At 72.1% G+C, this 57,455-nt stretch carries 48 protein-coding genes, 1 tRNA gene and 1 pseudogene; 33 read left to right on the top strand and 17 right to left on the bottom strand.

The window, feature by feature from the left end:
- The first annotated feature begins 130 nt into the window (after positions 1–130).
- The 6 genes from AB0N76_RS17940 to AB0N76_RS17915 all read left to right on the top strand — a co-directional run bounded on the left by AB0N76_RS17940 (position 131) and on the right by AB0N76_RS17915 (position 5,601).
- Positions 131–955, top strand: coding sequence for a transglycosylase family protein (locus AB0N76_RS17940; protein ID WP_363558150.1), 825 nt, complete (start codon positions 131–133; stop codon positions 953–955).
- A 163-nt stretch (positions 956–1,118) separates the two neighbouring features.
- Positions 1,119–1,811 (top strand): alpha-ketoglutarate-dependent dioxygenase AlkB, encoded by a 693-nt coding sequence (locus AB0N76_RS17935; protein ID WP_363558178.1) that lies wholly within the window; start codon positions 1,119–1,121, stop codon positions 1,809–1,811.
- Positions 1,812–2,040: 229 nt separating this feature from the next.
- Entirely contained in the window at positions 2,041–2,901 is an 861-nt protein-coding gene (locus tag AB0N76_RS17930; protein WP_363558148.1) for an acyl-CoA thioesterase II, read from the top strand.
- A gap of 179 nt (positions 2,902–3,080) precedes the next feature.
- The gene (locus AB0N76_RS17925) at positions 3,081–3,872 is read left to right on the top strand and encodes a DUF1684 domain-containing protein (RefSeq protein WP_363558146.1); all 792 of its coding nucleotides are present in this window, start codon (positions 3,081–3,083) and stop codon (positions 3,870–3,872) included.
- A gap of 240 nt (positions 3,873–4,112) precedes the next feature.
- Complete coding sequence (locus AB0N76_RS17920; protein ID WP_363558144.1) at positions 4,113–5,372, top strand: MFS transporter; 1,260 nt, start codon at positions 4,113–4,115, stop codon at positions 5,370–5,372.
- A 155-nt stretch (positions 5,373–5,527) separates the two neighbouring features.
- Positions 5,528–5,601: transfer RNA gene (locus AB0N76_RS17915), tRNA-Pro, on the top strand.
- Positions 5,602–5,700: 99 nt separating this feature from the next.
- Here AB0N76_RS17915 and AB0N76_RS17910 read toward each other — a convergent pair.
- Complete coding sequence (locus AB0N76_RS17910; RefSeq protein ID WP_363558142.1) at positions 5,701–5,853, bottom strand: hypothetical protein; 153 nt, start codon at positions 5,851–5,853, stop codon at positions 5,701–5,703.
- 197 nt (positions 5,854–6,050) lie between these two features.
- Positions 6,051–6,203, bottom strand: a complete 153-nt coding sequence (locus AB0N76_RS17905; RefSeq protein ID WP_363558140.1) for a hypothetical protein — start codon at positions 6,201–6,203, stop codon at positions 6,051–6,053.
- Between the two features lie 1,026 nt (positions 6,204–7,229).
- Between AB0N76_RS17905 and AB0N76_RS17900 the strand changes: the two genes are divergently transcribed.
- The 6 genes from AB0N76_RS17900 (at position 7,230) to AB0N76_RS17875 (ending at position 19,271) form a co-directional block, all read left to right on the top strand.
- Positions 7,230–7,841: a hypothetical protein gene (locus AB0N76_RS17900; protein WP_363558138.1), complete on the top strand. Its 612-nt coding sequence runs from the start codon at positions 7,230–7,232 to the stop codon at positions 7,839–7,841.
- Entirely contained in the window at positions 7,838–9,403 is a 1,566-nt protein-coding gene (locus AB0N76_RS17895; protein WP_363558136.1) for a hypothetical protein, read from the top strand. The genes AB0N76_RS17900 and AB0N76_RS17895 overlap by 4 nt, the downstream gene beginning before the upstream one ends.
- A complete protein-coding gene (locus AB0N76_RS17890; RefSeq protein ID WP_363558134.1) occupies positions 9,403–11,133 on the top strand; it encodes an NERD domain-containing protein in 1,731 nt (576 codons plus the stop codon). Before AB0N76_RS17895 ends, AB0N76_RS17890 begins: the two co-directional genes overlap by 1 nt.
- Complete coding sequence (locus AB0N76_RS17885) at positions 11,130–14,630, top strand: helicase-related protein (RefSeq protein ID WP_363558132.1); 3,501 nt, start codon at positions 11,130–11,132, stop codon at positions 14,628–14,630. The genes AB0N76_RS17890 and AB0N76_RS17885 overlap by 4 nt, the downstream gene beginning before the upstream one ends.
- Positions 14,627–16,528 carry a DUF1998 domain-containing protein gene (locus AB0N76_RS17880; protein WP_363558130.1) on the top strand — a complete coding sequence of 634 codons (1,902 nt, stop codon included), beginning with the start codon at positions 14,627–14,629 and terminating at the stop codon, positions 16,526–16,528. Before AB0N76_RS17885 ends, AB0N76_RS17880 begins: the two co-directional genes overlap by 4 nt.
- 1,618 nt (positions 16,529–18,146) lie before the next feature.
- The gene (locus AB0N76_RS17875) at positions 18,147–19,271 is read left to right on the top strand and encodes a hypothetical protein (protein ID WP_363558128.1); all 1,125 of its coding nucleotides are present in this window, start codon (positions 18,147–18,149) and stop codon (positions 19,269–19,271) included.
- Positions 19,272–19,323: 52 nt separating this feature from the next.
- Here the strand turns inward: AB0N76_RS17875 and AB0N76_RS17870 are convergent, their stop codons facing one another.
- The 6 genes and pseudogenes from AB0N76_RS17870 to AB0N76_RS17845 all read right to left on the bottom strand — a co-directional run bounded on the left by AB0N76_RS17870 (position 19,324) and on the right by AB0N76_RS17845 (position 23,087).
- Positions 19,324–19,758, bottom strand: a complete 435-nt coding sequence (locus AB0N76_RS17870; protein WP_363558126.1) for a YdeI/OmpD-associated family protein — start codon at positions 19,756–19,758, stop codon at positions 19,324–19,326.
- Between the two features lie 62 nt (positions 19,759–19,820).
- Positions 19,821–20,234: a VOC family protein gene (locus tag AB0N76_RS17865; RefSeq protein WP_363558124.1), complete on the bottom strand. Its 414-nt coding sequence runs from the start codon at positions 20,232–20,234 to the stop codon at positions 19,821–19,823.
- Positions 20,235–20,271: 37 nt separating this feature from the next.
- Complete coding sequence (locus AB0N76_RS17860; protein WP_363558176.1) at positions 20,272–20,766, bottom strand: AraC family transcriptional regulator; 495 nt, start codon at positions 20,764–20,766, stop codon at positions 20,272–20,274.
- A gap of 118 nt (positions 20,767–20,884) precedes the next feature.
- A complete protein-coding gene (locus AB0N76_RS17855; RefSeq protein WP_363558122.1) occupies positions 20,885–21,295 on the bottom strand; it encodes a VOC family protein in 411 nt (136 codons plus the stop codon).
- Between the two features lie 82 nt (positions 21,296–21,377).
- A pseudogene (locus AB0N76_RS17850) lies at positions 21,378–22,318 on the bottom strand (alpha/beta hydrolase).
- Between the two features lie 148 nt (positions 22,319–22,466).
- Positions 22,467–23,087 (bottom strand): TetR/AcrR family transcriptional regulator, encoded by a 621-nt coding sequence (locus AB0N76_RS17845; protein ID WP_363558120.1) that lies wholly within the window; start codon positions 23,085–23,087, stop codon positions 22,467–22,469.
- Between the two features lie 90 nt (positions 23,088–23,177).
- On the opposite strand from AB0N76_RS17845, the gene AB0N76_RS17840 reads away from it, so the two are divergent.
- Complete coding sequence (locus tag AB0N76_RS17840; RefSeq protein ID WP_363558118.1) at positions 23,178–24,524, top strand: NADH:flavin oxidoreductase/NADH oxidase family protein; 1,347 nt, start codon at positions 23,178–23,180, stop codon at positions 24,522–24,524.
- A gap of 301 nt (positions 24,525–24,825) precedes the next feature.
- Here the strand turns inward: AB0N76_RS17840 and AB0N76_RS17835 are convergent, their stop codons facing one another.
- The 4 genes from AB0N76_RS17835 to AB0N76_RS17820 form a co-directional block, all read right to left on the bottom strand.
- Entirely contained in the window at positions 24,826–26,106 is a 1,281-nt protein-coding gene (locus tag AB0N76_RS17835; RefSeq protein WP_363558116.1) for a restriction endonuclease, read from the bottom strand.
- On the bottom strand, positions 26,103–27,857 hold the full coding sequence (locus tag AB0N76_RS17830; RefSeq protein WP_363558114.1) for a DUF4357 domain-containing protein: 1,755 nt from the start codon (positions 27,855–27,857) through the stop codon (positions 26,103–26,105). The genes AB0N76_RS17835 and AB0N76_RS17830 overlap by 4 nt, the downstream gene beginning before the upstream one ends.
- A 100-nt stretch (positions 27,858–27,957) precedes the next feature.
- Positions 27,958–28,161, bottom strand: coding sequence for a DUF397 domain-containing protein (locus tag AB0N76_RS17825; protein WP_363558112.1), 204 nt, complete (start codon positions 28,159–28,161; stop codon positions 27,958–27,960).
- The gene (locus AB0N76_RS17820) at positions 28,154–28,984 is read right to left on the bottom strand and encodes a helix-turn-helix transcriptional regulator (protein WP_363558110.1); all 831 of its coding nucleotides are present in this window, start codon (positions 28,982–28,984) and stop codon (positions 28,154–28,156) included. The genes AB0N76_RS17825 and AB0N76_RS17820 overlap by 8 nt, the downstream gene beginning before the upstream one ends.
- A 109-nt stretch (positions 28,985–29,093) precedes the next feature.
- On the opposite strand from AB0N76_RS17820, the gene AB0N76_RS17815 reads away from it, so the two are divergent.
- The 8 genes from AB0N76_RS17815 to AB0N76_RS17780 all read left to right on the top strand — a co-directional run bounded on the left by AB0N76_RS17815 (position 29,094) and on the right by AB0N76_RS17780 (position 35,781).
- Positions 29,094–29,360, top strand: a complete 267-nt coding sequence (locus AB0N76_RS17815) for a hypothetical protein (RefSeq protein ID WP_363558108.1) — start codon at positions 29,094–29,096, stop codon at positions 29,358–29,360.
- 17 nt (positions 29,361–29,377) lie between these two features.
- Positions 29,378–29,578, top strand: a complete 201-nt coding sequence (locus AB0N76_RS17810) for a hypothetical protein (protein ID WP_363558106.1) — start codon at positions 29,378–29,380, stop codon at positions 29,576–29,578.
- A 58-nt stretch (positions 29,579–29,636) separates the two neighbouring features.
- Positions 29,637–30,125 (top strand): NUDIX hydrolase, encoded by a 489-nt coding sequence (locus tag AB0N76_RS17805; protein WP_363558104.1) that lies wholly within the window; start codon positions 29,637–29,639, stop codon positions 30,123–30,125.
- A 327-nt stretch (positions 30,126–30,452) separates the two neighbouring features.
- A complete protein-coding gene (locus AB0N76_RS17800) occupies positions 30,453–31,295 on the top strand; it encodes a DUF4097 family beta strand repeat-containing protein (protein ID WP_363558102.1) in 843 nt (280 codons plus the stop codon).
- Positions 31,296–31,375: 80 nt separating this feature from the next.
- Entirely contained in the window at positions 31,376–32,368 is a 993-nt protein-coding gene (locus AB0N76_RS17795; protein ID WP_363558100.1) for an ATP-binding cassette domain-containing protein, read from the top strand.
- Positions 32,365–33,156, top strand: coding sequence for an ABC transporter permease (locus AB0N76_RS17790; RefSeq protein ID WP_363558098.1), 792 nt, complete (start codon positions 32,365–32,367; stop codon positions 33,154–33,156). Before AB0N76_RS17795 ends, AB0N76_RS17790 begins: the two co-directional genes overlap by 4 nt.
- A gap of 267 nt (positions 33,157–33,423) precedes the next feature.
- Positions 33,424–35,121 carry a lysine--tRNA ligase gene (gene lysS / locus AB0N76_RS17785; RefSeq protein ID WP_363558096.1) on the top strand — a complete coding sequence of 566 codons (1,698 nt, stop codon included), beginning with the start codon at positions 33,424–33,426 and terminating at the stop codon, positions 35,119–35,121.
- Positions 35,122–35,181: 60 nt separating this feature from the next.
- A complete protein-coding gene (locus AB0N76_RS17780; RefSeq protein WP_363558094.1) occupies positions 35,182–35,781 on the top strand; it encodes a TetR family transcriptional regulator in 600 nt (199 codons plus the stop codon).
- On the opposite strand, the gene AB0N76_RS17775 is transcribed toward AB0N76_RS17780, so the two are convergent.
- Positions 35,778–36,575 (bottom strand): alpha/beta hydrolase, encoded by a 798-nt coding sequence (locus tag AB0N76_RS17775; protein WP_363558092.1) that lies wholly within the window; start codon positions 36,573–36,575, stop codon positions 35,778–35,780. The two genes, AB0N76_RS17780 and AB0N76_RS17775, sit on opposite strands and share 4 nt — an antisense overlap.
- A 144-nt stretch (positions 36,576–36,719) precedes the next feature.
- Here AB0N76_RS17775 and AB0N76_RS17770 point away from each other — a divergent pair, with 144 nt between their 5' ends.
- Entirely contained in the window at positions 36,720–37,484 is a 765-nt protein-coding gene (locus AB0N76_RS17770; RefSeq protein WP_363558090.1) for an SDR family NAD(P)-dependent oxidoreductase, read from the top strand.
- Positions 37,485–37,585: 101 nt separating this feature from the next.
- Here the strand turns inward: AB0N76_RS17770 and AB0N76_RS17765 are convergent, their stop codons facing one another.
- From AB0N76_RS17765 to AB0N76_RS17755, 3 genes are all read right to left on the bottom strand, one after another.
- Complete coding sequence (locus AB0N76_RS17765; protein ID WP_363558088.1) at positions 37,586–38,587, bottom strand: zinc-binding dehydrogenase; 1,002 nt, start codon at positions 38,585–38,587, stop codon at positions 37,586–37,588.
- 2 nt (positions 38,588–38,589) lie between these two features.
- Positions 38,590–39,633, bottom strand: a complete 1,044-nt coding sequence (locus tag AB0N76_RS17760) for a ketoacyl-ACP synthase III (protein ID WP_363558086.1) — start codon at positions 39,631–39,633, stop codon at positions 38,590–38,592.
- Between the two features lie 430 nt (positions 39,634–40,063).
- On the bottom strand, positions 40,064–41,188 hold the full coding sequence (locus tag AB0N76_RS17755) for a ParB N-terminal domain-containing protein (RefSeq protein WP_363558084.1): 1,125 nt from the start codon (positions 41,186–41,188) through the stop codon (positions 40,064–40,066).
- 533 nt (positions 41,189–41,721) lie between these two features.
- On the opposite strand from AB0N76_RS17755, the gene AB0N76_RS17750 reads away from it, so the two are divergent.
- The 3 genes from AB0N76_RS17750 (at position 41,722) to AB0N76_RS17740 (ending at position 48,466) form a co-directional block, all read left to right on the top strand.
- Positions 41,722–44,835 (top strand): amino acid adenylation domain-containing protein, encoded by a 3,114-nt coding sequence (locus AB0N76_RS17750; RefSeq protein WP_363558082.1) that lies wholly within the window; start codon positions 41,722–41,724, stop codon positions 44,833–44,835.
- Positions 44,832–47,666 (top strand): beta-ketoacyl synthase N-terminal-like domain-containing protein, encoded by a 2,835-nt coding sequence (locus AB0N76_RS17745; RefSeq protein WP_363558080.1) that lies wholly within the window; start codon positions 44,832–44,834, stop codon positions 47,664–47,666. Before AB0N76_RS17750 ends, AB0N76_RS17745 begins: the two co-directional genes overlap by 4 nt.
- 182 nt (positions 47,667–47,848) lie before the next feature.
- Entirely contained in the window at positions 47,849–48,466 is a 618-nt protein-coding gene (locus AB0N76_RS17740) for a TetR/AcrR family transcriptional regulator (protein ID WP_363558079.1), read from the top strand.
- A 59-nt stretch (positions 48,467–48,525) separates the two neighbouring features.
- Here the strand turns inward: AB0N76_RS17740 and AB0N76_RS17735 are convergent, their stop codons facing one another.
- Positions 48,526–49,011 carry an SRPBCC family protein gene (locus AB0N76_RS17735; protein ID WP_363558077.1) on the bottom strand — a complete coding sequence of 162 codons (486 nt, stop codon included), beginning with the start codon at positions 49,009–49,011 and terminating at the stop codon, positions 48,526–48,528.
- Positions 49,012–49,308: 297 nt separating this feature from the next.
- Between AB0N76_RS17735 and AB0N76_RS17730 the strand changes: the two genes are divergently transcribed.
- The 8 genes from AB0N76_RS17730 (at position 49,309) to AB0N76_RS17695 (ending at position 57,384) form a co-directional block, all read left to right on the top strand.
- A complete protein-coding gene (locus AB0N76_RS17730) occupies positions 49,309–50,946 on the top strand; it encodes an aldehyde dehydrogenase family protein (protein ID WP_363558075.1) in 1,638 nt (545 codons plus the stop codon).
- Positions 50,943–52,082, top strand: a complete 1,140-nt coding sequence (locus AB0N76_RS17725) for an acyl-CoA dehydrogenase family protein (protein WP_363558073.1) — start codon at positions 50,943–50,945, stop codon at positions 52,080–52,082. The genes AB0N76_RS17730 and AB0N76_RS17725 overlap by 4 nt, the downstream gene beginning before the upstream one ends.
- A 253-nt stretch (positions 52,083–52,335) precedes the next feature.
- Entirely contained in the window at positions 52,336–53,514 is a 1,179-nt protein-coding gene (locus AB0N76_RS17720; RefSeq protein ID WP_363558174.1) for an aminotransferase class III-fold pyridoxal phosphate-dependent enzyme, read from the top strand.
- A gap of 89 nt (positions 53,515–53,603) precedes the next feature.
- Complete coding sequence (locus AB0N76_RS17715) at positions 53,604–54,062, top strand: SRPBCC family protein (RefSeq protein ID WP_363558071.1); 459 nt, start codon at positions 53,604–53,606, stop codon at positions 54,060–54,062.
- Positions 54,062–54,511, top strand: a complete 450-nt coding sequence (locus AB0N76_RS17710; RefSeq protein WP_363558069.1) for a hypothetical protein — start codon at positions 54,062–54,064, stop codon at positions 54,509–54,511. The genes AB0N76_RS17715 and AB0N76_RS17710 overlap by 1 nt, the downstream gene beginning before the upstream one ends.
- On the top strand, positions 54,508–55,509 hold the full coding sequence (locus tag AB0N76_RS17705; protein WP_363558067.1) for a DUF2156 domain-containing protein: 1,002 nt from the start codon (positions 54,508–54,510) through the stop codon (positions 55,507–55,509). The genes AB0N76_RS17710 and AB0N76_RS17705 overlap by 4 nt, the downstream gene beginning before the upstream one ends.
- A 28-nt stretch (positions 55,510–55,537) precedes the next feature.
- On the top strand, positions 55,538–56,509 hold the full coding sequence (locus AB0N76_RS17700; protein WP_363558065.1) for a VlmB-like protein: 972 nt from the start codon (positions 55,538–55,540) through the stop codon (positions 56,507–56,509).
- A complete protein-coding gene (locus AB0N76_RS17695; protein WP_363558063.1) occupies positions 56,506–57,384 on the top strand; it encodes an alpha/beta fold hydrolase in 879 nt (292 codons plus the stop codon). Before AB0N76_RS17700 ends, AB0N76_RS17695 begins: the two co-directional genes overlap by 4 nt.
- Positions 57,385–57,455 lie beyond the last annotated feature (71 nt).

Raw genomic sequence — 57,455 nt, 5'->3', positions numbered from 1 at the left:
GTGGCGGGTGGCCGGGGCGGCACGGGACGTCCGACGCGTCTCCGGCCGCCCGACGGACGCGGCGCGCGCTTTCCGGACCCTCCCAGGGCTTGGTTCCGCATGCCCGCCCGGGGCTGTCGAGAGGAACCCCATGACCTTCCGTAACGAGACCGCCGCTGCCACCTCCTCCACCGTCACCAAGCGCAACCGCGTTCGGATGGCTGTCGTGGCCGGTGCCGCTGTCGCGGCCCTGCCGGTGGCCGGCCTCGTCACGGCCACTTCGGCCTCTGCCGCCTCCGTCTCCACCTGGGACGCTGTCGCCCAGTGCGAGAGCGGTGGCAACTGGGCCATCAACACCGGCAACGGTTTCTATGGCGGTCTGCAGTTCACCTCCAGCACCTGGGCCGCCTTCGGTGGCACCGCCTACGCCTCGCAGGCCAACCTGGCCACCAAGGCGCAGCAGATCGCCGTCGCCGAGAAGGTCCTCGCCTCGCAGGGCCCGGGCGCCTGGCCCGTCTGCTCCGTCAAGGCCGGTCTGACCAAGGGCGGCACCCCGGCCGCGGTCGACACCGCCGCCCCGGCGACCACCGCCCCCGCCGCGAAGCCGGCCGCCCCGGCCGCCACCGCGACCCCGAAGGCCGCCGCGCCGAAGGCCACCGAGGCCCCGAAGCCGGCCGCCCCGAAGGCCACCGAGGCGCCCAAGGCCGCCGCCAAGGCTGCCGAGGCCCCGAAGGCCGCCGCCGTCGCGCCGAAGGCCGACGCCGCGAAGGCCGACGCCGCCGCGAAGTCCGGCAAGTCCTGGACCTCGAACGACGCCAAGCAGGTCGACGGCACCTACACCGTCAAGACCGGCGACACCCTGAGCAAGATCGCCGCCGGGCTGGGCGTCGACTGGCACGACCTGTACAACAAGAACGTCAAGGTCATCGGTGCCAACCCGGACCTCATCCTCCCGGGCCAGGCCCTGACCGTCTGATCGGTCTGATCCGGCTGGTCGGTCTGATCGTCTGATCCGATGTCCTGATGGCCGCCTCCCCGCACGACGGGGAGGCGGCCGTCGGCGTGTCACGGGCCCGTTGCGCCGCGGGCGGCCCGTTGTCGGACGGGTGAGCGAGGATGGGGGAGTGACCCAGGGAGAGTTGTTCGGTTCCCCCGGTTCCGTCCCCTCCGACGCTCCGGGGCCCGAGCGGGAACGGTCCGAGCCGGCGCCGGGCGCGGTGCTGCTCCCCGGCTGGCTCGACGCGTCCGAGCAGCTCCGGCTGGTCGCCGCCTGCCGCGCGTGGGCCCGGCCGCCGGCGGGCCTGCACGCCGTCCGGATGCCCACCGGCGGGATGATGTCCGTCCGGATGGTCAGCCTGGGCTGGCACTGGTACCCGTACGGCTACTCGCGGACCGCCGCCGACGGCACCCCGGTCAAGCCGTTCCCGTCCGAGCTCGGCGCACTCGCCCGGCGTGCGGTCGCCGACGCGTACGGCCCGGACGGCGGCGGGATCGCGGGCGCGGCCGGGTACGAGCCGGACATCGCGATCGTCAACCACTACCCGCACGGCGCGAAGATGGGCCTGCACCAGGACCGCGACGAGCGGACGGACGCGCCGGTCGTCTCGCTGTCGCTCGGCGACACGTGCGTCTTCCGGCTCGGCAACACCGAGACCCGGACCAGGCCGTGGACCGATCTGGAACTGCGCAGCGGGGACCTGCTGGTCTTCGGCGGTCCGGCCCGGTTCGCCTACCACGGGGTGGTGCGGACGCTGCCGGGGACGGCGGACCCGGCGCTGGGACTGGCGCTGACCGGGCGGCTCAACATCACCGTGCGGCAGTCCGGGCTGTGAGCGGGCCGTTCGTGGTGGGGTACCGGCGCCGGTCCCGGGGGAAGCCGGGCGTCAGCCGACCGATACTGTTCGACTTCGTTCGAGTGAATCGGCGGACGAAGGCCTGGCGTGGGGGAATGCCCCGGCTCGCTGAAGAATTCGATTGAGCTGGAGAATTCGAGAGAACGGGTTGCCGGCAGCCGGGCGGAAGACCTCCGGTCCGGGCGGCGGCCCGGAGAGGACGTGTCCCATGGGTACCCCCGTCGACGATCTCGTCGCACTGCTGGACCTCGAGCAGATCGAGCTGAACATCTTCCGCGGCCGCAGCCCCGAGGAGGCGCTCCAGCGCACGTTCGGCGGGCAGGTCGCCGGGCAGGCGCTGGTCGCGGCGGGCCGCACCGTGGACGGCGACCGGCCGGTCCACTCGCTGCACGCGTACTTCCTGCGCCCCGGGGTGCCGGGCCTGCCGATCGTCTACCAGGTGGACCGGCTCCGGGACGGCCGCTCGTTCACCACCCGCCGGGTGCTGGCGATCCAGGGCGGTCGGTCGATCTTCGCGCTGACCGCGGACTTCCACACCCCCGAGCCGGACAGCATCGAGCACCAGTACCCGATGCCCGCCGTCCCGGCCCCCGAGGAGCTGCCGAGCGCGCTGGAGGAGGTCGGTTCGCGGCTCGGCGAGCTGCCGCCGTTCATCAGCCGGCGCCAGCCCTTCGACATCCGCTACGTCGACCGGCTGCGCTGGCGCACCGAGGACCTGGCCGGCGTCGAGGCACGCAGCGGCGTCTGGCTGCGGACCAACGGCGAGCTGCCGGACGACCCGCTGATCCACGTCTGTGCCCTCACCTACGCGAGCGACATGACCCTGCTGGACGCGGTCCGCGCCCCCGTCGAGCCGCTCTGGGGCACCCGGCATTTCGACATGGCCTCGCTCGACCACGCGATGTGGTTCCACCGGCCGTTCCGCACCGACGACTGGCTGCTCTACCAGCAGGAGTCGCCGATCGCGCACGGCGCCCGGGGCCTCGCCCGCGGCCAGATCTACGACCGCAGCGGCCAGCTGGTGGTGTCGGTGGTGCAGGAGGGCCTGTTCCGCCGCATCAAGGACTGAACGTCGCCGCCGGCCTGGTGGCGGCGGCGTCGATATGACGGACACATTGATTGATGTGACGACTGTGCGACGGGATCCGGCGAAGGGAATGCCCCACCCGGGTGTCCGATGTTCGATGGGGTGACGGAGAGACGGACGGCCCGCCCGGCGGGCCCTGGACCGAGCGGGAGGGCGTGCCGATGACGGCGACGGCCGCGGAGGAATGGAAGCACTGGAGCGACGGGCGGGCCGCGTCCGTCAGCGCACAGCACGGGCAGCTGGCGCTCACCGGCACGTACTGGCTGGCGCCCGAGCCCACGGAGATCCCCGGCCTGCCCGGCCAGTGGTGGACGGACCCGGAGGGCATCCGGGTCCGGGCGGCCGCGGCCGACGGCCTCACCGTCGCCGGCGCGGCGGCCCCCGTCGACGGTGAGGTGCTGCTCCGTCCGGACACCGACCCGGCGGGGGACACCGCCGCGCTGGGCGACCTGCTGCTCGTCCCGATCGAGCGCGAGGGCGAGCTGGCCCTGCGGGTCTTCGACCCGGCGGCGCCCCGGCGGGTGTCCTTCGCCGGCATCTCCGCGTACCCCTACGCGCCGGAGTGGGCCGTCCCGGCGGTCTTCACCCCGTTCGAGGGCGAGGAGGAGCAGGCGGTGGTCGTCCCGAACGCCGACGGCCGGGAGCGCCCGCTGGCCGTCAGCGGCCGGATCACGTTCACCGTCGCCGGCGAGCACCACTCGCTGACGGTCGGCCGCTCGGGCAGCGGTCTGAGCGGCGTGATCGCCGACGCCACCAGCGGCCGGGACACCTACCGGTTCCGCTTCATCAGCCTGCCGGAGCCGGACGCGGACGGTCGCACGGTGCTCGACCTCAACCGCGCCTACCTGCCGCCGTGCGCCTTCGCGGACCACTTCATCTGCCCGTTCCCGCCACCCGGCAACCGGCTGGAGCTCGCGGTCGAGGCGGGCGAGAAGCAGGTCCTCACCCGGTAGCGCCACCCGCCGCTGTCGCCGGGGCGGCTTGCCCGCCCGTCCCGGCGCCGTGGTGGACCTCACCTCACCGCCCATCCAGGTCAACGCAGGTGGCGGGCGACTGCCCTGACCCCGGTCGGTGGTGCCGGCGGGAGGAAGCGGACGATGGAACCCGTGTCAACCAATCATCCTGCCAATCAGCTCCCCACCGACGAGGCCCCGTCACCGACCTCCCCTTCCCCCACCTCCTCCCCCTCCCCCTTGCCCTCCCCCTCGCCCTGGTACCGGCGTGCCGCCCGCGGCGCCTTCGCCGACCTGACCCCGCTGCGCGACCACGCCGACTACCGGCGGGTCTGGTTCGGGCAGTCCGTCTCCTCGGTCGGCCAGCAGATGACGGCCGTCGCCGTCTCCGTCCAGGTCTACGACCTGACCGGCTCCGCCTTCGCGACCGGCCTGGTCGGCCTCTTCTCCCTCTTCCCCCTGGTGGCCTTCGGCCTCTACGGCGGCGCGATCGCCGACACCGTCGACCGCCGCCGACTCGGCCTGATAGGCGCGGCGGGCCTCGCCGCCGTCTCCGCCGTCCTGGCCGCCCAGGCGCTCGCCGGCCTCGGCCTGGTCGCGGTCCTCTACGCCGCCGTCGCCGCCCAGGCCGCCTTCTTCGCACTCGCCTCGCCCGCCCGGTCGGCGATGATCCCGCGCCTCGTCCCGGAGCACCAACTCCCCGCCGCCAACGCCCTGAACACCGTCAGCATGAACCTCGGCCTCACCGTCGGGCCCATGATCGGCGGCGTCCTCATCGGCGCCTACGGCGTCCAGGCCGCCTACCTCGTCGACACCGCCGCCTTCGGCGCCACCATCTACGCGATGTGGCGCCTGCCCGCGATGCTTCCGCAGGGCGAGCGCAAGGGCCGCGCCTCCGTCCTCGACGGCCTCCGCTTCCTGCGCGAGCAGCCCAACCTGCGCACCAGCTTCCTCGCCGACCTGGCCGCGATGATCTTCGGCATGCCGCGCGCCCTGTTCCCGGCCATCGCGGTCACCTTCTACGGCGGCGACGCCCGCACCGTCGGCCTGCTGGTCGCCGCCCCCGCCGTCGGCGCCCTGGCCGGCGCCCTCTTCTCCGGCTGGGTCGGCCGCGTCCGCCGCCAAGGCGTCGCCGTGCTGGCCTCCGTCATCGCCTGGGGCCTCGCCATCGCCGCCTTCGGCCTGGTCCGCAACCTCTGGCTCGGCCTCTTCCTCCTCGCCGTCGCCGGCTGCGCCGACACCGTCAGCATGATCTTCCGCAACACGATGATGCAGGTCGCCGCCCCCGACGAGATGCGCGGCCGCCTCCAGGGCGTCTTCATCGTGGTCGTCGCCGGCGGCCCCCGCCTCGGCGACTTCGAATCCGGCGCCGTCGCCTCCCTCACCAGCCCCGCCGTCTCCGTCGTCAGCGGCGGCCTCGCCTGCGTCGCCGCCATCCTCCTCCTCGCCGCCCGCCGCCCCGCCTTCCTCCGCTACGACGCCCACCACCCCACCCCCTGACCCCCACCCCGCGCCCCCACCCCTGCACCCCCGAACCTGGCAGCGAGCACCCCCCGACGTGCTGTATTGTTTTCCTCGTCGCCGGGAAAACCGGCCGACAAGGTCGAGAAACCCAAGGCCGAGCCCCCCAGGCTCAGCCCAGGGCCACGAGACCACGGGACGTGGCGCAGCTTGGTAGCGCACTTGACTGGGGGTCAAGGGGTCGCAGGTTCAAATCCTGTCGTCCCGACGTATGTGACCAGCGGGTCTGTCAGAAATGACGGGCCCGCTGTTCTCGTTCGGGCGGACGGTGGTGGCGGATGCCGTGGATCCGGTGATGGTCAGCCAGCTATGTGACGTTCGCGAGGGCTGACGGCGGCGAGGCGTCGTCCAGCGCCTGGCAGAGCGCGGTGACCGCGTCGCGGGTGACGTGCGGGAGTAAGTGGCCGCAGATGTTGACGGTGGTCGACAGTGTCGAGTGCCGCAGCGTCTTCGATGCCACGGCCAGTGGAACATCTGAGCTGATCATGCTGCTGGCGGCCCGTGTGCCGCAGATCGTGCACACCAATTCTGGGGAGAGCGATCTCTGCGGACCTGCGGCGCAGCGTGACCAAGAGCCGTTGCGGGCGTAGCGGCGTGCCGTCCGGCTGGCAGAGCATGAACCATTCGAGCGGGGCGCACCCGCGCGGCCTCACTGATTCAGTTGCGGCTCGCCTTGGTCTTCGGATGTCCGAGGTGGAGGTTGTTGTCGACGGCGGTGAGGTTCCACCGCACCAGCGGCACCCGCTCGGCCAGGTGTACATCGGGCCAGTGCAGCCCCAGGAGCTCCCAGCGGCGCATTCCCGTTCCCATCTGAAGCTAGCAGTGCAGGACCGGTGTTGAAGTGGTGCCCGAGGACGGCCTGTGAGCTCTCCGGGTTCTCGATGAGGGTGAGCACGCTGCCGTCGCCGACAACAGCATTGCTGAACCTGGCAGGTCGGCTTTTGGAGGGAGCCGCTGGCATTTGCGGCGGCGCGCAGGAGGGTGGCGCCGTTGAGCCGGTCCCGCCCGCTGAGGGGGGACCGGTGCAACGAGTCTGCGACCGGGTTGCAATGGTGGGTCGACGAACTGGTGCTGCACCTTGACCGTGGCCGGTACGAGCTTTCATCGGCACGCTGGACTATGCCGGCGACGAGGCGCCCGCTGGAGTCTGCTCTCCTGCGGTAGCTCTGTGGGCGACCCGACCCGTTTCGTCCTCGACGTGATGGGCCACCTGATGGACGTCGGCGGCCACGCGGATACCCGGGAGCTGATCGGCTGCAGCGCGCAGGCAGCATGCCTCGCAGCAGTAAGTCCGTTTTGAGACAATGAAGTTGATGTGACGAATTGTGGCAATGTTGTACGATCGCGAGCGCTGCCAGTACTAGAGGTCGCGTGGCGGCACAAGTGAACTCTCGGGCGGGCTTGGGGGCTGGGTCGGTGGCGGATAGCGGGTCTGCGCTCCGCGGCGCCTACTTGAGCACGGAAGGGGGCTGGCGGAAGCTGCCCGAGTGGGCCGTATGGTTCACCCGGGCCGGCCGATGGGCCGCCGAGCTGAGTGAGGCCGGTGACAGCGCCGTCGTGGCGTTGTCCGTCCCAGCCCGTGAGTACGCCGCCGTGCTTCTCGCGCTGGGTTCGGTGGACCGGACGTCATGGACAGCGCGATCGCGTGCCGAGCGGGAGCTCGGATTCGAGCAGGCATGGGACCTCCCGGCAGGGACCTGCGTTCGGATCGTGCCTGCGGACTTACCAGGTGCGGGGAAACGCGCATATTCGGGCCTTTTCCTGAGGGCCGTCGAGAACCATCACGGGAAGGTCTACGAGCTGTCGGGCCGCCCGGGCCCCGGCGGGCGACCAGGCATGGTGTCGTGGTTCCCGGCTGATCAGTACCGGATTCAGACGCTGCCCTGGCCCGATCAGCCCGGGGACTACACCGACCGCAACCGTTTCAGCGAGGAAACCGGGGCACCGGGCGGCGCCAGCGGGCTGCTGACGGGCCCCCTGGACGAGTACTACCGGCACTGCTCGCTCGACTGCGTACTGGTGGGGGTCGTGAGCACGGTTCTGGCGGAGGCGCAGGAGGTTGCCGCGGCTCCGGGCCGTCCCGGTCTGTCCCTTCAAGAGCTGATGCGTTTGCGCGACGTGCACTCGCCGGGCACCCACTACCGCAGCGTCGTTCTGTCGAGCAGGAGCGATCCGGAGGAGATCCGTGGTCCAGTGCGGTCCCGCAAACCGGCCGTGGCGGTGCTGGACGGTGCCGCGACGGTACGGCGGTGGATGGCGGCGAGCCTGGCGGAGGTGACGATGGCCGTGGTTGAGCGGACGAGCCCCTCGGCCGTGGCCGCAGCGGACGCGCTCTACGCGAACCGGGCGCGCCGCCAGGCCGATCTGCCCATGCCCGACGGGCTTGTACGGGCCCTCCCTGCTGGTGTCGAGGCGCTGGCCTGGCGGACCAGGCGGAGGCAGCGGTGAGCATGCTGGATGCGGACGGTGTGTACCAGAGGGCCGACGCCGAGATAGTGGAGCAGCCGGTACGGCACTCGGGTGTCAGCGCGTTCATGTATGCGGCATCACAATTCCTGCGCGCGGTGGGAGAGTCGGAGGGCTCCGACCTGTGGCGGCAGTCATGTGCGGAGATCCGCCGCGCACGGTGGCTCATCGGGACAGTACCCCTGCCGCTCAAATCCGGCGCATTGGGACTGCGGGAGAGCGCGGAAGCCCTGGCCGGCCGAGCGAGGGTGATCGAGCGGGTCGCTGACCGCGGCTTGCTGAGGCAGTTCGACGCGGTCGCAGACGCGTTGCGGAACCTGGGTCGGGAGCGCGAGAACCCGCTGGCCCGCGGCGTGCTGAAGTACCTGGAATCGCCCGGTGCGGGCAGTGTCCTGGTGGTGGTCACCAGCCGCGCCCACCAGGACGACGCGGTGGCCGCGTTCACCGCGTTGAGGTGCCCGGTAGACGTGGGTACCGCCCGGGACCTCGCCGGGACCCGCGTGTACGGCGCCGCAGTCGTTATCGGGCCCGTGGGCTGGCTTCCGCCCGGGGTGCTGAACGCTCCGCGCGCCTCCCGGATCGGGCTGGTGCACTATGACTTCTACCGCGAGCCGCAGGACGTCTGGCCGCTGTTCGGGGAAGGACCGGTCCGGCGTGGCCGGATGCCGTCGCGGATCATCCGGCGCCCGTCCCTCCTCCTCGGGGGAGCGGAGGTTCTCCGGGCAGGCGTTCCCGAGGTCAGTGAGCCGCCGGGGCTGACCGGCTTCGATGTGCTCTCCCTGGCTGGCGAAGCGGTCGCGGGGCTGCCCGCCGACGTGCTGGAGCAGCCTGCCCCGGGCGCGCATGAGCGTGTGGCCGCTCAGGCGGCGCAGCTGGCCGACGGTTCCTTCGTACTGTTGCCCCGGGACGGGGGCGTTCAGAAGGTGCTGCTCGTCGAGGCGGACGACGAGGGCAGGCCAGCCGTCGAGGCGGTGGACGCGGCCACGGTGACGATCGGCGACGCCGTCGTACTGCGCGGCGGGTCCTATTACCAGAGCCTGGTCGAGCGCGCCGACGCCGCACTCGGCGAGGACGCCCTGATGCTGCGCGAGATCCAGCGGGTGTGGAAGGCACAACTGCGTCACCGTGTCGCCCGTCATCGGGACGGGGTCGACGGCGTCGCCACCGACCTGAAGGCCCGGGGCGCGACGACCGCCAACCTGGGCTACTGGACAGGGCCGTGGTGCATCCGGACGCGCCTCAAAGCGGACTTCACCGTGGTGATGCGCTATCTCGGACGCGGCGACGAAGCCGACCACGCTTGGGAGGCGCTGGGCCGGATCGACCACGCGCACCGCAAGGTCGGGCGTAACTACGCCGAGGCCGTCCAGCGGGCCGTCTCGGGCCGCACCTGGGAGACCTTGCAGTCCGATCAGTGGTGCGACATCTCCCTGGACGACACCGAGGCTGGCGCGCGGGTGGCCCTCGTCGACTCGCTGCTGCCCGGGCAGCTGACCGTTCCCGTGCACTACCTGTGCCGGCTCCGTTCCCTGGAGGTTCTCTGATGGCACGTATGATCCCGCCCTCGTTCGATCCAGCCGGAACGCCGAGCCCGGGGGAACGGGAGGTGTTCCAGCGGCTGCGCGATGATCCGGCGACCGGGGACTGGACGGTCCTCCACTCGCTCGGAATCGCCCAGCACCCGCGACAGATCCAGGGGGAGGCAGACTTCGTCATCATCGTCCCGGGTAAAGGGATACTCGTTCTGGAGGTCAAGGCGCATCTCCAGGTGCGGCGGCTTCCGAGCGGGGAGTGGCGCCTCGGCAATCAGCCCCTGACCAATCGGAGCCCGTTCCAGCAGGCCGACGAGGCCATGCACGGCGTCAGAAAGAAGCTCGGGGGCCCCAGCGGCGGTGCCGGTGCGGTGCCGGTTGCATGCGCGGTGCTGTTCACCCACAGCCGCTTCGCGGTGTCCGGGCCGATGGAGTGGCACTCGTGGCAGGCACTGGACACGGTCGCCTTCCGCAGCCGCTCCGTGGCGGCGCTGGTCACCGGGGTCCTGGACGCGCACCGGGCCCACCTCGCGGCCACATCGGGGGCGGCATGGTTCGACCCGGCGTCCGTGGCCCCCGATGCCGGGCAGGCTGAGCGGATCATCCGGGCTCTGCGGCCCTCGTTCGAGTTCGCCGAGCCGCCGAAGCTGAGGCGGCAGCGGATGGAGCGCGAGGCGGAGGCGTTCACCCAGCAACAGTACGAAGTGCTCGACATGATCGCCAGGAACCGGCGCTGCATGGTGGACGGTGCTGCCGGGACGGGCAAGACCTACGTGGCGGTGGAGGCAGCACGCCGCTACGCCGCCGGGGGACAGCGGGTGCTCCTGTGCTGTTTCAACCGCCACCTCGGCCGCTGGCTCAAGGAGGAGACTGCAGGCCTGCCAGGGGTGACGGCAACCAGCTTCCATTCCTATATGGCCGGGTTGGCCCCGTCCGCCCGCGATGCCGACGGCACCGGGGGCTTCTTCACCGAGGTGCTGCCCGAGGCTGCCCTGGACGTCCTTATGGAGAAGGATGAGCCCCCGTTCGATGTGCTCGTCGTGGACGAGGCACAGGACCTGATGCGTGAGTCCTACCTCGATGTCCTCGACTTCTCCGTACGGGGTGGCCTGTCCGCAGGCCGATGGCTGGGCTTCGGCGACTTCACCCGTCAGGCCCTCTACGGTTCCGACGGCGAGGGCATGGACGTCCTGCACAAACGGGCCGGAGAGCTGCCCTCGGTCACGCTGAACCACAACTGCCGGAGCGTCCCCGGCATCACGCTGTACGTGGAGGTCACCTCGGTACTCGACCCCGGATACGCGGGCACCCTGAGGCCCTCCAACGACCGCCAGGCCACGAACCTCTGGTGGGCGGACGACGAGGAGCAGCAGCGACAGCTGGCCAGCCGCCTCACGGAGCTCACCCGGGAGGGATTCTCGCCCGAGGACATCGTCGTCCTGTCTCCGCTCCGGGACGAGCTCAGTGCCGCCGGCACCTGCCGTGCCCCCAGCTGGAAGGGGCGGCTGACACCCCTGGACGTCCCGAAACCGGGATCTGTCCGGTACGGAACCGTGCACACGTTCAAGGGGCTGGACGCCCCCGCCGTCGTCCTCACCGACATCACCGCCTTCGGCACGGACCGGGACCGGGCGCTCTTCTACGTCGGTGCCTCCCGGGCCAGGGACGAGCTCACCGTGCTGATGGCCCACAGCGCACGCCCCGGATACATCAAGCAGGTTCAAGGAGCAGGCAGAGCATGACCACGGCCAGTGACAACCTCGGGGCCCGGGAGGACGTCATCGACGCCCTGCGGGCTGAGCTTATGGGCCCGGCCCCCGCGGGCAAGCCCCTCGACCAGACGTCGTTCGACGGCTGGTCCGCCGCTCGCGGACCGTGGACCGACGCTGACAGCGGCGAGGAGATCCTCGACCGTGGTCCCCTCCTTCGCTACGGTGTCGGCATCCTCTACCCGGCGACACCGGAGGACAGCGCTGGCCAGCGCGCGGACTCCAGGGCTGACGGATCGGTGGACGACGGCGAAGACGGGCAGGACGGGGAGGAGGACGAAGACGCTCCGAAGGTGCCCGAAGGCATTCAGGAGGCATACGCGCGCAAGGGAGGTCATGCCGACGACGATGACTTCGAACTCCTCGGCGCCAACGACCGGCGCCCCAGCGCCATGGGCCTTTCAATCCTCTTGGCAGGAGAACGGGCCGGTCTGCGGATCTCCGCCACTGGTGGCCGCTACCGGCGTCGGACCGTGCGTATCGGCAGCAGCGTCCGTCACTGGTGGGTCCGCGGCCCCGTCGCGGCCGTCTGGGATCTGTCGCCGGAGACGCTCGCCAGCGCGGGCCCCCTCCTGCGCAAGCCGCAGCCGTCCTCCGACACCTCGACCGGCCTCGATGGCCTGGACCTCGAACTCACCGTCCGCATCAGGCCCCACCACGACGGGCGCCTCATCACTGTCGCCCTCGTCAACCGGACACCGCTGGGCAATGGGGTCCCCGACGCTCTCAGCCTCTTCCAGACCGAGATCACCGTCGAGCCGGTACAGGGCTGGCTGGCCCCGTACCCGGAGGCGGCCGAAGCCGGAACCCACCCGGACGACGCCTCGTTCAGCCTGATCTACCGGGGCGCCTGTACCTTCGCCGTCGGACACGGCTGTGCGGCGGACTGGGACACGCCGACGGGGGAGCGCTCCTCCTGGGCCAGGGCCGATCCCATGCCGCAGTACGAAGCCCCCAGCATCACTCCCGACATCCGGCTGCCCGACGGCACCCCGCTGACCGTCTCCATGGACCAGCTGGCAGGAGATGGACCGGAAGGCCCCGATCAGCTCAGCCGGGTCGTCACCGCCTACGCACAGTGGATCGACGGGCTTGAGGAGAAGGCCGTAGGACTCGACAGGCGGTTCCAGCCGGCCGCCGCCAAGCACATCGAGGGCTGCCGCACCGCCCTGGCCAGGATGCGGGAGGGCCTCGAACTCGTCCGAGACCCCAGCACGGATGTCGGCCGCGCCTTCCGGATGACGAACCGGGTGATGCTGCGCCAGCAGCTTCGCTCTGGTGCACCCCTGCGCAGAACCCGTTACGTCAACGGCGGTTACGAGGTGGACGGCGTCCAACTGAGCGAAGACACGGCCCGCAGCCAAGGGAAGGGCAACTGGCGCGCGTTCCAGATCGCCTTCCTTCTCGCCGCTGTCCCGTCGACCGCGGACCCGTTGCACGACGACCGTGACACCGTCGACCTCATCTACTTCCCCACTGGTGGCGGCAAGACCGAGGCGTACCTGGGCCTGTCCGCCTTCACCATTCTCCTGCGCCGTCTGCGTGACTCCGCCGACGCCGGGGTCACCATCCTTATGCGCTACACCCTGCGTCTGCTGACCGCGCAGCAGTTCCTGCGTGCGGCCTCCCTCATCTGCGCACTCGAAGAACTGCGGGAAGATGAGCCGGACCTCGGGGGTCCCTTCTCTATCGGTATCTGGGTGGGTGGCGACACGACGCCCAACAAGCGTGGCGATGCGACCTCGGCCCTCGGCCGGCTCCGGTCCGGGGCCGAGGACAATCCCTTCCTCCTGCTGCGCTGCCCCTGGTGTGCAGCCCAGATGGGTCCCGTCACCGGCCAGGAAGAGAGCGGCGCGCCCCGTCGGCGTCCCCGCCGGGGCGGAAGGGGCGGTCAGGCTGCCTCCGCGAGCCGCACTCCTGTGGCCGGGTACGTCGAGTACGCGGGGACTGTACGGTTCATCTGTCCGGACTACGAGTGCCGCTTCTCGGCGGACGACACCCCGTTGCCCGTCTTCGTGACCGATGACGACCTCTACGACCGCCGGCCGACGCTCGTCATCGGCACCATCGACAAGTTCGCCCTGCTGGCCTGGCGCCCCGAGGCCCGCGCTCTGTTCGGCCTGGGGCCTTCAGGACTCGGCGCCGACGGTGCCCGGGAATTCTCGCCGCCGTCGCTGGTTATCCAGGACGAGCTGCATCTCATCGCGGGCCCACTCGGCTCCCTCGCCGGCCTCTACGAAGGCGTCATCGAAGAGCTGTGCACCGACCGGCGAAGCGGCACTCCCGTCCACCCGAAGATCGTCGCCTCCACCGCCACGATCCGTCGCCACGAGGAACAGGTGCGCGCCCTCTACGGTCGTGAGCGGGTTCACCTCTTCCCGCCGCACGGCATCGACGCCTCCGACTCGTTCTTCGCCGTATATGACCGAAACCCCGAGACCGGCCTGCTCAAGCCTGGACGGCGCTACATCGGCGTGCACGCCCCTGCTCTCGGCTCCATGCAGACCGTCCAGGTCCGCACCTTCGCGGCGCTTCTCCAGGCCGCCGGGGACCTCCCCGAGGACCAGCGCGATCCCTGGTGGACGCTGCTCGCGTTCTTCAACAGCCTCCGCGAGCTCGGCAACTCGCTCTCTCTCATGCAGTCCGACATCCCTGACTACCTGCGCACCATCAACAACCGCTCCACCACGGACCGCAGCGGCATGCGCTACCTCAACTGGGTCGAGGAGATGACCAGCCGCCTCCGGCAGGACGAGGTTCCCGAGGCCATCCAGAAGCTGGAGCGGCAACTCGTCCCGGGACAGCGGGCCGTGGACACCTGCCTCGCGTCCAGCTTGATCGAAGTCGGCATCGACATCCCCCGTCTCTCCCTCATGGCCGTCGTGGGCCAGCCCAAGAGCACCTCCCAGTACATCCAGGTCACGGGCCGTGTCGGCCGCCGGATCCCCGGTCTGGTCGTCACCCTCTACGGCGCTGGGAAGCCCCGAGACCGCAGCCACTTCGAACGCTTCCGCAGCTACCACGAGCGCTTGTACGCCCAGGTTGAGCCCACCAGCTCGACCCCGTTCGCCCCACCCGCCCTGGACCGGGCCCTCAGGGCCGTCGCCGTCGCCTACATCCGCCAGGCCGGGGGCAAGGCCGTCGACGCTCCCCTCCCATTCCCGGCCGATCGATGGGAGGAAGCCAGGAAGCTGCTGCTCGGCCGCGCTGAATTCTGTGACCCCGACGAGGCCAGCCGTACAGCGGCCCTGCTGGACCGGATGCGTAAGGAATGGGAGGCATGGCGGCCTGGAGAGTGGGGCGATTTCGGCCCCGTGGGTCACGGTCGGCTCCTGCGGCCACTCGGCCGCTACGCGCCCGAGAACCAGCGGAATCTGAGCTGGGCGATCCCCTCGTCGATGCGCGGCGTCGATGCCGAATCCGAGGTCGAGGTCACCGTGCAGTACGCGATCGAGGAAGGAAACTCATGATCCGCGGAAGTGTCCGCCGCTCCCAGCTGGTTGTCCCGTTCGGCCCTGGAGCCATGCACGTGCTCTCTGACGGCACGTCCGTCGTGACAGCGGGCCTTGACCACTGGTTTCCGACCGGGAAGGACCGCGACCGTGAGGAGTACCGGATCCACGAGTGGCGTCTGGAGCAGCACCTGGGTATCGACGCGCTCTACTCGCCGCCGGACTTCCGGGTCTGGGCAGAGGACGAGATGAACAGAAAGGTCCGTGTCCCCGTCCTCCGATTCCCTGTCTGGGGTTTCTGCCCGAGCTGCCGGACGCTGACCAGAGACCGTCTCCACGCCGACCGCCGCCCCATATGCGATCACCACGAGGGCTCCCGCCGCAAGCCCGCCATCGCCCAGGTCCCTTTCGTGGCCATCTGCGAGCGGGGACACCTCCAGGACTTCCCGTGGAACGAGTGGGTGCACCGTTCCGCCGCGCCTTCCTACCGCAGCCACGTCCTCTCACTTCGTTCCTCCGGCGGAGGAACCCTCTCAGCCCAGCGGGTCTCGTGTAGCTGCGGCGAGAGCCGGAGCCTGGAGGGCGTGACCTCGACAACGGCCAGCAGGGACAACGGCTCCTCCACCGTTCTGTCCGAGGAACTCGAACCGGGTGGACCCGCCTACTTGTGCCGGGGTGCCGCGCCCTGGCTCGGCATCGAATACGTGGGAGAGCCCTGTGGCAGTCCACTCAGGGGAAGCCTCCGGGCAGCCGCCAATGTGTACTACCCGCTTCTGAGCAGTTCCATCTTCGTGCCCGAGGACGGCAGCAGTGCCGCTGACCCCAAGGTTATGGAAGCCCTCCAGGACGGGACGATCGTTCAGGCCCGGCGGCAGGCGGCCATGTTCCTAGGAGAGGGAGTGACCCCCTCTCCGGACCTGCTCCGAAAGGTCGCCCAGGGAAACGCCTTCATCCTCGAAGGCTTCACCGACCCGCAGATCGAGGCCGGCCTCAAGGCCCTCCACGACGCCGAGACCACCGGCAGCTCCGGCTCCAGCCCTGGCGGGCCGGTCGTGGCAGAAGACCCAGCGGACTTCCGGGTCACCGAGTACCAGGCGCTGCGTGACTCCATCGAGTCCAGCGAACTCGTGGTCCGCCAGCCAGCGGCGGACTACGGCCAGCCGGTGGCCGGAGCCTTCACGCGCGTGCGGCTGGTGGAGAAGCTCCGGGAGACCCGGGTGCTCTGGGGCTTCAACCGTGTCTTCGCGGAGTCCTCATACGACCGCACGTCTCGCAAGGCCCTCCTGCGGCGTACCCCGGCCCGTCCGGGCAGTGGATGGCTTCCCGCTTACGCGGTCAGCGGAGAAGGCATCTACCTCGAACTCGGTACCGGCGCGCTCGCTCCCTGGGAGGAACAGTCCGGCGTACTTGAACGGACCGACCTACTCACCCGGCGCTTCGCCCGCCTGGCTGCGGACCGGGGGCTGCAGCAACGTGAGCTGTCACCCCGTTTCGTGCTCCTGCATACCCTCGCCCACCTGCTCATCAACCAGCTCACCTATGAGTGCGGATACAGCTCGGCCTCCCTGCGAGAACGCCTCTACGTCAGCCCTGGTGCCGACGGCATGGCAGCCCTGCTCATCTACACCGCCGCCGGCGACTCCGAAGGCACCCTCGGCGGCCTCGTCCGGATGGGACAGCCCGGCCGCCTCGAAGGCGTGCTCCAGAATGCCCTCGCACAGGCCGCCTGGTGCTCCTCCGATCCTGTCTGTATTGAAAGCCCTGGCCAGGGCCCTGGGTCCTGCAACCTCGCCGCCTGCCATAGCTGCGCCCTTCTCCCCGAAACCGCGTGCGAGGAGTACAACCGGTTCCTCGACCGGGCGCTTGTCGTCGGGGGGTTGGAACAGAGGGACGTCGGATTCTTCCCGGCATCCTGAGCTTGGCTGGTATGCCCGTGGAGCTTGATGCTTCCTGATCGAATCGGCGCGTTCGACTGCCTTGCCGATGTCGTGGTGTTTGGCCGGGTGCTTGGTCGTCGATCTGAGAGGCCGCCTCGGGCCCGGCCGGGACGGTTTCGGTGCGGCTGTCGGGTGGACGGCTGTCGCGCGGACGTTGCGAAACCTCCGGCGGACGGGGGTGAGTCGGCGGGGCTCGACCAGTCGGCCCCCGGGGGGGCCTCGGTGAGGGGAGGGTAAGACAGAGCTGGGTGTGTGCGGCGATGAGCAGGCAGCTCCGCAGGCCGACGGTGTCCGTCGCATGGCGGACCTTCGGGGCTCAGCCGAGAGGCTGCTTTATCAGCCGGAACGTGTGCTCCAGGTCGAACCCGCAGAGAAGCTTCTCTCACCAGCGGCCCTCGTCTACGGGGCGGGAGGTGATGGCCGAGTACGACAGCCAGACCGGCTTCAGGTCGCGGTCACCGGGCAGGCGGTCACCTGCAGCCGCATCAACATGCCAGGCAGAAATATCCGTTAGTCCTCGACATGCTCCAATCAGGGGAGCGGTGGGTGAGCCGGGGCACATCCGGTCCCAGGCCACCGTCTCGGCCTTGTCGTAGCGGGCGGTGTTCGCGACAGTGGTGACCCCCCGGGCTGATTCCAGGTATCGGGGCTTGGCGAAGGCCAGGACGCCGTCGTGCCGGCGCGGACGTTCGCCCTTCGGCTCACAGGCGGCGGCTCCCGCGTCGCGGAGCATGACGTGACCCGAGTAAATGCGCCCGACCAGTACGAGGGGAAGGTTGGCGGGGGGAAGAGGGGAGGGGCTCGGGGACTTGTCGGGGACCACACGTCGTTCATCGCTGCCTCTGAAGCGTCTTTCGGTGAACGAGCGGCGCGGGCTGCCGACAGGTTGACGTGCGGCGGTGGCTACGGCTGGGCGACTGCGGGCCAAGGGGGCGCAGGTTCAGATCCTGTCGTCCCGGCAGTGATGTCGGAAGGCCGTTGGCTGGGAGTATTCCCAGGCCAGCGGCCTTTTGCGTGATGTCGTATCAGGTTCGACGAGCAGTTGCGCGCGTGCTCGTGGGGGCCGCCGATCGGCGTGTTGAGGGGGCGGCGGTCGGCGGGGGCGGGGTGAGTCTCTGTTTCCCTTTTTGAGTTGTCGGTGCGTCATGTTTGCGGCGGTGAGGGGTTGTGTCGGGTTCTTGCTCGGGCGGCTCGATGTAGCGATCGTGTACTCGGTGACTGGCATTGGGTTATCTGTAGTCATCTTTGGGCCATATTTCTCTTCTATATGGCGTCAGTTGCGGTGCTAGCTTCGCAGTCATGGCGCACCAAAGGTCAGTGGGTCGGTTTTGATGGCTCCTGATCGCGACTGGGCGGCTTCGAATCGGCCGTTCTCTCCTCGAGCGGCGCGGCTGTTCAGGCGGTCCAGGCGTTCATTTCGCGCCCAGTCTTCGAGAAGAGATGCAAGTACATGAACAGGCATGCCCCGATTTCCGCCTCTGTCATAACCGCGATAGCCCTGGGGGTCGCCGTCGCGGGCCCGGCGTCGTCGGGCTGGGCTGCGGAGCCCCGACCGGAGGTCACATCCGATGCGACAACTGCCGTAGCGGCGCCTGATGTGGCGGATGATCAGATCGCGGCGATGACGGCCGAGCAGTTCATGGAGAAGGTCGGGCGGGTCCCCGACGCACTGTCGCCGTCCGCGGCGGAGCGTGACCTCGCGCACCGCACTGCTCAGGCCGCCGGCTCGATCACCCGAAGTGAAGTGATCGAGCGTGGGCACTACTGGACCGATCGGCACATTCCCTACAGCCAGTCCAAGTACTATCCGGGTCCTGATGGGCACAAGTACCGCACCGACTGCTCCGGCTTCGTCTCCATGGCGTGGAAGCTCGGCTCCAGCGAGACCACGGTCACCTTGCCGAACTACTCCCACCGCATCGACAAAAACGACCTCAAGCCCGGTGACATCCTGCTGAACACGGACCCCGGCAACAGTGGCCACGTGGTCCTCTTCGAAGGCTGGGCCGACGCCGGGCACACCTCGTACATCGCCGACGAGGAGTCCGGCAGCAAGGGAGCCGTTCGCCGCGTCATCCCCTACCCCTATTACCCCGGCCATGGGACCTTCCGGCCGTACCGCTACGACAAGATCGCCGAAGACACTCAGTCGGGAGTGGTCGACGTGCAGATCATCGGCTCGGACAGCACCGTGTGGGACACCGTCGCTGATTACAAGGCCGGCAAATGGAGCGGTTCTTGGACGTCGGAAGGCCGCTCCACGGCTGCTGCCGTCGCCAGTGCCAGCACCGGCGGCACCGTTCACACCTATGCCGTCGGACCCAACGGCAGGCTCTACAGCCATGACCGGAAGGCAGGCGGTGGCTGGACCGAGTGGAGTGAGGTCCCTGGTGGTGCCGTTGATGTCAGGGGTGTCAGTGCTGCTGCGCGGGGTAATGCCGTCGATTTGATGATCATCGGTTCTGATGGGTCTCTTTACGGCACGACGGCCGATTATGGGTCCGGTAAGTGGGCTGGGGCCTGGGGCAAGGTCGGGGACAACAGGCTCAAGGCCATTGCCAGCAGTGCTTCCGGGAACGTCGTTCACGTTTTCGCTGTCAACGAGGACGGCAGGGTCTACAACCGCGACGCCGATTACAACGTCGGCCGGTGGACCGAGTGGGGCGAGGTCCCTGGTGGTGCCGTTGACGTCAGGGCCATCACCGCAGCGGAGGTCGGCTGACCGCTGAATGCCCGGCGGCCGTGCCGCACGGGCGAGGGCGGGCGCGGTGGGGTCAGGGGTGGAGGGTGGTGATGGCCTTTTGGATGCGGGATTGGCGGGTTTCGGGGCGTTTGGCGGATTCGATGGTGTGGATGTGGGCGCGTTTGCGGCCGGGGGAGAGGGCGTCGTAGGCGGCGCGGGCGGTGGGGTCGGCGTCGAGGGCTTGGGCGAAGTCCGGGGGCTCGGGGATGGCGTGGGGGTCGGTGTCGAGTTCGATGTCGACCTCGACCTCGTCGCCGATGGTGACGCCGGCGGCCTGGCGGTTGGCGTTGCTGAGGCCGAGGAGGTGGCGGCCGCGGAGGATGGCGACCCGGCTCTGCCAGGAGTGTCCGTTGAGGGTGATCGTCACCGGGGGCCGGGCGCCGCCGCCGAGGGCCGCCACCACCTCGGGCGGGACTTCCAGGCCCCGCATGGGCTCGGGGGGTTCGACGTGGGTCAGGAACTTCACGGTGGTTCTCCTCGATCGAGGGTGCCCGGGACGGCGGGGCCGTCCCGGGCACAGGGGGGTGGTTACTCGGCGTAGGGCTGGTTGGTGCCCTGGTCGCTGTAGCCGACGCTCCAGACGTAGCCGTCCGGGTCGGCGAAGGTGCCGCCGTAGCCGCCCCACGGCAGGGCGCCGGCGGGCTTGAGTATCGTGGCGCCGGCCTTCGCGGCCTCGGCGATGATCTCGTCGACCCGGGCCTCGCTGCGGACGACGTAGGTCAGGACGAGGCCGCTGAAGCCGCTGCCCTCCGGGTCCGTGCCGACCTGGCCGGCCAGGCCCTCGCGACCGTAGAAGCCGACCGGCGAGGCGCCGTCCGACTCGAAGAAGACCGAGATGCCGTAGTCGTTCTGGATCTTCCAGCCGAGCCCCTCGGTGTAGAACTGCTTGGCCCGGTCCAGGTCTCGGACGCCGAGGAGGATCGAGCTGACGTGCGCCTTCATGACGTGCTCCTTGCGGTTCGGGTGGGGCTGTTGATCTTTACGGTAGGGGGTCGGGGGTGGTCGGGGCTTCTCGATTCCTGACCGGTCTTGAGATTTGTTTCGCGACGCAGGCCGGCATGCCCTCGACGGTGGTCGCCGGCCCGGTGGGGTCGGAGTGGCCTTCCGCCGCCTGGCGGCGGAACGCGCCGGGGGGCATGCCGACCAGTTCGGTGAAGCGGGTGGTGAACGTGCCCAGCGACGCGCAGCCGACCGCGAAGCAGACCTCGGTGACGCTGAGGTCACCCCGCCGCAGCAGGGCCGTCGCCCGCTCGATGCGACGCGTCATCAGGTACGCGTACGGCGACTCGCCGTAGGCCGCCCGGAACTGGCGGCTCAGGTGGCCGGCGGACATGTTGGCGTCGCGGGCCAGTGCCTCGACGTTCAGCGGCTGCGCGTACTCCCGGTCGATCCGGTCGCGGACGCGGCGCAGCCGTGCGAGATCGGCCAGGCGCTGCGCCTGGACGCGGGCCTGCCGCCATTCCGGCTTGCAGATGGGAACCCCCCCTTGGTTTTCATGATCAGTTTCATCCATATGTCCATGGACGTGTGTGAGGGCTTGAGGTTGCCTCGCGAATCACGGCCGACGTCGGATGGATGGCGCTGGGCGGGGTTCAGCGGACTTCCTGGATGCGGATCAGGTTGCCCGCGGGGTCGCGGAAGGCGCAGTCGCGGACGCCGTACGGCTGGTCGATGGGCTCCTGGACGACCTCGGTGTCGCCGGCCTGGACCTTCTCGAAGGTGGCGTCGAGGTCCGGGGTGGCCAGCAGGATCCAGCCGTAGGTGCCCTTGGCCATCATCTCGGTGATCGTGCGGCGCTCGTCCTCGGTGATGCCGGGGTCGGCGGCCGGCGGCGCCAGCAGGATCGACGTGCTGGGCTGGCCGACCGGGCCGACCGTGATCCAGCGCATCCTGCCCTGCCCGACGTCGCTGCGGACCTCGAAGCCGAGGACGTCGCGGTAGAAGGCGAGCGACGCGTCGGGGTCGTCGTGCGGGAGGGCGGTCGTGTGAATCGTGAGGTCCATGACGAGCAGGCTAGGGGGAAGTCGGCGGACGGTGCTTCTCGATTCCTGATCGATGTGTTGGTGTCCGGGCCGGGTGGGCGGTTCACCAGCCGTGCAAGGCGTCGCGGAGGGTGTCGCCGGCGAGTTTGAGGGCGACGTTGTTGGCGGCCGTGTCGCGCAGGCTGTCGAGCATCATGAAGTCGTGCACCGTGCCGAGGACGCGGACGGCGGTGACCCGGACCCCGGCGGCGCGCAGCTTCGCGGCGTAGGCCTCGCCCTCGTCGCGGAGGACGTCGGCCTCGTCGGTGATGACCAGGGTGGGCGGCATGGCGCTCAGTTGGTCGAGGGAGGCGCGCAGTGGGGAGGCGTGCGGGTCGGCGCGTTCGGCGGGGTCGGTGGTGTATGGAAGTAGCCCTCGGCGAACTGCTGGTAGGAGGGGGTGTCGAAGGCGGCGTCGGTGACCGGGTAGAGCAGGACCTGGCAGGCGAGGCGCAGTCCGCCGCGTTCGGCGTTCATCATCGCGAAGACGGTCGACATGTTGCCGCCGACCGAGTCGCCGCAGACCGCGACGGTGGCGGGGTCGAGGTTCCGGGCCGGTCCGTGCTCCTGGAGCCATTGGCCGACGGCGTAGTTCTGCTCGATCTGGGTGGGGTACCTGGCCTCGGGTGCGCGGGTGTAGACGGGGAACAGCACGGCGGCGTTGGCGCGGACGGCGAGTTCGCGCACGAGGCGGTCGTGGGTGTGCTCGTCGCCGAAGACCCAGCCGGCGCCGTGGATGTAGACGATCACCGGCAGGATGCCCGTGGCGCCGGTGGGGCGGACGATGCGGGCCCGGACGGCACCGTGGGGGCCGGTGTCGACCTCGACCCACTCCTCGTCGACGGCGGGTTTCTCGACGCCGGCGCCGGTCTGCAGGCCGGCCAGGGCGTCGCGGCCGTCGGCCGGGGGGATCTCGTAGATACGGGGGTGGGGGTCGGTGGCCTCGGCCAGTTCGGTGGCGGCCGGTTCCAGGACGGGCGTGGCGGGGCGGGAGGTCGTGGCCATGGAGGCCTCCTCGGGTGGGCTCCGGTGGCGCGTCCCGGAGCGGCGGGCCGCGCCACCATCCTTGCCGTGCCCGGTGGGGCGGCGCGTCCCGGGCTGTGGGGAGGGTGGGCCGAATGGGTGAGGAGGGGGAGGACGCTTCGGGAGGACTTCAGTCGGAGGACGGGGGTGTCGTCGGGGAGGAGACGGCGAGGACGGCGTGGACGGCGGCTCCGACCTGGTGGGCGACCGTCGCGGGGGTGGAGGCGTCGAGTTTGCCGTCCAGGTGGAGGAAGGCCAGGCCGTGCACCAGGGCCCACATCGAGGTCGCCAGCGCGTCCGGGTCCGCCTGAGGAAAGTCGGGGAAGACGCTGCGGACGAGGTCGCGGACGTACTGCCGCATGGCGGTGGTCGCGGCCGCCCGCTCCGCGTCGGTCGGGTCGCAGGGCTCCGCGAACATCGCCCGGAACAGCGCAGGGTGGTCGAGCGCGAAGTGCACGTAGGCGACGGCGACGGTGGCGAGTTCGTCGGGCGTGGTGGGGGAGGGGTGGGCGGCGGTCAGGACGGTCGCGAGTTCCCGGTAGCCCTCGGCGGCGACGGCGGAGACCAGTGCGTCGCGGTCGGCGAAGTGGCGGTAGGGCGCCGTCGCCGAGACGCCGGCCCGTCGGGCGACCGCCCGCAGGGAGAGGGCGGCGCTGCCGTCCTCCTCCAGTAGTTCGCGGGCGGCGCGCAGGCAGGCGGCGCGCAGGTCTCCGTGGTGGTACGGGCTGGTCGGGCCGGGCGCTTGTGTCATGGTTCACCCTCTCGGATGTACGCAGTGCATACATCCGTCGTCTAATGTGAGCGTTGTAAACATCTTAGTCGGCGGATGAGGAGCACCCCGATGACCAGCGAGCTGTTCTCGCCCCTGCGCCTGCGCTCGGGGGCGGTGCTGCGCAACCGGATCGCCAAGGCGGCGATGGAGGAGAACATGGCCGGCGACGGCCAGCTGCCCGGCCGGCCGCTGCTGGAGCTGTACCGGCGGTGGGCCGCCGGCGGCACCGGGCTGCTGATCACCGGCAACGTCATGGTCCACGCCGAGGCCCTGACCGGCCCGGGCGGCGTGGTGCTCGACGCGGCCGCGCCGCTGGAGCCGTTCGCCGAGTGGGCGAAGGCGGGCAAGTCCGGCGGCGGGGCGATCTGGATGCAGATCAACCACCCGGGCCGCCAGGTCCAGGCCGACATGCCCGGGGTGGTGTGGGGCCCGTCCGCGGTGGGCGTCGACCTGGGCCGGCACAGCAGTCGGTTCGGGCGCCCCACCGCGATGACCGCCGAGCAGATCGCGGCCACCGTCGAGCGCTTCGCGACCACGGCCGCGCGGGCCGAACAGGCCGGCTTCGACGGGGTGGAGATCCACGCCGCCCACGGGTACCTGCTGTCGCAGTTCCTGTCGCCGCTGGTCAACCGGCGTACCGACGCGTGGGGCGGGTCGCTGGAGAACCGGGCCCGGATGCTGCTGGACGTCGTCCGCGCCGTGCGGGCCGTCGTGTCGCCCGGCTTCGCGGTGGCGGTCAAGCTCAACTCCGCCGACTTCCAGCGCGGCGGCTTCGACGCCGATGACGCCCGGCAGGTGATCGCCATGCTCGCACCGCTCGGGGTCGACCTGGTCGAACTCTCCGGCGGCAGCTACGAGAGCCCGGCCATGACCGGGCGTTCCGCGGAGGGCCGTTCCGCCGATGGCCGTTCAGCCGACGGGCGCTCCGTCGAGGGCCGTTCAGCCGATGCGCGGACCCGGGCCCGCGAGGCCTACTTCCTGGACCTGGCCGAGGAGTTGGTCGCCACCAGCCCGCTGCCGCTGATGCTCACCGGCGGCATCACCCGGCGCGACACCGCCGACCGGGTCCTGGCCGGCGGCGTGGAACTGGTCGGGATCGGCACCGCCCTCGCGGTCACCCCCGACCTGCCCCACCGCTGGCGCGACGGGCGCGAGGCCGAGCGCGGGATGCGGCCGGTCACCTGGTCCGACAAGGCCCTCGCCTCGGCCGCCACCATGGCCCAGGTCCGCCACCAGCTGCGCCGCCTCGCCCGGGGCGGCGAGCCGAGGCCGGGTATCCGTCCCGCCTTCGCGCTCGTCGCGGAACAGCTCGGGCAGCGGCAGGCGCTGCGGCGCTACCGGGCCTGGCTGCCGTCGGCGGTGGCGCGGAGCGCGGCGGCCGGGACGGCGGCGGGGACGGGGCGTGGGCAGGGCTGAGGGAGCGATCGAGGCCGGGGTCCGATCGGTCGGTCCGGATGAAGGAGAGGCCGGCCCGGAGGAAGTAGAAGGCGCCCGGGCTCCGGCGGCAGGCCGCCCGGCTGGTCGGCTCGTCGTAGCGTCGAGGAGGGGCTCAACACCTTCGGCTGGAAGGCGGCGTGGCTGGGGCGCGCGCTACGTCAAGGGGCGCCTGCCGCTGCTCCCGTTCGTGGTGGTCGACCGTCGCCTGTGTACCGGTCGGAGCCCCGCATCCTCGAAGCGGCTCGTGGCCGACCTGGGCGGGCGGAGGGCGTAGCCGCAGTCATGCTCCCGGGTGGCCGTCGGCGCCGGCGATGCGGGCCGCCAGGGTGCGGAGGGAGGCCAGGAGTTCGGTGGGGTCGGCGTCGAGTTCGAGGGCGTGTTGGTGCAGGGTGATGCCCCGGCCGGTGGGGCCGGGGGTGCCGCGTACCTCGTGGGCCCGGTCGGCCGTACGGCCGGCCGCGTAGACCAGGTGGCCCTCGTCCAGGCCGAGGGCCGTGCAGTAGGCGAGCATCTGGTAGAGGTCCTCGTTCGGGTGCCTGCCGGACTTCTCCGTCTTGTACTTGGCGTCGACGACGGCCACCGGTGTCCGGCCGTCGGGGGCGTAGGCGACCAGGTCGGGGCGGAGCCGGACGAGGCGGGCGGTGTCCAGGTGGTGGCGGTCCTGGAGGCGGGCGGAGTGTCCGTGCTCGCGGACGGCCTCGCGCAGGGCGCCGGTGACGAAGTCCTCGAACAGGGCGTTCATGTCGAACAGGAAGCCGTCCAGGCGGAGTTCGCCCGGCCGGTGCTCCGGGGTGGAGCCGGCCAACAGCGCCTCGGCCAGCCGGAGCGCGGGCTGGTAGCGGGCGTTGAGCCGGGACGGGGTCCAGGCCGGCAGCGCGCGGCCGCGCACCAGCGGCTCCGCGTCGACCAGGCGTACCCGCTGGTGGGCGAGGCGTCGGCGTACCGGGCCCGGTACGCCGGGCAGCCGGAGCAGGGTCTCGGCGGCGGCGCGCAGGATCCGGTTCTCGGGGATGTCGGCGGTGTACGCGTCGTAGGCGATCTCCACCGGCGGGGTGCGGCCGAAGTGGCGGCGGATCTGTTCCGCCTCGCGGATCCGGCCGCGCACGACGAGCGCGGACTCCTCCGTCCGCCGGTAGCCCTGCAGGACGCCCTGCCGGAGAGCCGCGTCGATCTGCCGCTCCACGGCGTGCGCGAGGGCGGGCAGCACGTCCTCGTACGCCCCCGCGTCGATGGTGCCGTCGCGGCCGTGGCGCCAGGCCTTCGCCGGGTCGAGGCTGAAGCCGAGCAGGAAGAACAGCCGGCGTACGGGCGTCTTGGGCGCCACTCGGACGGTGAGCGCGCGGCCGGTCCCGGGCACGGCGCCGGGCACGGGGACCCGGACCGCGCCGACCAGGCTGCCGGCCCGCAGCAGCCAGTGCCCGTCCTGGTACGGGTCCGGCATGACGCTCTCCAGGACGCCCGAGGCGGCCAGTGCCCGGCCTGCGGCGGCGTCCAGCGGGACGGAACGGGCGGGGGCGTGTTCGCGCAGGGAGATGTCGGTGGCGGCGCCGGAGGTGATCACGGCAGGGACTTCCGCAGGGCGTCGAGTCCGTAGCGAGCCTCGATGTCCTCGCCCTCGCCGTAGTGGTGCTCCTCCAGCAGCGGCAGGATCTTGGTCCGCCAGACGCGGCGCAGTCGGTCGTCGGCCTGGATGCCCGGCTTCATCAGGTAGGAGGGGCCGATGGCGAAGTCCGGGTCGCCGATCCGGTCGTTGAGGGCGTCGAGGAGCCGGGCGGGCTCGGGGCCGAGCCCTTCGCGCTCCAGCCAGCGGTGCAGCAGGCCGCGGGTGGGTTCGGTGCGCGGGGACAGTTCGACGAAGGCGAAGCGGCGGCGCATGGCGGCGTCGACGAGGGCGATCGAGCGGTCGGCGGTGTTCATGGTGCCGATGACGAACAGGTTCGGCGGGAGGGCGAAGTCGTCGCCGGAGTAGGTGAGGCGGACGGACTTCTTGCGGTATTCGAGCAGGAAGTAGAGCTCGCCGAAGACCTTGGCGAGGTTGGCGCGGTTGATCTCGTCGATGATCAGGAAGTGCGGGAGGTGGCGGTTGCCCTCGCGGGAGGCGAGGTCGGCGAGTTCGCGCAGCGGGCCGGCGGTGAGCCGGAAGGCGACCTCGTGCGTCTCCGGGTCCTCGGTGGGACGGAAGCCCTCGAAGAAGTCCTCGTAGGCGTAGGAGGGGTGGAACTGGACCAGCTTCACCTGCTCCGGGCCGCCGCCGAAGTGCTCGGCGAGCCGCATGGCCAGGTAGGTCTTGCCGGTGCCGGGCGGGCCGTAGAGGACCAGTTGCCGTTCCTCCCAGAGGAGTTCGCGCACCTCTTCCAGCCAGGCGGGCTCGTGGACGAGCAGCTCGTCGGCGAGGGCGGCCGGGACCGGGGGGAGGGCGAGCTCCTCCGGCAGGTCCTCCGGCACGGTGGTGGCGGGCGCGCCGAGCCTGGCGAGCGTGTCCGCGACGGTGGTCAGGTCGACGACGTCGTGCTGGACGTAGAGCTTCTGCTGCACCTCCTCCGGCAGCTCCCCGTACGGGTGGCCGGTCGGCTGCCAGACGACCTTCCGGCGCAGGTTGGACAGGCCGCCGGGGGAGCTCGTCCGCTCGGCGGCGCCGGTGATCTCGCCGAGGTACAGCTCGTCGTCGAGCCGGGTGGCCACCGTGTCGCCGACTCGCATCTGGGTCAGGAACGCGTGCAACTCGTCGACCAGGTCGCGCTTCTGGTTGTAGCTGGCCGCACTGTCGTAGCCCTCCTCGACGTAGGCGCGCAGGGCGCTCTTGGTCGGGGCGGGCTCCTCCAGCGGCGGCAGGTGGGTGCCGGAGAGCGAGACCAGCCCCTCGTTCAGCCAGAGTGTGCGGACCAGGTTGTGGCCGGAGACGTTGGAGCCGCGCACCAGCCAGGCCTTGTGCGGGGCGCGCCAGCTGCCGGGCAGGTAGTCGGAGAGCGGGAAGCCCTCGGCGGTTCGCCAGGTCTCCGGGCCGCCGGCGCTGTAGCCGAGGACGATGGCGGCCGCGGCGGAGGAGGAGTTGCACTCGATGTCGCGGGTGGTCTCCCGGAGTTCGGGGTGGCCGTCCACGGTCGTGAGTGAGTCGTCGGCCCGAAGCTCGGCTCGCTGACGGCGCGCGTAGTCGCTCAGCCCGGGCCAGTCGACCGCGCTCACCTGCGAACCCTTGAGCAGGAGGAACTTGAGGGAGCCGTTGTTGCCGACCTCGTCCAGGAGGCGCCCCCGCGCGGTCGGCCCGCTGGGGGGCCGCGTGATCTGGAACTCGGGGTGCTCCGGGTACGACATGTACGGCGTCTCCTGTCGTGCGGCGGTCTGGTCGGCGGTGCACGACAGCCTACGAGGAAGTCCCTGCTCGATCGAGCAGGGACTTCCTCGTAGGTGGACGTCAGACCTCGCCGAACTCGCCGGCCTGGACGGCGGTGATGAAGGAGGCGAAGGCGTCGGTCGGGAAGATGAGGGCAGGGCCCTCGGCGTCTTTGGAGTCCCGGACGGGGACGATGCCTGGGAAGCCGTCGGCGACCTCGATGCACTGCCCTTCCTGGACGCTGTGGCTCGACTTTCGCCACGTGGCCGCTGTCAGGTCAACCATGCTCAAATCCCCTTCGAACGTGCCGAATGAAGTCGATTGAGGATGCCTTCGACAGCGCCTCAACCTGTAGCTCATCGTACTCACCGGCCCAAACCTTCAGTGATGCCGCGTCGCGTTCCAGGAACCCGCGCCGCTGGGTCTCGCAGTACCCGAGCACTGCACCGTTGGGCATGGTCAGCAAGGTAATCGGGTGACCGAGAGGTCGGTCTTCGCCGAGCGTGAACGGCGCAACCTGCACGATGATTCGTGGGTGAGTGGCAAGCGCCTCCAGGTGGCGGAGCTGCTCGATCATGACGGCGGGGTCTCCGATCACGCGGCGTAGGCAACCCTCATCTATCACGGCGTGGACACGTGCCCCGGTTTCCGCCATGCGCCTCTGGCGCTGCAGAAGCAATTCCGTTCGCTCATCCGCCTGCTGCTGTGTCGCGTGGCCTCGGCGCACACGAGCGTTCTGGTAGGCCGTGGCGTAAGCCGGCGTCTGGAAGAGGCTGGGCACAACGTTGATCTCGAACAGCCTAAGGGCGACCGCGTCCGCCTCGCTACGTAGGTACTCGGTGAAGCCTTCGAGGAGCACGGACTTGCCAGCCTTGCCCCACTCCCGCTCGAAGTGACCTCGCTGATCGAACGCTCGATCAAGTCTTCTAGCAAAAGTTTCAGTTGAAGGTTTGCGACCAGTTTCCACAGCGGACACATGCACCGCCGAGTACTCCGTGAGCTCTGCCACATGCTGCTGCGTCCACCCCCGCTCCTCTCGCAGCCTGCGAACTTCTGCGCCGAACGCAGCGGCAGGAGATTGTGAAGGGTCAAGTTCCTTGCGGTTCATGATCGTTGAACTCTCTTCCTTCGATGCCGAAACGTTGAAGGTGCTGCCGACTGTACGCCAAAGTGGGCCACCCCGGGTAGTGAACCGACTACAGAAGGGAGCGGCCGTCATGCCGCGAAAGAACCCCACCCCCGCTTACCGGCCCCAAATCGGCGAGATCGTCCGCGACTTGGCCAAGCGGGGAGCCGGCGGCGGGCCGGCGGAGGGCGTCTACATGGACTGCCTGGCCGGGCTCTACTACCTCCGCTCCGAGCACGGTGGCTGCGAGTGGACCACCAGACCGGAGAACGTCCGTCCCCTCGACGCCCCCCGCTTCACCAACGTGCAGCACCCGAGCCGGCCGCGTTCGGCGGGATCGATGGGGGACGTCGCGTGAAGCCCCGACTCGGCCTCATGGCACCGCTGCTGTACGCCATCGCCGTCGCGCTCAGCGCGCTCGCCGCCCTCGCGATCGGCTGGCCGATCCGGCGCGGACCCATCGGTCCGTGGCTCCTGGTCGTCGGACTCGTGTTCGCGGCCGGAGTGATCGGCGCGCTTCCGGTCTCGGCGGCGTGGATCCGACGCCGCGAGGGCGAGGCGTTCCCGGAGGCCTGACGCTCGCAAGAGCCTCGGGTCCAAGCACTTCCCCCCACCTCACCCCGCTGGAGAAATCGTGACGACCTCCCTGCCCAGGATCCTGACCGACCCGCCCGGCCGGCGCCTCGGCCACCAGGCCCTCATCCTCAACCGCGACGGCGCCGTCCTCCTGGTCGGCACCACCTACAAGGCCGGCCTCCTCCTCCTTGGCGGCAGCGCCGAGCGCAACGAGCTCCCGCACCTCGCCGCCCGCCGCCACGTAGAGACCGAGACCGGCCTCACCCTGCCGCTCGCCCGCGTCCTGGCCGTGGACTACGTGACCATGCAGCTCCTGCCCGAGGGCATGAACCTCGTCTACTGGGGCGGCCGGCTCGTGCCGACCCAGGAGGCGATCGTGCGGCGCCACCGGCCGCCGGCGGAGATCGTCGAACTCCGCTGGGCCCACCGCGCCGAGCTCGGCGACCTGATGGAGGCCGACCAGCACCGCCGGGTGGAACAGTCCCTCGACGCCCTCAGCCGCGGCGCCCACCTGCCGATGCTCCTCCGGGGCGTCCCGGCCGCGTAGGCGCGGGAGTGGAGGCCGTTTCCACCGTCCGGTGGGAGCGGCCTTCGTGCTGGTTGCTCCAGGGCGAGGTGGCGTGGTGCCGGGTGGTGCCATGGGGTGCCAGGGGTGGCGTCGCGGACGGATGGGTTGGTGGTGGGGGATGGTGGCTGAGCAGCGTTTTCGCTGGTGAGGGGCCCTGTGTCGGCCTGGAGAACTGGCCTGTGCCAAAAAGGCTTGCGATGGCGTCATTGTGGTGCCATGATGGCGTCACGGATCGGGCGTGCTGGTGGTGCCCGGGTCGGCAGGGCATCACTCACAGTTCGAAGACTCACGAGAACGGGGACAGCAATGACCACCTTCGAGACTCCCGAAGCGATCTCGGCCTCGGTGCGCGTGGAGGCCGGGTCCATCCGGCTCATCGCGGGCAAGCGCCTCGACACCGTCGTCGAGGTCCGGCCCCGGGATCCGCAGAAGGACCTGGACGTGCGGGCGGCCGGCCAGACCGAGGTCGGGTACGCGAACGGCCTGCTGACCGTCCGGACGCCGAAGTCCAACATGTTCGGCCGCACCGGCGTGGTCGACGTGACGGTGGAGCTGCCGACGGGCTCGAACGCCGGGCTGTCCGGCGCCTGGACGCAGGTGCTCGGGGAGGGGCGGCTGGGTGAGGTGCAGGTGAAGACCTCGGCCGGTGACGTCCGGCTGGACACGACCGGGCCGCTGGTGCTGGACGCCGCGCACGGCTCGATCGCCGTGGAGCGGGTGGAGGGGTCGGCCGAGATCACCACCAGTTCCGGCAGTGTGCGTGTCGGCTTCGTGGGCGGGTCCGCGGTCCTGAAGAACACCCACGGTGGCACCACCGTCGGCGCCGTGACCGGGGAGCTGCGGGTGAGCGGCGCCAACGGCGACATCGACATCCGCCGGGCCGAGGACTCGGTCACCGCCACCACCGCCCACGGCGCCCTGCGGGTGGGTGACGTGGCGCGCGGGACGGTCCAGTTGGAGACGGCCTACGGGGCCATAGAGGTCGGGGTGCGCGAGGGGACGGCCGCCTGGCTGGACGTCAGCTCGGGCTCGGGGCAGGTGCGCAACATGCTCAGCGCGTCCGGGGCACCGGAGGAGAGCGAGGAGGCGGTCAGGATCCTCGCCCGCACCCGGCACGGCAACATCGACGTCGTCCGCGCCAAGGGCTGAGCGGCGCACGCGAGCCGTCGGTCGTCCCCGTCACCACTTCTGCCTTCGTCGAACGGGAGGGTTCCATGCCTTCATCTGTCATGCCCACGCCCAGGCGGGTCGACGGCCACGCCGTGCCGGTCGCCGTCTCCGCCGTCGGTCTGCGCAAGTCGTACGGGGACAAGACGGTCCTCGACGGCATCGATCTGCGCATCCCGGCCGGCTCGGTGTTCGCCCTGCTCGGGCCCAACGGCGCGGGCAAGACCACCGCCGTGAAGATCCTCTCCACCCTGATCACCGCCGACGGCGGGCAGGCCCAGGTGGCGGGCCACGACCTGGCCAAGGCGCCGGACGGGGTGCGCGCCGCGATCGGCGTCACCGGACAGTTCTCCGCCGTCGACGGGCTGATCACCGGCGAGGAGAACATGCTCCTCATGGCGGACCTGCACCACCTGCCCAGGCGGGAGGGCCGGCGAGTGGCCGCCGAACTGCTGCGGCGCTTCGACCTGATGGAGGCGGCCCGCAGGCCCGCGTCCGGCTACTCCGGCGGCATGAAGCGCCGCCTCGACATCGCCATGACCCTGGTCGGCAGCCCGCGGATCATCTTCCTCGACGAGCCGACCACCGGCCTCGACCCGCGCAGCCGGCACGGCATGTGGCAGATCATCCGCGAGCTCGTCGCCGACGGCGCCACCGTCTTCCTCACCACCCAGTACCTGGAGGAGGCCGACGAACTCGCCGACCGGATAGCCGTGCTCCACGACGGCAGGATCGTCGCCGAGGGCACCGCCGAAGAGCTCAAGCGGCTGATCCCCGGCGGACACGTCCGGCTCCGCTTCGCCGACCCGTCCGCCTACCGGAGCGCCGCCGCCGCGCTGTCCGCCGCCGCACTGTCCGGGGTGGCCCGGGACGACGAGGCGCTCGCGCTGCAACTCCCCAGCGACGGCAGCCAGCGCGACCTGCGCGCGATCCTCGACCGGCTGGACGCGGCCGGCGTCGAGGCGGACGAGCTGACCGTCCACACCCCCGACCTCGACGACGTGTTCTTCGCCCTCACCGGCGGCACCGACCAGTCGAAGGAGACCGTCCGATGAGCTCGCTCGCCCTCGCCGTGCGCGACTCGGCCACGATGCTGCGCCGCAACCTGCTGCACGCGCGCCGCTACCCGTCCCTCACCCTGAACCTGCTGCTGACGCCGGTCGTCCTGCTGCTGCTCTTCGTCTACATCTTCGGCGACGTGATGAGCGCGGGCCTGGGCGGCGCCGGGGCCGACCGCTCCGCGTACCTTGCCTACCTGGTGCCGGGCATCCTGATGATGACCATCGGCGGCACCGTGGTCGGGACGGCGGTGTCCGTCTCCAACGACATGACCGAGGGCATCATCGCCCGCTTCCGCACGATGGCGATCCACCGGGGGAGCGTGCTCATCGGGCATGTCATCGGCAGCGTGCTGCAGTCGGTCGCCAGCGTGGTCCTGGTCGGCGCGGTCGCCGTGGCCATCGGCTTCCGCTCCACCGACGCCACCGCGCTGGAGTGGCTGGCCGCCTTCGGGCTGATGGCGCTGGTCGCGCTGGCGCTCACCTGGATCGCGGTCGGGATGGGCATGGTCAGTCCGAACGCGGAGGCGGCCAGCAACAACGCGCTGCCGCTGATCGTCCTGCCGCTGATCTCCAGCGCCTTCGTCCCGGTCCACGCGATGCCGGGCTGGTTCCAGCCGATCGCCGAGTACCAGCCCTTCACGCCGGCCATCGAGACGCTGCGCGGTCTGCTGCTCGGCAGCGGGATCGGGCACAACGGCTGGCTCGCGGTGGCCTGGTGCCTGGCCCTCACGGTGCTCGGCTACCGCTGGTCGAAGGCGGTGTTCAACCGCGATCCGAAGTAATGGGAGAGGAAGTGGCGGGGGAACGGGAGGCGGGCGGGGAGGGCGGTGCGTTCCGGCCATCGGGTCGGGTCGGGTCGGGGCGCGCCGCGCCCGGTGTCGCGGACGGAGAGGAACACGGCCGCTGTGGGAGCGCCGCAAGGACGCCGCGAGCACCGTGCCCCGGAAGCCGTCCACGACGGCGAAAATCCGCTTCGACCTGGAGTGATCGTCTGACAGCATCGGATACGCACCGAAGCGGGCCTCGCCCGAGGAAAGGACCTACCGACCATGGCTGCCGACACCCCTGAAGCCGACTGGGTCTCGCGATTCGCGGACGAGGTCATCGCCGAGTCGGAACGCCGCGCCCCCGGCAAGCCGGTGGTGGTCGCCTCGGGGCTGAGCCCCTCGGGGCCGGTCCACCTCGGGAACCTGCGGGAGGTGATGACCCCGCACCTGGTGGCCGACGAGATCCGGCGCCGCGGCGTCGAGTGCGTGCACCTGCTCTCGTGGGACGACTACGACCGCTTCCGCAAGGTGCCGGCCGGCATCGACGCGTCCTGGGCGGAGCACATCGGCAAGCCGCTGACCTCCGTGCCGGCGCCGCCCGGCAGCGCGCACCCCAACTGGGCCGAGCACTTCAAGGCGCCGATGGCCGAGGCGCTCGACCGGCTCGGCGTCGAGTACCACGCCGTCAGCCAGACCGAGCAGTACCGCTCGGGCGCGTACCGCGAGCAGATCCTGCTCGCCATGCGCGAGCGCCGGCGCATCGACGCCGTCCTCGACGGGTTCCGCACCAAGGACCGGCCGGGGCCCCAGGGCGGGCCGGGCGCCGCGGTGACGGAGGAAGGGTCGGGCGCGGCGGCGGAGGAGGACGGTACGACGGACACCGGCTACTTCCCCTACAAGCCCTACTGCTCGGCCTGCGAGCGCGACCTCACCACCGTCACCGGCTACGACGACGAGTCCACCGCGCTCGACTACACCTGCGCCTGCGGGCACCGCGAGACGGTCCGGCTCGCCGAGCACGACCGGGGCAAGCTGGTCTGGAAGGTCGACTGGCCGATGCGCTGGGCGTACGAGGGCGTGGTCTTCGAGCCGTCGGGCGTGGACCACCAGTCCCCGGGCTCCTCGTTCGTCGTCGGCGGGCGGCTGGTCCGGGAGATCTTCGGCGGCCGGCAGCCGATCGGCCCGATGTACGCCTTCGTCGGGATCAGCGGCATGGCGAAGATGTCGAGCTCCAAGGGCGGGGTGCCGACCGCCGTCGACGCGCTGCGGATCATGGAGGAGCCGCTGCTGCGCTGGCTGTACGCGCGCCGCAGGCCGCAGCAGTCCTTCACGGTCGCCTTCGACCAGGAGATCCAGCGGCTCTACGACGAGTGGGACGCGCTGGAGCGGAAGATCGGGGACGGCACGGCGGGCGCCGCCGACCGCCTCGCGCACGACCGGGCCGTGCGCACCGCCGGGCGTGAACTGCCGCGCACCACGCGCCCGCTGTCCTACCGGATGCTCGCCTCCGTCGCCGACGTCACCGCCGGCGACCCGGCGCAGACCCTGCGGATCCTCGGCGAGGTGGACCCGGAGCACCCGCTCGGCTCGCTGGAGGAGCTCCGGCCGCGGCTGGACCGCGCCCAGCACTGGGTCGAGCACCACGTCCCGGCCGAGCAGCGCACCCGGCCGCGGACCGAGCCGGACCGGGAACTGCTCGGCGGGCTCGACGCGGGCGAGCGGGAGTCGCTGAAGCTCCTGCTGGACGGGCTGGACGAGCACTGGTCGCTGGACGGGCTCGCGCACTGGGTCTACGCGGTGCCCAAGCTGCGGGCCGGCCTCCCGGCCGACACCAAGGCGACGCCCGAGCTGAAGGTCGCCCAGCGGACCTTCTTCGCCCTGCTCTACCGGCTGCTGGTCGGCCGCGACACCGGGCCCCGACTGCCCACCCTGCTGCTGGCGATGGGCGCGGACCGGGTCCGCGCGCTGTTGGACGGCTGAGTCTCACCGATCGGGCGGGAGTCGTGGGGGCCGGGGGTGATGCCATAGCGTGAGGGCGTTATGAATCACGTGCATGAGATCGTCCGCTCGCCGCTGCGCAATCGGCTGCTCGACGCCGCCTACGACCTGGTGGTCGACCAAGGGTGGGCCAGGCTCCGGATGACACACATCGCCAAGGCCGCCGACGTCAGCCGGGCGGTGGTGCACGAGCACTTCCCGTCGCTGGACGCGGTGGGGGAGGAGCTGATCGCGCGGGAGGCCGAGCGGTTCCTGGCGGGCATCGTCGACGAGCTGAGCAAGCACCCGGACGACTTGGGGGAGAGCACCCGGGTGGGGGCGGGGTTCGCGCTGCGGTTCGCCGCCGAGAACCCGCTGCTGAAGCGGGCGGTGGGCAGCGTCGACGGTGGGGACCGCGCGCTGCTCACCCACCTCACGACGCGGTCCGAGGCGGTCTTCGACAGCGCGTACACCCTGATCGCCGCGTACGTGGAGCAGGCCTGGCCGCAGGTGGAGCCGGAGCGGCGGCGGCTCCTGGTGGACGCCGCCGTCCGGCTGACGATCAGTCACATCGTGGCGCCCGCCCTGCCGGTGCCGGTCGCGGCGCGGAACATCGCCGACATCACCGTGTACATCGCGGGCACCCGGGGCGGGCCGTCCTAGCCCGCCATGGCCGCGAGTTCGGTGTGGGCGCGGTCGAGGACGCGGGCGAAGGTCGCCGGGTCGGTGAGCGGCAGCAGGTGCGGGCCGGGGACGTGGACCAGGCGGGCCGGGGTGCCGGCGTCGCGCAGGCCGTCCAGGAAGCGCCGCTCCTGGATCCGGAACAGCGGGTCGTCGAGTCCGTTGGCGAGGATGACCGGGATGCGGACCCGGGCGGTCAGGGACAGCGTGTCGGCGCGGGCGATGGCCGCGATGGCCTCGTCGAAGCCGTGTCGGGAGAGGCCGCCGGCCGTGGCCGCCAGGTAACTCTCCTCGGGGAGCTGGCGGCGTAGGGCGCGGTCGTCCAGCCGGTCGGCCAACCGGGGGCCGAGCCGGCGCTGGAGCGCGGCGGCGGCCCGGTGCGGGAGGAGCAGCGGGCCGTCGGTGCGGAGCGTGGCGCCGTGGACGAACAGGCCCGCGGCGCCCTGCCGGTGGGAGGCGCCGTAGGCAAGGGTGGTGACGCCGCCGAGCGAGCTGCCGGCGACGACGGGGCGCCGGCCGGTGGCGCGGGTCGCCTCGTCCACGGCGGCCGCGACCTGCTCGACCGCGCCGTCGAGGGTGAACGGGCGGTCGTCCAGGGCGCCGTGGCCCGGAAGGTCGCAGGCGGTGATCCGGTACGGCCCGCTGGTGGCGGTCAGGCGGGTGGCGACCGGGCGCCACATGTGGGCGGACAGCCGGATGCCGTGGACGAGGACGAGCGGGTGACCGTCGTCGGGGCCGGCGGTCCAGAGGCCGGGCTCCTTGGTCTGGCGGAACATGGGACACCTTTCTTTCGGTGGCGCGGGCCGCCCCCGTGCACACCCGTGTGCAAAGGGACTTCTCCGGGATTCGCCTTTATCATTCACGAATTGATGACACGTCATATGCGGAATGTTCGGAAATTCACGGGAGGGAGCGCCGGTATGCGGATCGCGGACGGAGTGGCCCTGGTCACCGGGGGGACCTCGGGGCTGGGGCTGGCCACGGCCCGGCGGCTGGTCGGGGCCGGGGCCAGGGTCGTCATCACCGGTCGGGCCGGTGGGCGGGGGCCGCAGGCGGCGCGCGAACTGGGGGACCGGGCGGTCTTCGTGGCCGCCGACATCACCAGCGAGGCGGAGCTGACGGAGGCGCTGGACGTCGCCGACGGACTCGGCCCGCTGCGGGTGGCGGTGAATTGCGCGGGCGCGACGAATGCGGTGCGAACCGTCGGGAGGAACGGCCGGCCCTATCCGCTCGCGGAGTTCGAGCGGATCGTCGCGGTGAATCTGGTGGGCGCTTTCAATGTGATCCGGCTCGCGGCCGAGCGCATCGCCCGGACCGAGGAGGTGGACGGGGAGCGCGGTGTCATCGTCAACACCTCCTCGATCGCGGCCTTCGACGGACAGGTGGGTCAGGCCGGGTACGCGGCGGGCAAGAGCGGAGTGGTGGGGCTGACCCTGCCGGTGGCGCGGGACCTGGCGCCGCTGAAGATCCGGGTGGTCACCATCGCGCCGGGGGTGTTCGACACCCCGATGCTCAGCGACCTGTCCGAGGAGGCGAAGTCCTCGGTCGGCGCCCAGGCCCCGCACCCGGCGCGGCTGGGCGACCCGGACGAGTTCGCTTCGCTGGCACTGCACGTGGTGGCGAACCCCATGCTCAACGGCGAGACGATCCGGCTGGACGGCGCCATGCGGATGGGCCCGCGCTGAACACCGAACACCCGTGGAGCCGTGCCCGGAGGAATCCTTCCGGGCACGGCTCCACAGGTGTGTCGCGGGCTGGTCGCCCATGACATCGGGGCGGGGATCGGTCACGACGGCGGGGTGAGGACGACCTTGCCGAACACCGAGCCGTCCAGCAGCGCCTGGAACCCCTCCCGCGCCCGGCTCAGCGGCAGCACCCGGTCGACCACCGGGGCCAGCCGGTGTGCGGTGCAGAACGCGGCGAGTTCGAGGAGCTCGTCGCGGGTGCCGAGGGTGGAGCCGACGATCGTCAGCTGCCGGAAGAAGACGTGCGCCAGGTCGGCGGGCGGCATCGCCCCGGTGGTCGCGCCGCTGACCACCACCCGCCCGCCGGGTCGCACGCTGCGCAGCGAGTGGGCCCAGGTGGCCTCGCCGACCGTCTCCATCACCGCGTCGACCCGCTCGGGCAGCCGGGCCCCGCTCGGGAAGACGGCCTCGGCGCCGAGTCGCAGCGCCCGTTCGCGGCGCTCGGCGCTGCGTCCGGTCACCCAGATCCGGTAGCCGGCGGCCGAGCCGAGGGCGATCAGGGCGGTCGACACCCCGCCGCCGGCGCCCTGGACCAGGACCGTGTCCCCGGGCCGGGCGCCGGAGCGCGCGAAGAGCATCCGGTAGGCGGTCAGCCAGGCGCCGGGCAGGCAGGAGGCCTGCTCGAACGAGAGGCCGGCCGGCTTGGGCACCAGGTTGCGGCGCGGTACCGCGACCCGTTCGGCGAGGGTGCCGTCGTGCTCGTCGCCGAGCAGGGTGCGGCCCGGGTCGAGGGTCTCGTCCCCGTGGCCGGCGGCGGGGTCGCCGATGACTGGGTGGATGATGACCTCGTTGCCGTCCTTGTCGACGCCGGCCGCGTCGGAGCCCAGCACGACCGGCATCCGCCGGGCGCCGGGGCCGACGCCGCGCAGTGTCCACAGGTCGTGCTGGTTCAGCGCGGCGGCGCGGACGGTGACGGTGGTCCAGTCGTCGCCGCCGTCGATTCCGTCGAGGCCACCGCCGGTCGGGGGTGTCGGCCAGTCGCCGACGTACAGACCGGCCAGCGGGTCGGCCGGGTCCGCGCTCTTGGCGACCACCGCGAGCACGGTCACACCTCGCCGAGCGGGTCGAAGTGCCGGAAGCAGGCCGAGCCCCAGATGAAGCCGGCGCCGATCGCCGACAGGATCAGCAGGTCGCCGTGCCGCACCCGGTTCTCGACGGTCTCGTGCAGCACGGTGAGCACGCTGGCCGCGGCGGTGTTGCCGAACCGCTGGACGGTGGTCGGCACCCGGTCGGAGGGGACGCCGAGGGCCTCCGCGGCCGCGTTGATGATGTTGAGGTTGGCCTGGTGCAGCAGCACGTGCTGGACGTCGTCCAGCTCGACCCCGGCGTTGCGGGCGGTGTTGCGGATGCTCTCCGGGAGCTTCTCGGTGGCCATGTTCCACACGGCCTTGCCGTTCATCTTGAGGTACTGCGAGCGGGCCTCGACGGTCTCCGGGCTGTGCGGCAGCCGCGAGCCGCCGGCGGTGATCTCCACCTCGTAGGAGAGCTCGCCGTCGGTGTCCCAGCCGAGCAGGCCGAAGCCGGCCGGGGTGCGACCGAGCAGGGCGGCGCCGGCCGCGTCGCCGAGGAAGACCCGGGTGGTGCGCTCCTGCGGGTCGGTGCCGCGCGAGCCGGCGTCGGCGCCGATGACGAGGACGTAGCGGTACTGGGTGTTCTGGAGCAGGTGGGCGGCGGTGAGCAGGGCGTAGACGCCGCCGGCGCAGGCCGCCTGGGTGAGGTCGAGCGGCATCGCCCGGTGGGCGCCGAGCGCCTCCCGGATGATCATCGCCATGGACGGCAGCGGCTGGTCGGGGGTGAACGTGGTGACCACGATGGCGTCCACCTCGGACGCGTCGACGCCCGCCCGGGCGAGCGCCTGGCGGCCGGCCTCGATGCCCATGTCCGAGGTCACGCGGCCCTCTTCGAGGAAGCGCCGCTCCTTGATGCCGGTGCGGGAGGTGATCCACTCGTCGGAGGTGTCGAGGGTGCGGGTGAGGTCCTCGTTGGTGACCACGGTGGGGGGCACGTAGAGGCCGGTGCCGAGGATGCCGACCGGGTGGGTCAGGCCGGTCCGGGCGGGGGCCGGTGTCGTGGATTCCAGAACGTTCATGTCAGGTTCCCCGTTTCGGTGGGTTGAGGGCCGGGGACGGGAGCGCCGCGAAGGGTGGCCGCGGCGTGCCCGGGGGACGTCGCTGTTGACGACGGTCTCCTTGGCGGGCTTCGTCCCACGAGGCACGGCTGTCGGAAGGGGTGCGGACCCGCCGGCAGCGATGCACTGGCGTCCGGCAGGCAGGGGGATCACCCACGACCCGGAGGACCGGGAACTGCCCAGGGCGCCGAACGAGCCTCCCGGACCGGGTCGTCGAGCGGGGCTGGACCCCGCTGACCCGCGGTGCGGTGAAGGCATGGACGACGATAGCCGCCGCACCGCATTCCGTACACCGGCGACCGCTGAGCCGTGCAACCGCCGGGCGTGCAACCGCGCGTTCCGGTGCGGTTGCACGCGGGTCGGCCCTACGCCAGGGTGATGTGACGGTGCGTCAGGCCTTCCGTTCGAGGCCGTCGGCGAACTGCTCCCAGGTCTCGGCGCAGGCCCGGGCGGCCTGGCTGACCAGCCGGAGGGAGTGGCCCGGGACGACGTCGATCAGCTCCCGCCAGTGCTGCGGGGGTAACGCGTGGGCGCTGAGCAGGCGCAGCAGGAGCCGGCCGTGCTCCGCGTACTTGAGCGACGGGTCCTTCGCCAGCAGGGCGAGCAGCGCGGAGTGGTCGTGGGCGGCCTCGGCGGCGCCGGGGGTCGGACGCTGCGCCGGGACCTGGGCGGTCGGCCGCACCAGTGCGGCCTCGGGCACTTGCACGGCCGGTGGCTCTTGTGCGGCCCGCGGTGCCTGCGCGGTCGGTGCCACGTGCACGGTCGGCGGAACGTGCACAGTGGACGGCACTTGCACGGCGGGCCGCGCGTGAACGGCGGGCCGCACCTGCACAGCCGGCGCGGCCGGCCGGATCCCGGCGCCGCCCTCCGGTTCGCCGGTTCTGCGGAGCGCCGCGGGCACCGGGTCCTCGCCGCGCCCGAGCCGGGCCCGGACGTCGCGGACCGTGCCGGGGGAGATGCCGGCCAGCCGGGCGATCTGCCGCAGCGAGGCGGTCGGCATCTCGGCCATCAACCGACCTGCGAGGACGCGCCCTTGGGAGCTGTTCAGCGGGCGGGTCCGGCCGTCCCGGCCCAGCCGGACGGCCGGCTGCTCGGCCGTGTCGAGGGTGGCCCGGCGGATCTCCCGCACCGTGGAGGCGGACAGGCCGGCCGTCTCGGCGATCGCCCGGTCCGACCAGTGGCCGTGCGAGCGGATGATGCGGGTGGCGGCGGCCGCGCGGTCGGCCAGCGAGAGCGGCAGGCCGTGGGCGGTGTTCTCGCGGACGGCGAGCAGGAAGGCGTCCCGCCGGGGCCCGTCGAAGAAGCGCGCCCGGATCAGCTCCTCGCCGCGGGCGATCGCCGCGCGCAGCCGGTGGGTGCCGTCGACCACGCGCATCGAGGGCCGGTGCACGATGATCGGCGGCAGCACCGCCCCGGACTGGGCGAGCAACTGGGTGTGGCGGAGGTCCTCGCCGGCGCTGCGCGGCGAGTCGGCGGGCAGCGCCGGCAGCAGGGCGCCCACCGGGACGAGTTCCACGGCGGAGAGCCGGGGGCGGCCCCCTCCGTTCGGCTCCGCCGGCCCGTTCCCCCCTCCGCGGAAAGCTGTGACGGATTCCTGCTCGATGTTCACCATTCCCCCTTGCGACTGGCGCGACCGGCTCAATGGTAGTCAGCGGGCGCACCGTTGCAAGAAGGTCCGAGGGTAAAGTCCGAGGAAGTGTCAGAATTCAATGGACGGACCTGAATCGGCGTATTCGAGCACCCCCGGCCGGAGCTGAAGGTTCCTTGACGAAGGCTCAAGTGCCACCTACTGTAGGTCGAGTCGATCCGTTCTGGATTGACGCGCCGCCCGCAAGTACCCAGCCTGGCCTGCATGTTCTCGCTACCAACGAGTAGGGGAGCGGCGGCGACAAGTCCGGAAAGGCCTCTACGGAGAGTCACGATATCCATACTGCGAGCAATAATTCGCCGCGTCATCAGGATTTCGTAAAAACCTCTCATGGCAGATCTCCGGCACCGGTACTCGGGTATCCGAGGCAATCAGTGAGTCACACATGGGGGATGAAGTAAGTGCCCGAGACGGTACGCGATCTCACAGCCGCCCAGCGAAAGCTGTATCTGCACGGAAAAGTGCACCCCCGGGACACCTCGTACGATCTGGCATTCGCGTTCCGGATGACCGGTGACATCGACGTCGAGCGGCTGCGCTCGGCGGTCGAGGCGTTCGTCAACGCCAACGTCGCGTTCAACACCGTGTTCACCGAGCGGGACGGCGAGGTCAAGGCGGTGCACGACCCGGACCTCCGCTACCGGGTCGCCCTGACCCGGCACCCGGGCGACGCCACCGAGCACCTCCGGGAGCGGCTGTCGGCGCTGCTCCGCCGGCGGATCCCCGCCGACCGCTGGCCGCTGTACGAGTACGCGCTGGTCGAGGACGACCAGGCGACCTTCCTGACCATCCGGATGTCGCACCTGATCTGCGACGCCTTCGGCTTCTACAACGTCGGCCGGGAGATCGAGCGCCTCTACCGGGACCCGTCCGCCCGGCCGGTGGGCGCCGAGCTCAGCCCGCTGGACTTCCCCGACGCCACCGTCCAGGACCCGGCCGCGCCGGAGTTCTTCCGCTCGATGCTGGGCGGGCTCTCCTCGCTCGCCCTGGAGGAGCTCGAAGCCGACCGCGACGAGCAGGGGATCCTGGCGGGTTCGCACCACTGGCTGCCGCTCGACGCGGAGTTGAACGGGGCGATCGACAAGACCGTGGCCGAGCTCGGGGTGCGCACGTTCAGCTTCTTCCTCGGCGTGCACATGCTGCTGCTGGGGACCCTTGGCGCGAGCCGCACCGTCACCACCGCGATCCCGCTGGGCAACCGCCGCAAGGACGAGCGCCAGCGCGACGCGTTCGGCTACTTCGTCAACACCCTGCCGCTCGCCGTGGACCTCGACGCCTACGCCACCTTCGGCGAGCTGTGCCGGGACCTCGAAGGCCGGATGGCCTCGATGATCCGGTACGAGGACTTCGACCTGACGGCGCACGCCCCCGAGGTGCTGCCCGCCTGCCAGGCCGGCCGGCACACCCCCAGCAGCTCCTTCACCTACTACCGCGAGCAGCTCGCCTTCCGGATCGCCGACTGGACGGCCGAGAGCGTCGAACTGCACCGCAACGACCTGGTGTTCCCGCTGGTCGCCCGGGTCGAGGACCTGGGCGAGGCCGGCTACGGCTACCACCTCGCGCACACCGACGCCCTGGCGGACGCCGACCCGCGGGCCACCCTGCTGACCCTGCTGCGGTCGGTCGCGCTCGGCCGGGACGTCGACCTCGCCGCGGTGGGCGGCGTCTCGGCCGACCGGGCCCGGGCCATCGACGCGCTGGTCAACCGCGGGGCCTCGTTCCCGACCGCGCCCTCGCTCCAGGCCGTCTTCGAGCAGCGGGCCGCGGAGCACCCGGACCGGACCGCGGTCGAGTACGGCGCCGAGCGGCTGAGCTACCGCGAGCTGGACGAGCGGGCCGACCGGATCGCCCACCGGCTGCGCGCGACGGTGCCGGGCGCCCACGTGGCCGTCGCGATGGAGCGCGGCTGCGACCTGATCGCCGTCCTGCTCGGCGTGCTCAAGGCCGGCAAGACCTACGTCCCGCTCGACCCGGCGGCGCCGCCGGCCCGGGTGCGGCACATCGTCGGCCAGTTCGCCGAGCTGCCGCTGATCACCGGACCGGGCGTGTTCGCCGACCTCGACGACGCCGCCCGCCTCCCGCTGGACGAACTGCTGCGGGCCGCCGAGGCGTCGGACGAAGCCACAGCGGTCAGGGAGGTGGAGGACCTGCGGGAGCGGCCGGCCTACGTGATCTTCACCTCCGGCTCCACCGGCAAGCCGAAGGGCGTCCAGGTCACCCACGCCAACGTGCTGCGGCTGTTCCACGCCGCCGACCGGGACTTCCGCTTCACCGCCGAGGACACCTGGTGCCTCTTCCACTCCTACGCCTTCGACTTCGCGGTGTGGGAGATGTACGGCGCGCTGCTCTACGGCGGCCGCCTGGTGATCCCCGCGGAGGCCGTGCGCAAGTCGCCCGACCGGTTCGCCGACTTCCTCGCCGACACCGGCGTCACCGTGCTCAACCAGACGCCGTCCGCGTTCCGCCGGCTCAGCCAGGCGCTCGACGGGCGCCACGTCGACCGGATCAAGGTCCGCTACGTGGTCTTCGGCGGCGAGGCGCTGCGCTTCGACAGCCTGACCCGCTGGTTCGAGCTGTTCGGCGAGCAGGCCGAGCTGGTCAACATGTACGGCATCACCGAGACCACGGTGCACGTGACCCACTACCGGGTGACGCCCGAGGACGTCGCCGAGCGCCGCCCGAGCGTCATCGGCCGGCCGCTCGCCGACCTCGCGGTCCGGGTGGTCGACCACAACCTCGCGCCGGTGCCGGTCGGGGTGCCCGGCGAGATCCTGGTGTCCGGCGCCGGGGTGTCCCTCGGCTACCTCGGCCGTCCGGACCTCACCGCCGAGCGGTTCGTCGAACTCCCCGGCGAGCCGGGCCGGTTCTACCGCTCCGGCGACCTGGGCCGGGTGCTCGCCGACGGCAACCTGGTCTACCTGGGCCGGATGGACCAGCAGGTCCAGCTGCGCGGCTACCGGATCGAGCTGGGCGAGGTCGAGACCGCCCTGCGCGCGGTCCCGGGCGTCACCGACTGCGCCGTCGTGCTGGACGAGCGGGCCGCCGAGCCGCAGCTGGTCGCCTTCGTCGTCCGCTCCCCGGAACTGACCGACGGCGGGCTGCGGGCGGCGATGAGTCCGCTGCTGCCCGGCTACATGCTGCCCTCGCGCTACGTCCCGATGGCTGTTCTGCCGCTCACCATCAACGGCAAGGTGGACACGGCCGCGCTGCCCTGGCCCGGCGCGGAGACCGAGCCGGACACCCGGCTCTCGCTCGCCGAGACGGACGGCGCGGCGACCGCCGCGACCACCCTGGTCGCCCAGGTCTGGCGGGAGGTGCTCGGCTTCTCCGAGTTCACCGCCGACGACCGCTTCTTCGACATCGGCGGCAGTTCGGTGCAGGTGATCCAGGTGCACCGCCGGCTCGGCCGGGACGTGCCGGGCCTGGAGATGATCGACCTCTTCGAGTACACGACCGTGCGCGAACTCGCCGCCCACGTCGAGCTGTTGAATATCGCCGCCGGTGGTGCGGCATGACCAAGGAGCGAAGCAACGACATGACCGCCACCCATTCCGCGGAGCCCGTGGCCATCGTCGGCATGGCGGTGCGCCTGCCCGGTGCGCGCACCCTGGACGCGTTCTGGCAGAACCTGGTGGACGGCGTCAGCGCCGTGCGCGAGTTCACCGAGGAGGAGCTGGCCGCGGCCGGCGTCGACGAGCGGCAGCGCGCCCACCCGGACTTCGTGGCCCGGGGCGTGCCGCTGGAGGACGTCGACCGGTTCGACGCGGGCTTCTTCGGCTTCACCCCGCAGGAGGCGCGGGTCACCGACCCGCAGCACCGGATCTTCCTGGAGACCTGCTGGCACGCGCTGGAGGACGCCGGCGTGGTGGCGCGCGCGGGCGGCGGGGCGGTCGGCGTGTTCGCCTCGTCCAGCCTGAGCACCTACCTGCTGCACAACATCCTGCGCAGCGAGGAGGCCGGCGACGGCACCGAGCTCAGCTACCCCGTGCTGATCGGCAACGACAAGGACTTCCTGGCCACCCGGGTCTCCTACAAGCTGGGCCTGACCGGGCCCAGCCAGACCGTCCAGTCCGCCTGCTCCAGCTCGCTGGTGGCGCTGCACCAGGCCGCGGCCGCGCTGCGCGGCGGCGAGTGCGACGTGGCGCTGGCCGGCGGGGTGAGCATCACCGTCCCGCAGCACACCGGCTACCTGCACAAGGAGGGCGGCATCGCCTCGCCGGACGGCCACTGCCGGCCGTTCGACCAGGCCGCGGGCGGGACCGTGCGCGGCAACGGCGCCGGCGTGGTCGTGCTCAAGCGGCTCGCCGACGCGCTCGCCGACCGGGACCGGATCTACGCGGTGGTGCGCGGCAGCGCCGTCACCAACGACGGCTCGGACAAGATCGGCTTCACCGCACCGGGCATCCGCGGCCAGGCCCGGGCGGTCAGCGCCGCGCTCGCCGCGGCCGGCACCGCCGCCGACGAGATCGGCTACGTCGAGGCGCACGGCACCGGCACCGCGCTCGGCGACCCGATCGAGATCCGCGCCCTGACCCAGGCGCACAACAGCTCCCGCGAGTGCGCGCTGGGCAGCGTCAAGGCCAACCTCGGGCACCTGGACGCGGCCGCCGGCATCGTCGGCCTGATCAAGACCGCGCTGGTGCTGCACCACCAGACGGTGCCGCCGCAGATCAACTTCACCGCGGCCAACCCGCACATCCCGCTGGACCGTTCGCGCTACGTGGTGCACACCGACAAGCACGTGCCGGCCGAGCCGATCACGGCCGCCGCGGTCAGCTCCTTCGGGCTCGGCGGCACCAACGGGCACTGCGTGCTGGGCCGCCACCTCGCGCCGGAGCGCGGCCCGGTGCCGGCCGGCGGGCGGTACCTGCTGCCGCTGTCCGCGCAGAGCCCGGAGGCGCTGTTCCGGCAGGCCGAGCGGCTGCGCCGGCACCTCGACGAGGCGCACCCGCGGCTGGACGACCTCGCGCTCACGCTCGGCACCGGGCGCACCCACTGGACCGAGCGGCTCGCGGTCGTCGCGGCCACCCCGGAGGAGGCCCGCGCCGGGCTGGACGCCTTCCTCACCCGCGGGGTGCGGGCCGGCGACCACCCGGCGGCCTGGGACTTCGTCGGCGGCGGGGAGCTCGCCGAGGCGGCGCTCGGCGACCTCTCGGCGGCGGTGAAGACCACCCTGCCGGGCTACCCGCTGGAGCCGCGCAGCCACTGGATCGAGCCGGTGCGCCGCGCGGCCGAGGCCCCGGCACCGGCTCAGGTCCCGGCCCCGGCCCCGGCCAGTGCGGAGGCCGACGGGGAGCAGGTGCTCGCGGACGTCCTCGACGTCCTGCGGAAGCTGCTGGGCGAGGACGGGATGGGCCCGGACGACGACTTCCTCGACCTGGGCGGCGACTCGCTGGCCGCGGTCGAGGCGGCCAGCATGCTGCGCGAACGGCACCGGGTGGAGCTGGACTTCGAGGTGTTCGCGGACCGGCGCACCCCGCGCGCGATCGCCGCGCACCTCGCCGAGCTGGTCGGCGGCACCGCCGACCGGTCCGCGATGGTCCGGGTGCGCGAGGGCGAGGGCCCGCACCTGTTCCTGATCTACCCGGCGGGCGGCACCAACTTCTGCTACTTCCGGCTCGCCGAGCACCTGGAGTTCGCCGGCCCGCTGACCGCGTTCGCCTACCCGCGCGAGCTCGGCGACGGCCCGGTCACCATCCGGCAGCTGGCCGCGCTGTACATCGAGCAGATGCGGACCGTGCAGCCGGAGGGGCCGTACCGGCTCGCGGGCTACTCCTTCGGCGGCAACCTGGCCTTCGAGGTCGCGCTGCAGCTGCAGCGGGCCGGCCAGGAGGTCTCCGGGCTGTACCTGTTCGACGCGCACCCGCCGGCGGCGTACGTCGGCGAGTCGCTGACCGAGGAGGAGTTCCTGGTCGCGCTGCCGCAGATGATCGCCTCGGTGATGCCGGACGCCGGGATCGACCGCTCGGCCGCGCCGCCGCGCAGCATGGCGGAGGCCGCCGAGGTGCTGAAGACCCGGCCGGACTGGCTGGCCTCCAGCGAGGAGGAGTTCCTGCGGTTCGTCCGGATCTGGCGCCGCAACCACGAGGCCCTCAAGGGCTACTACCCGGACGGCAAGGTCACCGGCAACGTGGTGGTCTTCGACGCCCAGGTGGCGCACCCGGAGGAGGAGGTCGCCCTGCTGCGGATCAAGCTGCTGAGCAAGGACCACTGGCGGGCGCACGTGGACGGGGCGATGGAGGTCGTCCCGGTGCCGGGCAACCACTACACCATGTTCACCGACCTGGAGCTGGTGCCGCGGCTGGCCGCCGCGTTCCGGACGGTGCTGGACGGGCACGGAGCCTGAGGTTGCACCCGGCCTGACCTGGTGACGGCGGGGCGCGCGCGGCGACCGTGCGCGCCCCGCCGTCCGGACCGGCGGTGTGGCCCGCCGTGGACCAGGCATGATAGAACGGTCCGACTCGTTCCTTTCTGATGCCGAGCACGTCCGGCACACCGCGAGTCACTTTCGACACCAGGGGATTAAGCATGGGTACCAAGCGCACGCTGACACGGGTGGACGGTGCGTCCGGGGCGACCATGCGGGACCTGGAAGCCCGCCGGCGCATCCTGTCGGTGACGCACCAGATGCTCGTCACCCAGGGCTACGCCAAGCTGACCATCGGGGGAGTGGCGGCCAACGCGGGGGTCGGCAAGGCGACCATCTACCGCACCTGGCCGAACAAGCCGGCCCTGGTGCTGGAGGCGCTGCGCAACACCTTCCCCGAGGTGCCCACGGCGGACCTGGGCGACAGCCGGGCGGAGATGCTCGCCGCGGCCAACACCCTGGCGGCGCTGTTCAACCTGCGCGAGGTCCGGGCCGCGCTGCCCGGCCTGATCGCCGACACCGCCGAGGGCGAGGGCTCCGAGCACGACCTGCGCGACCGGCTGATCGGCGAGCGCAAGAGCCGTTCCACCCAGTGCCTGGAGCGGGCGATCGAGCGCGGCGACCTGCCCGCGGACACCGATGTCTCGCTGGTGCTGGACAGTTGGGCGGGCGTGATGCTGTTCCGCTGCCTGTTCTTCGGCGAGACGCTCTCCGCGGCGGACGTCGAGCGGCTGGTGGACACCACGCTGGTCTCGCCGCACCGCCTTCCCGCCGCCTGACGGGCCGCCGACGCGACCGGGTGCGCCGTCCTGGACGGCGCACCCGGTCGCGCTGCTTCTCAACTCCCCTGCTCGACCGCCTGCTTGAGGCGCCCGAGGGTGGTCCGCATGCCGATGCGGTTGATCCGCGCGCGGTCCACCGGGCGGGTCGCGGTGAAGACCAGGCCGAGCAGCTCGGTGAGCCGGGCGCCGCGCCCCTCCCGCAGGTCCTGCCAGTACTCGGTGACGGTCGTGCCGCCGCCCTCGGCCGGCTCGAAGCGGTAGCCCCAGCGCGCCACCGGCAGGCCGAAGATGTTCACCCGGAAGGCGAACTCCCGCCCCGCCTCGGCCCGGGTGACCCGACAGGCGGTGAACCACACCGCCACGCCGCGCCGGTTGAACCCGATGAACGGGGAGCCGGTGCGCAGCGGGCCGCGCCGGGCCAGGACCACCTTGCACTCGGGGCTCCACTCGCCCATCCGCCGGACGTCGCTGACCGCCCGGTAGACCGCTTCCGGGCCGGCCCCGATCAGCAGGCTCTCCTCGACCGACCACTGTCGGTTCATGCAAACCTCCGTGTGCTGTGGCTTGTTGACACTCTGACTTGTTGACGGGGGGACGGCCAGACTCTACCGTAGGACGAGACGGATCGTTCTGAAGGAGAGTCGGCCTCACGATCCGAAGGCGCGGTGCTCCCGCAGCGGCCGGGCTCCCGCAGCAGCCCGGTTCCCGAGCGAGACCGCGGCCCCACGACTGACCCAGAACTCCGCCGGTCCACCGCGTGGGGGAGTCCACGCCGCCCGGCGCAGCCCCGTGCGCGGCCGGAGCCGATCAAGAAGCCGATCAAGAACAGGATGGACGCGATGCTGAGTTACGGTTCCTACGTCGCGGGGCAGGACCGCCCCGGCGACGCCTGGGTGTACACCCTGCGGTCCTCCGCGATGGTGCGCGACTTCTTCGGTTCGCTGGCGCTCAAGCGCGGCCTGGAGAAGGGGCGGATCGCCCCGGCCGACGCGCCCGAGCAGGTGGTGGGGCGCTGCTCGCTGGCCGACGGGCACGACCTCGACGCCGCGCTGGCCGCCGCCTCGGCGGCCGCCCGCGAGTGGCGGGCCTTCCCGCTGGAGGCCCGGCTGCGGATGGTCGAGGAGTTCCGCTCGCTGGTCCTGGAGCACTTCGAGGAGATCGTCGACCTGATGGTCGCCGAGGGGCACCCGCGGACCCTGGCCCGCTGGGAGCTGACCGGCTGGCTGGCCAACACCGGCCCGGAGACCCGGGACTGGGTCCGCGGCCAGATGGAGCACCAGGCCGTCATCGGGCCCCGGCGGATGACCATCCGGCGGGTCGCCGACGGCGTGGTCTGCCTCAACCCGCCGCAGAACGCCTCGGTCGCCAACTCGATGCTCGGCGTCTGGGCCCTCGCGGCCGGCAACGCCCTGGTCGTCCGGGCGCCGGTGAGCGCGCCGCTCGGCGTGCTGCACGCGGTGCACCGGCTGGTGGTGCCCGCGCTGGAGCGGGTCGGCGCGCCCGCCGGCGTGCTGAACGCGGTCTGCGCCGACGCCCGGCAGACCCTGGGCCACTGGCTGGACAGCCCGCTGGTCGACGACATCATGTTCTTCGGCGGCAGCGAGAAGGGCGTCGCGTTCGGCGCCGAGTGCGTGGCGCGCGGCAAGAAGCCGGTCCTGGAGCTCGCCGGCAACGACACCGCCGTGGTCTGGCACGACGCCGACCTCGACCGGGCGGCCGAGATGCTCGCCGAGTCGTTCTACGGCTCCGGCCAGATCTGCATGGTGCCCAACCGCGCGGTCGTCCACCCGCGGATCGCGGACCGGCTGATCGAGAAGCTGCAGGCCAAGGCTGCCGGGATCCGCCCCGGCTTCCCCGAGGACGAGGGCGTGCTGCTCTCGCCGGTGCTCCGCGCCGACTCCTACTTCGCGATCCTGGAGCAGGCGCTGGCCGGCGGCGCGCAGCTGGTCTGCGGCGGCCGCCGGGTCGACGTGAACGGCGAGCCGGACGAGATCGGCCTCTTCCTGGAGCCCACCGTGATCCGGGTGGACGGGCTGAAGGCGGCCGCCGACCTGGACGCCGTCCGGCACGAGACCTTCTTCCCGCTGCTGCCGGTGGTGATCCCCGAGGACGCCCCGGACGACGAACTGCTCGACGCCGTCATCGAGTTCACCAACGCCAACGCGTACGGACTGCGCAACTCGCTGTGGGCCGGCGACCCGGAGGTGATCGACCGCTTCGTCGGCGGCGTCACCAACGGCGGCCTGCTCAAGGTCAACGACTCGCACATCGGCTTCCTGCCGCTGCTGCCCACCCACGGCGGCAACGGCCTGACCGGCGGCCCCGGCGGCGAGGCCAACTTCCCGATCCTGCGCACCTCGCGGCTGCAGGGCGTCAGCGTGGCCGCCGAGGGCGTCCAGCCCCGGACGGCGGCCTTCGAGGCGGCGGCCGAGGTGGTCGAGGCGATGAAGGCGAAGCCGAAGGGGGCGGCCGCGTGATTCGCTCGATGGAGCAGGCCCGCGCGGCCTGCGACGCGTTCCTGCCCGGGCTGCGCGAGGAGCTGGCCGAGGTCCCGCTGGAGACCCTGGAGTCGCCCGGCGGCCCCGGCCTGGCCGCCTTCCGCCGGGCCGGCGGCCCCGGCCTGCTGGTGCCCGCCCAGTACGGCGGCGGCGGCGCCACCGCGCTGGAGGCGGTCCGGGTGACCCGGGCGATCGGCGCGGTCTCGCCCTCGCTCGCGGTGGCCGCGACCATGCACAACTTCTCGGTGGCCAGCCTGGTCGCGCTGCTCGGCTCGGCCGACGCCACCGGCCTGGAGTGGCTGCTGATCGAGGGCATCGCCCGGGACCGCCTGCTGGTCGCCTCCGGCTTCGCCGAGGGCCGCGCCGGACAGGGCATCCTGGCCGCCACCATGACGGCCCGCCAGGTCGGCGACGGCTACCGGGTGACGGGCGCCAAGAAGCCGTGCAGCCTGGCCCACTCGATGGACCTGCTCACCGCCAGCGTCGCGATCCCGCTGCCGGACGGCGGCACCGAGCTCGGCGTCGCGCTGATCCCGGCCGGCGCGCCGGGCATCACCCGGCACCCGTTCTGGGCCAGCCGCTTCCTGGCCGGGGCCGAGAGCGACGAGGTCCGGCTGGCGGACGTCGAGGTCGCGGGCGAGCTGATGCTCAAGCCCGGCCAGGAGCTGGGCGGCGGCCTCGACACCCTGCAGACCGTCGGCTTCGTCTGGTTCGAGCTGCTGGTGACCTCGGCCTACACCGGCGCGGTGGTCCGCCTGGTGGAACGCGCGCTGGCCGAGGGCCGGGGCAGCGTCACCGACCGGGCCGCGCTGGCCACCCGGCTGGAGGCCGCCGTCGCCGTGGTCGAGAACCAGGCCCGGGCCGCCGCGTCCGGCGAGGTCGGCGGCGACGAACTGGCCGCCGTGCTCTCCGCCCGCTACGCCGCCCAGGACCTGCTGGTGGACGCCGCCGACCGGGCGGCCGAACTCCTCGGCGGGATGGCCTACATCTCCTCCTCGGAGGTCGGCTACCTGCTCGCGGCGAGCCGGGCGCTGGCCTTCCACCCGCCGTCCCGGTCGAGCAGCGCCCAGGCGCTGATCGACCACCACGCGGGACAGCCGCTGCTGCTGTCCTGACCCCCGAACGGCGCGCGCGCCCGGCCGGACCCGCCCCCGTCGGTGCGGCCGGGCGCGCCGCGCTGCCCCCGTGACCCCAGGAAGGACCCGGGCCGTGACCCAGGCGCTCGAAACCCAGGCGCTCGAAACCCAGGCTCTCGAAACCCAGGCTCTCGAAACGAAGACGCCGGCCGAGGACGGCCCGCACGACCCGGCCGCCGTCGCCGCGCTCTACCGCGCCCACCTCAGCCGGGGCCGCGGCAAGCTCGGCGAGATGTTCGGCGGCCAGGTCGAGGCCTCCTCGGAGGGTGCGCTGCTGCGCACCTCGGACGGCCGCGAGTACCTCAACTGCGGCGGCTACGGCGTCTTCCTGACCGGCGCCCGGCACCCGCGGGTGGTCGCCGCCGTCGAGCACCAGCTGCGCACCCATCCGCTCTCCACCCGGCTGCTGCTCGACCCCGCCGCCGCGCACGCCGCCGCCGCGCTGGCCCGGGTGGCCCCGCCCGGCCTGGACCGGGTGCACTTCTGCGGCTCCGGGGCCGAGGCCGTGGAGACCGGCCTCAAGCTGGCCCGCAGCCGCGGCCACCGGCGGCTGGTGGCGATGGCGAACGGCTTCCACGGCAAGACCCTGGGCGCCCTCTCGGTCACCGGCAAGCCGCTCTACCAGGACCCGTTCCGGCCGCTGCTGCCGGACACCGTGCACGTCCCGTACGGCGACCTCGACGCGCTCGCCGCCGCGCTCGGCCCGGACGCCTCCGACGCCTGCGTCATCCTCGAACCGGTGCAGGGCGAGGCCGGGGTGGTGATCCCGCCGGACGGCTACCTCAAGCAGGTCGAGCAGCTGTGCCGGCGCACCGGCGCCTTCCTGATCCTGGACGAGGTGATGACCGGCCTCGGGCGGCTCGGCACGCTCTGGGGCGCCGACCGCGAGCAGGTCGTGCCCGACGTGCTGCTGGTCGGCAAGGCGCTCAGCGGCGGCGTCGTCCCGGTCGCGGCGGCGATCGCCAGCCCGGCCGCGTTCACCGCCTTCGACCGCGACCCGTTCCTGCACACCTCGACCTTCTCCGCCGCGCCGATCGCGATGGCCGCCGCCCGGGCCGCGATCGAGGTGATCGAGGAGGAGGGCCTGGTCGAGCGCTCGCGGGTGCTCGGCGAACGGCTGCTGGCGGTGCTGACCGCGGTGCTCGACGAGCACTGCCCGCACCTGGTCGCCGAGGTCCGCGGCCGCGGCCTGCTGATCGGCGTGGAGTTCCACGACGCGGGCCTGGTCGGCGAGTTCATCCTCGAACTGCTCGACCGGGGCGTGGTGGTGAACCACTCGCTGAACGCCCACGCCGTGGCCCGGTTCACCCCGCCGGCCGTGCTGCGGGAGTCCGAGCTGGAACGGCTGGAGGTCGCCGTCACGGCCGCCGCCCGCGCGCTCGGCCGCCGGCTCCCGGCACCGTCCGCCTGAGGTACCGCCCGCCTGAGGTACCGCCCGCCTGCACCACCGCCCGTCCTTCGGGAACCACCCACCCTCGTGAAAGCTGAAGGTAACGACCCATGCGCACAGTGGACTTGGAGGTCCGCTACGACCACGTGGCACCGGACGAGGCGTACGCCCGGATCGGCGACTTCGCCCGCTACCCCGCGCTCGTCGCGGCCGTCCGGCGGGTGACCGTCCACCCCGGGCCGCGCACCGGACCGCTGCACAGCGACTGGGAGGTGGACTTCCGCAACGGCGTGCTGAGCTGGTCGGAGGCCGACACCTTCGACGCGGAGCGGCGGACGATCTTCTTCGAGCAGACCACCGGCGACTTCGACACCTTCACCGGCCACTGGCAGGTGAAGGCGGACGGCGCGGGCTGCGCGGTCTCCTTCACCGCCGAGTTCGACTTCGGCCTGCCGAGCCTGGCCGGCATCATCGACCCGGTCGCCGAACGGGTGCTGCGGGAGAACATCCTCGGCATCCTGGACGGCCTGCTCGGCGCCGCCGCCGGGCAGCCGCGCGCGGAGGCCTGATGGACGCCGCCAACCGCTTCGAGACGCCGACCACCTACCGCCTGGCCCGCGCCGAGTACCTGGTCGGCCTGGCGATCTGCGCCGGCCTGCTGATCTACCACTTCGACGAGGTGCGCTGGCTGCCCGCCCTCGCGCTGTTCGGCTACATCGACCTGATCGGCTACCTGCCCGGCGCCCTCGCCCACCACCGCGCCAAGGGCCGGCGGATCCACCGGGCGTACTACGTGCTCTACAACACCATGCACAGCGCCCTCACCGCCGGGGCGGTGGCCGCGCTGTGGGCGTGGCTGGTCGAGCCGGAGTGGGCGCTGCTCGCCATCCCGCTCCACCTGTGCGGGGACCGCGGGCTGCTCGGCAACTTCCTGAAGCCGTTCAGCGTGCCGTTCGAGCCCGCGCCGCTCCCGGAGTTCGTCGGCTTCGCCGCGGAACTGGCCAAGGAGCGGGTGTGACCGCCGCCCCGGCCTCCGGCGTCCCGGTGACGGCGACCGACACCGCCGAGCTGCTGCGCCGGTACGCCGACCACCCGAGCGGCTTCCTCGCCCTCAACTCCGGCACCCGGCACCACCACGGCGGCCCGGACCGGGGCCTGATCGCCTACACCGTGCGCGGCCGGCACGCCATCCAGTTCGGCGGCCCGTTCGCGCCGCCGGAGCACCGGGCCGCGCTGCTCGCCGAGTTCCGCGCGGCCGTCCGGGCCCGGCTGACCGTCGCCCAACTCCGTTCCGAGGACATCCCGTTGTACGAGGGACAGGGCTTCGCGGTGAACCAGATCGGCAGCACCTACGCGATCGACCTGGCCGCGTTCACCACCCGCGGCAAGCCGCTGGCCAAGATCCGGCAGAACACCGCCCGGGCCCGCCGGGAGGGCGTCACCGTCACCGAGCTCCTCCCCGGCGAGCAGCAGGACCCGGAGCTGTCCGCGATAGACGCCGCCTGGCTGCGCGACAAGGGGCGGCACGTCAAGGAGCTGCGGTTCCTGATCGGCGAACGCGGCGGCCCCGGCGCGCCCCTGCGGCGGACCTTCGTCGCCCGCCGCGAGGGCCGGACCATCGGGTACATCAGCTACTCGCCGGCCTACGGCAGCCGCCCCGGCTGGCTCTACGACCTGACCCGGCGGCGGCCCGACAGCCCGGTGGGCACGGTCGAGCTGATCAACCTGACCGCGCTCACCGCGTTCCGGCGCGAGGGCGCCGGCTGGCTCCACCTGGGCCTCACCCCGTTCGCCGGCCTCGCCGCCGAGCACCAGCCGCCGTCGGCCGGCCGCACCCTGGCCGGGGTGGTCCGGCTGCTCGCCGAGCACGGCCGGGCGGTCTACCCGGCGCGCAGCCAGGAGGCCTTCAAGCTCAAGTGGGACCCGCAGGTGATCGAACCGGAGTACGCCGCCTTCGAGCGCGGCGCCTCCCTCCCCGCGGTGTGGAACCTGATGCGGGCCACCCGCGCCATCTGACCGTCCGTCAACTGCCTTTGGAGCGAGCATGAGCACCGCCGTCACCCCGGACCTCCCCGCGGAGGTCGACCTGCGGACCGCCCCCGGCGTCCTCGAAGGCGCCCGCGACCTCGAACTCACCCCCGAGCGCTGCGACCTGCCGTACTGGTTCGACCACGTCGCCGGCGGCATGCTGCGCCAGCTGCGGGACGGCACCATCCCCGACCCCGAGCCGACCGCCGCCGTGCTGACCCCCGGCCCGCTGCGCGAGGCCCTGGTCACCGAGTTCGCCTTCCGCCACCTCGCCGAGGCCAAGGCCACCCGGGCGCTGACCCAGCTGGTCTTCCACGCCCCCGACGAGGCCTGCCTGGAGTTCTTCTCCACCCAGCTCATCGACGAGGCCCGGCACGCCCGCGCGTTCCGCGACCACCTGCTGCGGCTCGGCGTCCCGGCCGGCGAACTCGCCGCCACGGTAAGGAAGTACGCCGCCGAGGACGGCGCGGCCGTGCTCGACCCGCTGGAGAAGTTCGGCCTCGGCGTGCTCGACACCGGCGACTTCCACGGCGGCGTGCTGGTGCTCACCGTGCTGGTGGAGGGCGTGCTGGCGCCCGCCGCCGAGCTCAGCGAGCGCAAGTGGCGCCGCTTCGACCCGGCCGCCGCGCTGATCGAGCGGGCCGCCAACGTCGACGAGATCCGCCACCTCGCCGTGGGCAGCGCGGTGATCCGCCGGCTGCTGACCGAGCAGCCCGGACAGCGCCAGCGACTGCTCGACGTGCTCGGGCGCGGCCACGAGCTGTGGCAGCGGCTGCCGATGGCGGACCTGCTGCTGCGCCGGGAGACGCTGTTCCAGCAGGGCCTGGCCGAGCACGCGGCACTGGCCGAGGGGTACCAGGTGTGGCCGGACCGGCTGCTGCTGGACACCACCGCGCAGGAGCGGATGGCCGCCGCCGAGCTCTGGTCGCACGAGACCCAGCAGTCCCGGCTGGCGTACATGCTGCTCGCCGAGGGCGACGCCGCGTGAGCACCGGCCGCCGGGAGGACCCGGCGGTGGAGCGGCTGGCGATCCCGGTCCCCGGGCTGCCGGCCACGCTGGCCGCGACGGTCACCGTGCCCGAGCGGACGGCGCCGGACGCGGTGGCCGTGCTCTGGCCCGCGCTCGGCGTCAAGGCCGACCACTACCGGGCGTTCGCCGCCGAACTGGCCCGCACCGGCTTCGCCGTGGTCGCGGTCGACCTGCGCGGCCAGGGGGCCAGCCGGCCCCGGCCCGGCCGGGCCACCCGGCACGGCTACCACGAACTCGCCACCGTCGACTGGCCGGCCGTGCTGCGCGCCGTGCGGGACCGGTTCGGGACGCTGCCGGTCCACTCGGTCGGCCACAGCCTCGGCGGCCAGCTCTCGCTGTTGCACGCGGCGGCCCACCCGGGCGCGGTCGACGGGGTGGTGCTGGTCGCGGCCGGCTCGGTCGACCACCGCGGCTTCCCCGGCCTGCACGGCCCGCGCGTCCTCGCCGCCACCCACCTCACGGCGGCCGTCGCCGGGGCGGTCGGGTACTGGCCCGGGGACCGGCTGGGCTTCGCCGGGCGCCAGTCGGCGGTGCTGCTGCGCGACTGGGCCCGGATCTGCCGCACCGGCCGGTTCGAGCCCGCCGGCGCCGACCGGGACTACGAGGCGCTGCTCGCCGGGGCGACCGTGCCGGTGCTGGCCGTGTCGATGGCCGGCGACCGGCTGGCGCCCGTCCCGGCGGTGGACCGGCTCTGCGCGAAGGTGCCGGCCGCGCCGGTGACCCGGCACCACCACGGCGCCGACGCGGCCCGGCCGCCGGACCACTTCCGCTGGGTCCGGGACTCGGGCGCGATCGCGGACCGGATCCGCGCCTGGGCCGACGCCCTCCGCTGAGCGGGCACCCCATGTCGGGGCGGGCCCGGTTCCACGGGGACCGGGCCCCCCCACCACCGCGGGCCCGCGCC

Origin of the sequence: Kitasatospora sp. NPDC093806, assembly GCF_040683335.1 — a bacterium.
Taxonomy (GTDB): Bacteria; Actinomycetota; Actinomycetes; order Streptomycetales; family Streptomycetaceae; genus Kitasatospora.
Note: the sequence above shows the minus strand (reverse complement) of the source record. Positions and strands in the feature narration are given on the sequence as shown.

Excerpts from the sequence above, each read along its gene's own strand:
- AB0N76_RS17925 (WP_363558146.1), top strand. The coding sequence starts at position 3,081 with ATGACGGCGACGGCCGCGGAGGAATGGAAGCACTGGAGCGACGGGCGG.
- AB0N76_RS17865 (WP_363558124.1), bottom strand. The coding sequence starts at position 20,234 with ATGAAGGCGCACGTCAGCTCGATCCTCCTCGGCGTCCGAGACCTGGAC.
- AB0N76_RS17700 (WP_363558065.1), top strand. The coding sequence starts at position 55,538 with ATGAGCACCGCCGTCACCCCGGACCTCCCCGCGGAGGTCGACCTGCGG.
- AB0N76_RS17885 (WP_363558132.1), top strand. The coding sequence starts at position 11,130 with ATGACCACGGCCAGTGACAACCTCGGGGCCCGGGAGGACGTCATCGAC.
- AB0N76_RS17825 (WP_363558112.1), bottom strand. The coding sequence starts at position 28,161 with ATGGTTGACCTGACAGCGGCCACGTGGCGAAAGTCGAGCCACAGCGTC.
- AB0N76_RS17900 (WP_363558138.1), top strand. The coding sequence starts at position 7,230 with ATGGTGTCGTGGTTCCCGGCTGATCAGTACCGGATTCAGACGCTGCCC.
- AB0N76_RS17890 (WP_363558134.1), top strand. The coding sequence starts at position 9,403 with ATGGCACGTATGATCCCGCCCTCGTTCGATCCAGCCGGAACGCCGAGC.
- AB0N76_RS17800 (WP_363558102.1), top strand. The coding sequence starts at position 30,453 with ATGACCACCTTCGAGACTCCCGAAGCGATCTCGGCCTCGGTGCGCGTG.
- AB0N76_RS17790 (WP_363558098.1), top strand. The coding sequence starts at position 32,365 with ATGAGCTCGCTCGCCCTCGCCGTGCGCGACTCGGCCACGATGCTGCGC.
- AB0N76_RS17770 (WP_363558090.1), top strand. The coding sequence starts at position 36,720 with ATGCGGATCGCGGACGGAGTGGCCCTGGTCACCGGGGGGACCTCGGGG.
- AB0N76_RS17815 (WP_363558108.1), top strand. The coding sequence starts at position 29,094 with ATGCCGCGAAAGAACCCCACCCCCGCTTACCGGCCCCAAATCGGCGAG.
- AB0N76_RS17905 (WP_363558140.1), bottom strand. The coding sequence starts at position 6,203 with ATGGGAACGGGAATGCGCCGCTGGGAGCTCCTGGGGCTGCACTGGCCC.
- AB0N76_RS17880 (WP_363558130.1), top strand. The coding sequence starts at position 14,627 with ATGATCCGCGGAAGTGTCCGCCGCTCCCAGCTGGTTGTCCCGTTCGGC.
- lysS (WP_363558096.1), top strand. The coding sequence starts at position 33,424 with ATGGCTGCCGACACCCCTGAAGCCGACTGGGTCTCGCGATTCGCGGAC.
- AB0N76_RS17830 (WP_363558114.1), bottom strand. The coding sequence starts at position 27,857 with ATGTCGTACCCGGAGCACCCCGAGTTCCAGATCACGCGGCCCCCCAGC.
- AB0N76_RS17780 (WP_363558094.1), top strand. The coding sequence starts at position 35,182 with ATGAATCACGTGCATGAGATCGTCCGCTCGCCGCTGCGCAATCGGCTG.
- AB0N76_RS17820 (WP_363558110.1), bottom strand. The coding sequence starts at position 28,984 with ATGAACCGCAAGGAACTTGACCCTTCACAATCTCCTGCCGCTGCGTTC.
- AB0N76_RS17760 (WP_363558086.1), bottom strand. The coding sequence starts at position 39,633 with ATGAACGTTCTGGAATCCACGACACCGGCCCCCGCCCGGACCGGCCTG.
- AB0N76_RS17710 (WP_363558069.1), top strand. The coding sequence starts at position 54,062 with ATGGACGCCGCCAACCGCTTCGAGACGCCGACCACCTACCGCCTGGCC.
- AB0N76_RS17940 (WP_363558150.1), top strand. The coding sequence starts at position 131 with ATGACCTTCCGTAACGAGACCGCCGCTGCCACCTCCTCCACCGTCACC.
- AB0N76_RS17845 (WP_363558120.1), bottom strand. The coding sequence starts at position 23,087 with ATGACACAAGCGCCCGGCCCGACCAGCCCGTACCACCACGGAGACCTG.
- AB0N76_RS17730 (WP_363558075.1), top strand. The coding sequence starts at position 49,309 with ATGCTGAGTTACGGTTCCTACGTCGCGGGGCAGGACCGCCCCGGCGAC.
- AB0N76_RS17840 (WP_363558118.1), top strand. The coding sequence starts at position 23,178 with ATGACCAGCGAGCTGTTCTCGCCCCTGCGCCTGCGCTCGGGGGCGGTG.
- AB0N76_RS17740 (WP_363558079.1), top strand. The coding sequence starts at position 47,849 with ATGGGTACCAAGCGCACGCTGACACGGGTGGACGGTGCGTCCGGGGCG.
- AB0N76_RS17855 (WP_363558122.1), bottom strand. The coding sequence starts at position 21,295 with ATGGACCTCACGATTCACACGACCGCCCTCCCGCACGACGACCCCGAC.
- AB0N76_RS17720 (WP_363558174.1), top strand. The coding sequence starts at position 52,336 with ATGTTCGGCGGCCAGGTCGAGGCCTCCTCGGAGGGTGCGCTGCTGCGC.
- AB0N76_RS17715 (WP_363558071.1), top strand. The coding sequence starts at position 53,604 with ATGCGCACAGTGGACTTGGAGGTCCGCTACGACCACGTGGCACCGGAC.
- AB0N76_RS17795 (WP_363558100.1), top strand. The coding sequence starts at position 31,376 with ATGCCCACGCCCAGGCGGGTCGACGGCCACGCCGTGCCGGTCGCCGTC.
- AB0N76_RS17735 (WP_363558077.1), bottom strand. The coding sequence starts at position 49,011 with ATGAACCGACAGTGGTCGGTCGAGGAGAGCCTGCTGATCGGGGCCGGC.
- AB0N76_RS17775 (WP_363558092.1), bottom strand. The coding sequence starts at position 36,575 with ATGTTCCGCCAGACCAAGGAGCCCGGCCTCTGGACCGCCGGCCCCGAC.
- AB0N76_RS17745 (WP_363558080.1), top strand. The coding sequence starts at position 44,832 with ATGACCAAGGAGCGAAGCAACGACATGACCGCCACCCATTCCGCGGAG.
- AB0N76_RS17930 (WP_363558148.1), top strand. The coding sequence starts at position 2,041 with ATGGGTACCCCCGTCGACGATCTCGTCGCACTGCTGGACCTCGAGCAG.
- AB0N76_RS17810 (WP_363558106.1), top strand. The coding sequence starts at position 29,378 with ATGGCACCGCTGCTGTACGCCATCGCCGTCGCGCTCAGCGCGCTCGCC.